Annotated in this window: 46 protein-coding genes and 1 tRNA gene; 16 read left to right on the top strand and 31 right to left on the bottom strand. The window is 33.4% G+C overall.

The window, feature by feature from the left end:
• From KWG70_RS17565 to KWG70_RS17530, 8 genes are all read left to right on the top strand, one after another.
• Positions 1–1,212: T9SS type B sorting domain-containing protein (locus KWG70_RS17565; RefSeq protein WP_230937355.1), on the top strand; the 1,212-nt coding region annotated here is incomplete at its 5' end.
• 32 nt (positions 1,213–1,244) lie between these two features.
• The gene (locus KWG70_RS17560; protein WP_230937354.1) at positions 1,245–2,174 is read left to right on the top strand and encodes a PorP/SprF family type IX secretion system membrane protein; all 930 of its coding nucleotides are present in this window, start codon (positions 1,245–1,247) and stop codon (positions 2,172–2,174) included.
• A 12-nt stretch (positions 2,175–2,186) separates the two neighbouring features.
• Positions 2,187–4,208, top strand: a complete 2,022-nt coding sequence (locus tag KWG70_RS17555) for an OmpA family protein (protein ID WP_230937353.1) — start codon at positions 2,187–2,189, stop codon at positions 4,206–4,208.
• A 108-nt stretch (positions 4,209–4,316) separates the two neighbouring features.
• Positions 4,317–4,841, top strand: coding sequence for an isopentenyl-diphosphate Delta-isomerase (idi, locus tag KWG70_RS17550; protein WP_230937352.1), 525 nt, complete (start codon positions 4,317–4,319; stop codon positions 4,839–4,841).
• The gene (locus tag KWG70_RS17545; protein WP_230937351.1) at positions 4,841–5,251 is read left to right on the top strand and encodes a 6-pyruvoyl trahydropterin synthase family protein; all 411 of its coding nucleotides are present in this window, start codon (positions 4,841–4,843) and stop codon (positions 5,249–5,251) included. The genes idi and KWG70_RS17545 overlap by 1 nt, the downstream gene beginning before the upstream one ends.
• Positions 5,248–6,219, top strand: a complete 972-nt coding sequence (locus KWG70_RS17540; protein WP_230937350.1) for a type I phosphomannose isomerase catalytic subunit — start codon at positions 5,248–5,250, stop codon at positions 6,217–6,219. The genes KWG70_RS17545 and KWG70_RS17540 overlap by 4 nt, the downstream gene beginning before the upstream one ends.
• A gap of 26 nt (positions 6,220–6,245) precedes the next feature.
• The gene (locus KWG70_RS17535) at positions 6,246–6,515 is read left to right on the top strand and encodes a hypothetical protein (protein WP_230937349.1); all 270 of its coding nucleotides are present in this window, start codon (positions 6,246–6,248) and stop codon (positions 6,513–6,515) included.
• 58 nt (positions 6,516–6,573) lie between these two features.
• Positions 6,574–6,647, top strand: a tRNA-Thr gene (locus KWG70_RS17530).
• A gap of 55 nt (positions 6,648–6,702) precedes the next feature.
• Here the strand turns inward: KWG70_RS17530 and KWG70_RS17525 are convergent.
• The 9 genes from KWG70_RS17525 to KWG70_RS17485 form a co-directional block, all read right to left on the bottom strand.
• Positions 6,703–7,428 (bottom strand): DUF4369 domain-containing protein, encoded by a 726-nt coding sequence (locus KWG70_RS17525; RefSeq protein WP_230937348.1) that lies wholly within the window; start codon positions 7,426–7,428, stop codon positions 6,703–6,705.
• A 49-nt stretch (positions 7,429–7,477) separates the two neighbouring features.
• The gene (locus KWG70_RS17520; RefSeq protein WP_230937347.1) at positions 7,478–8,788 is read right to left on the bottom strand and encodes a DUF819 family protein; all 1,311 of its coding nucleotides are present in this window, start codon (positions 8,786–8,788) and stop codon (positions 7,478–7,480) included.
• A 63-nt stretch (positions 8,789–8,851) separates the two neighbouring features.
• The gene (locus KWG70_RS17515; RefSeq protein ID WP_230937346.1) at positions 8,852–9,031 is read right to left on the bottom strand and encodes an Arc family DNA binding domain-containing protein; all 180 of its coding nucleotides are present in this window, start codon (positions 9,029–9,031) and stop codon (positions 8,852–8,854) included.
• Positions 9,032–9,104: 73 nt separating this feature from the next.
• A complete protein-coding gene (locus tag KWG70_RS17510; RefSeq protein WP_230937345.1) occupies positions 9,105–9,611 on the bottom strand; it encodes a DUF1648 domain-containing protein in 507 nt (168 codons plus the stop codon).
• 1 nt (position 9,612) lies between these two features.
• Positions 9,613–9,771: a hypothetical protein gene (locus KWG70_RS17505; RefSeq protein WP_230937344.1), complete on the bottom strand. Its 159-nt coding sequence runs from the start codon at positions 9,769–9,771 to the stop codon at positions 9,613–9,615.
• A gap of 18 nt (positions 9,772–9,789) precedes the next feature.
• Positions 9,790–9,987: a hypothetical protein gene (locus KWG70_RS17500; protein WP_230937343.1), complete on the bottom strand. Its 198-nt coding sequence runs from the start codon at positions 9,985–9,987 to the stop codon at positions 9,790–9,792.
• Position 9,988: 1 nt separating this feature from the next.
• Positions 9,989–10,849, bottom strand: a complete 861-nt coding sequence (locus tag KWG70_RS17495) for an SPFH domain-containing protein (RefSeq protein WP_230937342.1) — start codon at positions 10,847–10,849, stop codon at positions 9,989–9,991.
• A 251-nt stretch (positions 10,850–11,100) separates the two neighbouring features.
• The gene (locus KWG70_RS17490) at positions 11,101–12,030 is read right to left on the bottom strand and encodes an alpha/beta hydrolase (RefSeq protein ID WP_230937341.1); all 930 of its coding nucleotides are present in this window, start codon (positions 12,028–12,030) and stop codon (positions 11,101–11,103) included.
• Positions 12,031–12,409: 379 nt separating this feature from the next.
• The gene (locus tag KWG70_RS17485; RefSeq protein WP_230937340.1) at positions 12,410–13,009 is read right to left on the bottom strand and encodes an alpha-ketoglutarate-dependent dioxygenase AlkB family protein; all 600 of its coding nucleotides are present in this window, start codon (positions 13,007–13,009) and stop codon (positions 12,410–12,412) included.
• Between the two features lie 30 nt (positions 13,010–13,039).
• Here KWG70_RS17485 and KWG70_RS17480 point away from each other — a divergent pair, with 30 nt between their 5' ends.
• Positions 13,040–13,723 (top strand): M15 family metallopeptidase, encoded by a 684-nt coding sequence (locus KWG70_RS17480; RefSeq protein ID WP_230937339.1) that lies wholly within the window; start codon positions 13,040–13,042, stop codon positions 13,721–13,723.
• A gap of 8 nt (positions 13,724–13,731) precedes the next feature.
• On the opposite strand, the gene KWG70_RS17475 is transcribed toward KWG70_RS17480, so the two are convergent.
• Genes KWG70_RS17475 through KWG70_RS17455 form a run of 5 tightly spaced genes read right to left on the bottom strand, consistent with a single transcriptional unit; the run spans position 13,732 to position 18,793 of the window.
• Positions 13,732–14,466 carry a hypothetical protein gene (locus tag KWG70_RS17475; RefSeq protein ID WP_230937338.1) on the bottom strand — a complete coding sequence of 245 codons (735 nt, stop codon included), beginning with the start codon at positions 14,464–14,466 and terminating at the stop codon, positions 13,732–13,734.
• A complete protein-coding gene (locus KWG70_RS17470) occupies positions 14,459–15,010 on the bottom strand; it encodes a YfiT family bacillithiol transferase (protein WP_230937337.1) in 552 nt (183 codons plus the stop codon). Before KWG70_RS17470 ends, KWG70_RS17475 begins: the two co-directional genes overlap by 8 nt.
• Before the next feature lie 14 nt (positions 15,011–15,024).
• Positions 15,025–17,340 carry a TonB-dependent receptor domain-containing protein gene (locus tag KWG70_RS17465; protein WP_230937336.1) on the bottom strand — a complete coding sequence of 772 codons (2,316 nt, stop codon included), beginning with the start codon at positions 17,338–17,340 and terminating at the stop codon, positions 15,025–15,027.
• Positions 17,333–18,229: a FecR family protein gene (locus KWG70_RS17460; RefSeq protein WP_230937335.1), complete on the bottom strand. Its 897-nt coding sequence runs from the start codon at positions 18,227–18,229 to the stop codon at positions 17,333–17,335. Before KWG70_RS17460 ends, KWG70_RS17465 begins: the two co-directional genes overlap by 8 nt.
• A 48-nt stretch (positions 18,230–18,277) precedes the next feature.
• The gene (locus KWG70_RS17455; protein WP_230937334.1) at positions 18,278–18,793 is read right to left on the bottom strand and encodes an RNA polymerase sigma factor; all 516 of its coding nucleotides are present in this window, start codon (positions 18,791–18,793) and stop codon (positions 18,278–18,280) included.
• Positions 18,794–19,030: 237 nt separating this feature from the next.
• Between KWG70_RS17455 and ffh the strand changes: the two genes are divergently transcribed.
• Genes ffh through KWG70_RS17440 form a run of 3 tightly spaced genes read left to right on the top strand, consistent with a single transcriptional unit; the run spans position 19,031 to position 22,020 of the window.
• Positions 19,031–20,359, top strand: a complete 1,329-nt coding sequence (gene ffh, locus KWG70_RS17450) for a signal recognition particle protein (protein ID WP_230937333.1) — start codon at positions 19,031–19,033, stop codon at positions 20,357–20,359.
• A 46-nt stretch (positions 20,360–20,405) separates the two neighbouring features.
• A complete protein-coding gene (locus tag KWG70_RS17445) occupies positions 20,406–21,281 on the top strand; it encodes a bifunctional 5,10-methylenetetrahydrofolate dehydrogenase/5,10-methenyltetrahydrofolate cyclohydrolase (protein WP_230937332.1) in 876 nt (291 codons plus the stop codon).
• A gap of 25 nt (positions 21,282–21,306) precedes the next feature.
• Complete coding sequence (locus KWG70_RS17440; protein ID WP_230937331.1) at positions 21,307–22,020, top strand: YwaF family protein; 714 nt, start codon at positions 21,307–21,309, stop codon at positions 22,018–22,020.
• Here the strand turns inward: KWG70_RS17440 and KWG70_RS17435 are convergent.
• The 15 genes from KWG70_RS17435 to KWG70_RS17365 form a co-directional block, all read right to left on the bottom strand.
• Positions 22,002–22,424, bottom strand: a complete 423-nt coding sequence (locus KWG70_RS17435; protein ID WP_230937330.1) for a VOC family protein — start codon at positions 22,422–22,424, stop codon at positions 22,002–22,004. The genes KWG70_RS17440 and KWG70_RS17435 overlap by 19 nt on opposite strands.
• Before the next feature lie 114 nt (positions 22,425–22,538).
• Positions 22,539–23,414: a tetratricopeptide repeat protein gene (locus tag KWG70_RS17430; protein ID WP_230937329.1), complete on the bottom strand. Its 876-nt coding sequence runs from the start codon at positions 23,412–23,414 to the stop codon at positions 22,539–22,541.
• Positions 23,415–23,420: 6 nt separating this feature from the next.
• Entirely contained in the window at positions 23,421–24,617 is a 1,197-nt protein-coding gene (locus KWG70_RS17425; protein WP_230937328.1) for a T9SS type A sorting domain-containing protein, read from the bottom strand.
• Positions 24,618–24,696: 79 nt separating this feature from the next.
• Positions 24,697–25,785 (bottom strand): helix-turn-helix domain-containing protein, encoded by a 1,089-nt coding sequence (locus KWG70_RS17420; RefSeq protein ID WP_230937327.1) that lies wholly within the window; start codon positions 25,783–25,785, stop codon positions 24,697–24,699.
• Between the two features lie 77 nt (positions 25,786–25,862).
• On the bottom strand, positions 25,863–26,759 hold the full coding sequence (locus KWG70_RS17415) for an alpha/beta hydrolase family protein (RefSeq protein ID WP_230937326.1): 897 nt from the start codon (positions 26,757–26,759) through the stop codon (positions 25,863–25,865).
• On the bottom strand, positions 26,752–28,896 hold the full coding sequence (locus tag KWG70_RS17410) for a prolyl oligopeptidase family serine peptidase (protein ID WP_230937325.1): 2,145 nt from the start codon (positions 28,894–28,896) through the stop codon (positions 26,752–26,754). Before KWG70_RS17410 ends, KWG70_RS17415 begins: the two co-directional genes overlap by 8 nt.
• Before the next feature lie 8 nt (positions 28,897–28,904).
• A complete protein-coding gene (locus tag KWG70_RS17405; RefSeq protein WP_230937324.1) occupies positions 28,905–29,654 on the bottom strand; it encodes a hypothetical protein in 750 nt (249 codons plus the stop codon).
• A 6-nt stretch (positions 29,655–29,660) separates the two neighbouring features.
• Positions 29,661–30,233: a hypothetical protein gene (locus KWG70_RS17400; protein ID WP_230937323.1), complete on the bottom strand. Its 573-nt coding sequence runs from the start codon at positions 30,231–30,233 to the stop codon at positions 29,661–29,663.
• A gap of 231 nt (positions 30,234–30,464) precedes the next feature.
• Positions 30,465–31,325, bottom strand: a complete 861-nt coding sequence (locus tag KWG70_RS17395) for a LytR/AlgR family response regulator transcription factor (RefSeq protein WP_230937322.1) — start codon at positions 31,323–31,325, stop codon at positions 30,465–30,467.
• 16 nt (positions 31,326–31,341) lie between these two features.
• A complete protein-coding gene (gene rluF / locus KWG70_RS17390) occupies positions 31,342–32,094 on the bottom strand; it encodes a 23S rRNA pseudouridine(2604) synthase RluF (protein ID WP_230937321.1) in 753 nt (250 codons plus the stop codon).
• 43 nt (positions 32,095–32,137) lie between these two features.
• Entirely contained in the window at positions 32,138–32,587 is a 450-nt protein-coding gene (locus tag KWG70_RS17385) for a hypothetical protein (protein WP_230937320.1), read from the bottom strand.
• Positions 32,584–33,417: an alpha/beta fold hydrolase gene (locus tag KWG70_RS17380; protein WP_230937319.1), complete on the bottom strand. Its 834-nt coding sequence runs from the start codon at positions 33,415–33,417 to the stop codon at positions 32,584–32,586. Before KWG70_RS17380 ends, KWG70_RS17385 begins: the two co-directional genes overlap by 4 nt.
• Positions 33,417–33,788 (bottom strand): cupin domain-containing protein, encoded by a 372-nt coding sequence (locus KWG70_RS17375; RefSeq protein WP_230937318.1) that lies wholly within the window; start codon positions 33,786–33,788, stop codon positions 33,417–33,419. The genes KWG70_RS17380 and KWG70_RS17375 overlap by 1 nt, the downstream gene beginning before the upstream one ends.
• Before the next feature lie 13 nt (positions 33,789–33,801).
• On the bottom strand, positions 33,802–34,365 hold the full coding sequence (locus KWG70_RS17370; RefSeq protein WP_230937317.1) for a hypothetical protein: 564 nt from the start codon (positions 34,363–34,365) through the stop codon (positions 33,802–33,804).
• A gap of 41 nt (positions 34,366–34,406) precedes the next feature.
• Positions 34,407–35,945: a helicase HerA-like domain-containing protein gene (locus KWG70_RS17365; RefSeq protein ID WP_230937316.1), complete on the bottom strand. Its 1,539-nt coding sequence runs from the start codon at positions 35,943–35,945 to the stop codon at positions 34,407–34,409.
• 56 nt (positions 35,946–36,001) lie between these two features.
• Between KWG70_RS17365 and KWG70_RS17360 the strand changes: the two genes are divergently transcribed.
• Genes KWG70_RS17360 through KWG70_RS17350 form a run of 3 tightly spaced genes read left to right on the top strand, consistent with a single transcriptional unit; the run spans position 36,002 to position 37,395 of the window.
• Positions 36,002–36,448 carry a RidA family protein gene (locus KWG70_RS17360; protein ID WP_230937315.1) on the top strand — a complete coding sequence of 149 codons (447 nt, stop codon included), beginning with the start codon at positions 36,002–36,004 and terminating at the stop codon, positions 36,446–36,448.
• 39 nt (positions 36,449–36,487) lie between these two features.
• A complete protein-coding gene (locus KWG70_RS17355) occupies positions 36,488–37,120 on the top strand; it encodes a 7-carboxy-7-deazaguanine synthase QueE (protein WP_230937314.1) in 633 nt (210 codons plus the stop codon).
• Between the two features lie 23 nt (positions 37,121–37,143).
• Positions 37,144–37,395 carry a hypothetical protein gene (locus KWG70_RS17350; RefSeq protein WP_230937313.1) on the top strand — a complete coding sequence of 84 codons (252 nt, stop codon included), beginning with the start codon at positions 37,144–37,146 and terminating at the stop codon, positions 37,393–37,395.
• A gap of 44 nt (positions 37,396–37,439) precedes the next feature.
• Here KWG70_RS17350 and KWG70_RS17345 read toward each other — a convergent pair whose 3' ends face one another.
• On the bottom strand, positions 37,440–37,985 hold the full coding sequence (locus KWG70_RS17345) for a DUF2911 domain-containing protein (RefSeq protein WP_230937312.1): 546 nt from the start codon (positions 37,983–37,985) through the stop codon (positions 37,440–37,442).
• A gap of 271 nt (positions 37,986–38,256) precedes the next feature.
• Between KWG70_RS17345 and asnB the strand changes: the two genes are divergently transcribed.
• Positions 38,257–39,924, top strand: a complete 1,668-nt coding sequence (gene asnB / locus KWG70_RS17340; RefSeq protein ID WP_230937311.1) for an asparagine synthase B — start codon at positions 38,257–38,259, stop codon at positions 39,922–39,924.
• Positions 39,925–40,212: 288 nt separating this feature from the next.
• Here asnB and KWG70_RS17335 read toward each other — a convergent pair.
• The coding region (locus KWG70_RS17335; protein ID WP_230937310.1) for a T9SS type A sorting domain-containing protein at positions 40,213–41,447 on the bottom strand (1,235 nt) is incomplete at its 5' end.

The raw sequence follows: 41,447 nt of genomic DNA, 5'->3' as shown, positions 1-41,447 counted from the left end.
AACCAAGCAACAGCTAATGGTACAGATCCATTAGGAGGAGGTGTTACCGATGATAGTGATGATCCAACGGATCCAACGGATACGGATAACAATGGAGATGGCGAGCCAGATGATCCAACCGATACAGACCTTCCGCAGACAGCATCGTTAAATGTTGTTAAAGTTGCAGATATTCTGGATAATGGAGATGATGTTGTAGGTGTTGGAGACGTTATTACTTATACCATCACAGTGACTAACGATGGAAATGTGACATTAGATAATGTAGTAATTGTAGATACATTTACAGATGCTAACGGTATTGTCTTAACTCTCGATTCTGGACCAACGTTTGTAAGTGCAGATTTAGGAAGTGCAGAAGGTGATTTATTAGTTGGTGAAACGGCTACATATACTGCAACCTATACAATTACTCAAGATGACGTTGACGCTGGAGGTTTAGTTAATAGTGTTGTTGCAGATGGAACTGATCCAGATGGAACTACTACAACTGATACTAGTGATGATGGGGATGATACAGATGGAAATACAGAAGACGATCCAACAGAAACAATGACTGATTCAGATTTTGAATTGTCGGTTACTAAAGAACTTGATGTTTTAGAGCCTATCATTGGAGATGAAGTGACCTTTACAATTACAGTAGCTAATGAAGGATTTGTAACTGCAACAGGTGTTGTAGTTGAAGATATCTTACCAAGTGGATATACATTTGTTTCGGCTATAACAACAGCTGGTGCATATTCTGAGGTAGATGGTGAATGGACTGTAGGTCAATTAGATCCAGGTCAAGTTGAAGTGCTTCAAATAACGGTTGAAGTTTTAGGATTTGGTGACTACTTAAATACAGCTACCATTACTCAATTTACTGGTGGAGATGACCAAAATGAAAACAACAACAGTGATTCAGTAGGTGTAGAACCAATATGTTTAACAATCTATAATGAATTCTCACCAAATGGAGATGGCGTTAATGAATTCTTTGTCATCGACTGTATAGAAACATTCCCAAATAATACTTTGGAAATTTATAACAGATGGGGAAATATTGTTTATGAAACCAGAGGCTATAGAAATGATTGGAACGGAACTTCCAACGGAAGAGCTGTCTTAAGTCAAGGTGATCAGTTACCAGTTGGTACATATTACTATGTCATTGATTTAGGAAACGGTTCTGAACCTAGAGTAGGATGGTTATACATAAATAGATAATTAATAAAGGCAAGATTAAAAACGATATTAAAATGATACAAAAATCATCATTAGTAAAAGGATTAATACTGTTAGTGTTTTGTGCGCTAACTATTAATACTAGTTTTGCGCAGCAAGACCCGCAGTATACGCAATATATGTACAATACAATGAGTGTGAATCCTGCATATGCTGGACAGCGAGAAGTATTAAGTGTTACAGGTTTGCATCGAACACAATGGGTTGGCATAGATGGAGCGCCACAAACTCAAACTTTAGGTATCCATGCGCCACTTAGAAATGATAAGATTGGTTTAGGATTATCAATAGTTAATGATGCATTAGGTCCGGCAAATGAAACCTATATAGATGCAAATTTTTCATATACTATTCGACTAAATGAATCACTAACCAAATTATCATTTGGAGCAAAAGCAGGTGCACATCTATTAGATACTGATTGGAGTAGAGGTCAATTCCAAAACCCAGATGTTGTTTTTAATCAAAATATCAGTCGGTTTTCACCAACAATTGGAGCAGGTGTATATTTACATAATAGAAAATGGTATGTAGGTTTATCTGTTCCTAATTTCTTAACAACCGAGCATTATGATGATTTTCAAGAGTCGGTTGCTAAAGAACGAATGAACTACTACTTAATTGCTGGTTATGTGTTTGATCTTAGTGAAAATACTAAACTGAAACCTGCAGCACTTGTAAAAGCAGTTTCTGGAGCACCACTTATAGCAGATGTTTCAGCTAACTTCTTATTTAAAAATAAACTGACTTTAGGTTTAGCCTGGAGATGGGATGATTCGGTAAGTGGTTTAGCTGGTTTTCAGGTCACTGATGGGTTGTATATAGGTTATGCTTATGATGCAACGACCACTAACTTAAATAACTATAATAGCGGTTCACACGAGATCATGCTACGTTTTGAATTACAGAAAGTAGGTAGAATATTATCACCGAGATTCTTCTAAAAAATAATGATTATGAATTTTTTAAATCACGAACTCAAAACAGCCAATAAGATTGGCGTGAGTAAAACACATAAAATTATATGTATTCTGGCTTTTAGTTTAATTTTTTCGATGGGATACTCGCAAAGAGGGAAAATTAGACAAGCGTCTAAAGAATATGATAACTTGGCCTATTTAAAGACTAGTGAGATTCTTTTAGAAGTTGCTGAAAATGGCTTTACTTCTGTTGATTTATTGCAGAAATTAGCTAATTCTTTCTATTTCAACAATCAAATGAAAGACGCTGCTAAATGGTATGGCGAGCTTATGAAAATGGATGTTGATGGTATAGACCCTGAATACTATTTCAGATACGCACAATCATTAAAATCTATTGAAAATTATGACGAGTCTGATAAGTGGATGAAAAAGTTTGCAGCTGAAGATAGAAGCGATCTAAGAGGAAGGGCATTCTCTTCTACTGTTGATTATTTATCTATGATCGACGAAGCAAGTAGAGAATTTGAAGTTTATAATCTGGATATTAATTCTGAAGTTTCAGACTTTGGTTCTACACAATATAAAGATCAATTGATATTTGCATCGTCTCGTGGAGGTGGAAAAAAATACAAATGGAATGAGCAACCTTATCTTGACTTGTTTTCTGCAAACAAACAAGATGATGGCTCTTATGATAATGTAACAAAATTAGATAGTGATATTAATACAAAGTATCATGAATCTACTGTTGCTTTCACACCAGATGATCAAGTCATGTATTTTACACGTAATAATTATTACAATAAGAAATATAGAAACAGTGAAGATGGAACTAACAGATTGAAGCTTTTCAAAGCGACTTTAAATGATAACGGAAATTGGGACGATATTGAACCTGTACACTTTAATAGTGATGAGTACAGTGTAGCACATCCTACTGTTAATGTACAAGGAACAAAAATGTACTTTGCATCAGACATGAATGGAACGCTAGGTAAGTCTGATATTTTTGAAGTAGATATCAATGAAGACGGTTCTTTAGGAGATCCTGTTAACCTCGGAGCATCAGTAAATACTGAAGGTCATGAAACCTTTCCTTTTATAAACTCAGAAGGTGACTTATATTTATCGTCTAATGGGTTTAGCGGTTTAGGCGGATTGGATGTCTTTGTGATTAGAGATTTTGAAAACAAACGTGCTTTAAATCAGCCAATGTCTCTTGAGAATGTTGGTAGACCAATTAATAGTCCTATGGATGATTTTGGTTACTACGAAAACTTAGGGACTAAAGAAGGGTTCTTTACATCTAATAGAGATGGAGGTAAAGGAGATGATGATATTTATAGTTTTACTATTCCTGAATGTGAACAAGTACTTGAAGGTACTGTGAAGGATAAAGAGACCATGGAGTTACTCTCAGGAGCTGTTGTTACCTTGTTTGATGGCGAAGGAAATCAATTGCAACAAATGACAGTTGGAAGTGATGGTTCCTATAAATTTGAAGGATTGGCTTGTGAAATGGAGTTTTTAGTTAGAGGAGAAAAAGAGACCTACGCTTCAGACGAAAAACGTTTTACAACGCCTAAGAAAAAACAAAAATTAGAAATTGAATTATTACTCGAAAAAGATGTAGTTGCGCTAGAACCTTGTGCAGATTTAGCGAAGATTTTAGATATTCCTATTATTTACTTCGATTTTGATAAGTATGACATTAGATACGATGCAGAAGTAGAGCTGCAAAAAGTATTGGCTGTAATGAATAAATACCCAACCATAACAATTGATGTTAGAAGTCATACCGATTGTAGAGGTCCTGCATCTTACAATGAAAGATTATCTGATAATAGAGCACAATCTACACGTCAATACTTAATTGATAAAGGAGTGGCAGCAGAGCGTTTAACAGCTAAAGGTTATGGAGAATCACGATTAGTTAACGATTGTGGTTGTGAACCAACAAATGATTCATCATGTAGTGAAGCTGAACATCAGCTTAATAGAAGAAGTGAATTTATCGTCACTAGTATTAATGGTCAAAAGTGTCCAGAAAATTAATTTAGATATGACCTTATCTATTAAATAAAAGTTAAAAGCTGTCTTTTTTAAGGCAGCTTTTTTGTTTCTAGTATTTTTTTTAACATTTAGTTGTTATTTTTGTTCGCTATGGCAGAAGAACACGTAATTCTTGTAAACGAAAATGATGAGCAAATTGGTACAATGCCAAAGTTGGAAGCTCATGAAAAAGCAGTATTGCATCGTGCATTTTCAGTATTTATCTTTAATGATGATAATGAACTTATGTTACAGCAACGCGCAAAACATAAATACCATTCCCCTTTATTGTGGACTAATACCTGTTGTAGTCATCAGCGTGTAGGTGAAACTAATATTGAAGCGGGAAAGCGTCGTTTAATGGAAGAAATGGGATTTGTTGTAGATTTAAAAGAAACGATTTCATTTATATACAAAGCACCTTTTGATAATGGATTAACAGAACATGAACTCGATCATGTGATGATAGGTCATTATAATGATGAACCAATAATTAACAATGAAGAAGTTGAAGCTTGGAAGTGGATGCCTTTAGAAACCGTTAAAGTTGATATAGAACTCAATCCAGATCAATATACTGAGTGGTTTAAAATTATTTTTGATAAATTTTACGAACACATTAATATTTCAAAGTAATGCGAGTAACAGTAAGTAGAAAAGCACATTTTAATGCAGCTCATCGCTTGTATCGTAAGGATTGGAGTTTTGAGAAAAATGATGAGATCTTCGGAAAATGTAATAATCCAAATTTTCATGGTCACAACTATGAATTGATTGTTAGTGTTACAGGTGAAATAGATCCAGAAACAGGATATGTGATCGATATGAAAGTATTAAAAGATATCATTAAATCAGAAGTTGAAGATGCACTTGATCATAAAAACCTGAATGTAGAAGTTCCAGAATTCAAAGATTTAAATCCTACTGCCGAAAATATTGTCGTTGTCATTTATGATAAGATCAAACCCAAACTTAATACCGATTTTGATCTAGAAATTACACTATATGAAACACCGCGCAACTTTGTAACCTATTCAGGAGAATGAAAAAACCACTATATCCTATTAAGTTTCAACCCATTTTAAAAGATAAAATTTGGGGAGGACAAAAGTTAGCCGCGCTACTCAATAAAGCATCAAGTTTACCCAATGTAGGTGAAAGTTGGGAAATTAGTGATGTTGAAGGAGATACTTCAGTCGTTGTAAATGGCGATTTAAAAGGGCAGTCTTTAAAAGAACTTCTTGAAGATTATAAAGCAGATTTATTAGGAGAAAAGAATTATAAGATCTTCGGAAACAAATTTCCGTTATTAATTAAATTTATTGACGCAAAAGAAGATTTATCTATTCAATTGCATCCTAATGATGAACTTGCGGCAAAACGCCATAATTCATTTGGAAAAACCGAGATGTGGTATGTGATGCAAGCAGATGATGATGCTAATTTAATTGTTGGCTTTAATCAAGAAATGACGCCCGATAAATACCTGAAACATCTTGAGGATAAAACACTTACGCAAATTTTAAATTTCGATAAGGTAAAAGCCGGAGATACCTACTTCATCGAAGTTGGTCGTGTTCATGCCATTGGAGCGGGTGTGTTATTAGCCGAAATCCAACAAACAAGTGATATTACATACAGAGTTTACGATTGGGATCGGGTGGATGATCAAGGTAACGAAAGAGAACTGCATAACGATTTAGCGATTGATGCGTTTAATTTTGAAATGAAAGATGATTTTAGAGTAGATTATTCAAATGAAAAGAATATATCGAATGAAATGGTGAGTTGCGATTACTTTACAACAAGTATGCTTCATGTCACTGAGTCTATTTTGAAGTTAAACTCCAAAGATTCCTTCTTTATATACATGTGTGTTGAAGGTGAAGCAATCATAGAAACCGAACACGCTTCAGAATTTATAAAACAAGGGGAAACGATACTACTTCCCGCAGCAATAAAAACCTATAAAATAACATCTGCCAATGCGAAACTATTGGAAGTTTATGTTTAATTTTGTAGCAAACAAATTAAGTAATTATGGCAAATATTAGAGATCTTAAAAAAGACATTAACTTTGTTCTAGGAGACATTATAGAAGCAGTTTATGTTTGGGAATATAGCAACACAGATAAAGACACAAAGAAGAGTGAGGCGATTATTGATGAAGCAATCGAAACTTTTGACGTCTTAATCGCAAAAGTAAATGATAAAAGTGTTGAGAATAAAAAAGCGCACTTTAAAGCAATCAATAATGAGCTCGAAGAAAAAGGTAGAGCTTTGATTGATAAATTAAATAAATTAGGATAATTTTTTAAGAGTGTATTTGCAAATTTAGATATCAATACTATATTTGCACCTCTTAAAAGCCGATGTAGCTCAGCTGGCTAGAGCAGCTGATTTGTAATCAGCAGGTCGTGGGTTCGAGTCCCTCCATTGGCTCAAAAAAAATCCCAAACATTATGTTTGGGATTTTTTTATTCATATAAGATAAAAACTAGTCTTGGCTGCTCGTATCTTGCTTTTCTTTTTCTAGCTTTCGCTCTTTAATAAACGCGTCTAATTGTTTACCATATTTTGATGCCTTCACATTAGTCGTAAGCGTATCGTAAATTTGCTGTAAATAACTAATACTTGTATTTGGAACTTCACTTATAGCTAGATAAGGAGAAACTTCACTGTCTGGATGACTTACGGCGAAATTAATCGTATAGCGATACTTACTTTTTAAAAGGTTATCAAAGTCTGTTTTTAAAGATTCGACTTTGCTTGTGTCTTTTGCTTTTTGAGACTCAAGACTCTCCTTAATCAAATCTAAATTTTTGTCATTAAATTTAGACATCATATCTAGGTATTTATCTAAAATAGCTTGTTGTTTCGATCCTTTTACTGTAGCATCAATATTAAAGTTTTTAAGTGAAGAGTTAATTTCTGTAATTCCTTTGTCTGCAAAAAAAGCAATAGTACCTTCTTCGTTATCATTTTTATCTAGCTTTAAAAATAAAATCTCAGGTTCTTGTAGTTTTGAATGAAGTACAAAATGTGAATCACCATTAACAGCAACAGAATCTAAAGTCACCATAATAGTATCCTGTTGTTTCTGTAAATAAACAGTTCCTTTTTTTAGACCTTTAACATGACCATTAAGCGTGAAATCATGTTGCTCTTCCTTTCCACAGGAAACCAATAAAAGTGCGAGTAATACAACAATAAATTGCTTCATTTAATTTTGATTTTGAGTGCGCAAATATCTTATAAAAAATAATTAAAAACTAACTTACAGCAGCTAATTCCATTAAAATTGTACAACCAATAGCAGCTATAGTTCCAATGGCATAACCAAAGACAGCAAGAAGCACACCAACTGTAGCTAACGATGGGTGAAAAGCAGATGCAACAATAGGAGCAGAGGCAGCTCCACCGACATTTGCTTGGCTACCAACAGCTAAGAAGAAGTATGGTGCTTTGATAAGTTTTGCTATTCCAATAAGTAAAAGAGCATGTATGGTCATCCAAACAACACCAATGGCAATGAGCCCCATGTTATCAAATATGAGTGTCAAATCCATTTTCATTCCAATACTTGCAACAAGAATATAGATAAAAACACTACCAAATTTACTAGCACCTGCGCCTTCATAGTTTTTAGCTTTGGTAAAGGATAGTAGTATGGCGATAAGAGTTGCTATACTAATCATCCAAAAGAATTTTGATCCTAAGAACGTAAATATATTTCGAGTAGTTTGAGATTCTATACCAGCCACCAAGTTGTCAAAAAATGGTGCTAGAACGTTAGAGCATAAATGAGCAATACTTACCGTTCCAAATGCAATAGCACCTATAATCATTATGTCTGTTAGTGACGGATTACGTTTTACTTTTTCTGAGAATGTAGATACTTTTTCTTTAAGCTCTTCAATAGACGATGTATCAGCTTTTAACCATTTATTAATTCTGTTTCGTTTTCCAATACCAATCAATATGATAGCCATCCATATGTTGGCAACTACAATATCGACAAATACCATTCCACCATAAAGTTTTTGATTATAACCATAGATCTCTAGCATGGCAGTTTGATTTGCACCACCACCAATCCAGCTTCCAGCAAGTGTTGAAAGACCTCTCCAAACAGCATCTGGACCAACACCGCCAACAGTTTCTGGTGAGACAGCTGCAATTAAAAGAATAGCTATCGGTCCGCCAATTACGATTCCTAAAGTTCCAGTAAAAAACATCACCAAGGCTTTCCAACCTAGATTAAAAACGGCTTTTAAATCGATACTTAAGGTCATTAAAACTAATGCTGCTGGTAACAAATATCTACTGGATACATAATACAAATTTGAACTATGCTCTGTTACTTCTCCACTATCAGAGATCGTTGTCCATTCTGGAGATATAAGACCAGCTGTAGTTAATACTGCTGGAATCATATAAGCCATAAATAATCCAGGAACTATTTTATAAAACTTGGGCCAAAAGCCAGTCTTTATAGATTCTGTTAGGAATACAAACCCTAATGAGAGCATTAGAAGTCCAAAAACGATAGTATCATCAGTAAATAAAGGTGTATTGTCCATATTGTAGTTGTCTTTATAGTTCGCAAAATACCAAAATAAAAGCGCATAAAAAAAGCGACGTTTTTAAGTGTCGCTTTCATCGGTCTTTTTTGGCTTGGGTTGCCTGTTTTGTTCTTTAAGGTATTGCATAAGCATCCACTCGATCTGGCCATTAGTGCTTCTAAATTCATCAGAAGCCCATTTTTCGATCGCTTTGAGCATATCTTCGTTTATTCGCAATGCAAATGCTTTTTTCTTTGCCATTTTTATTGTGTTATGAATAGCGCTTTTATTAAACTTAATATAAGTATTAAAAGCAAAAATACTATTTTGATAATCATGACTTATTAATTTTTCGACTATAGGTTATAACCAAAATGGGCAAAATAATACTAACACCTATAATCGTTGGAACAAACCAAGAGCCAATATTAGTGGCATGCCCTTTAGCTGTTTGAATTGTGAAATAGGCTATACATGCAAAAATGAGAACAACAAACAAATTAGTAAATCGTAATATCCGAGTACTAAAGCGATAGTTCTTGAGGGCATTTTCTTCTGTGATATTCACCATGTAATTATGGATATGTGGAAACTTATTTAAATATGACAATCCTAAAAACATGATAAGACCCAATCCAGGTAAAAACCATAAAAAGTTTTTTTCGCTGTGACCATCTACTTCTCCTTGCGCATTAATATGTGAAGGGATAATGTCTGGTAATTCCGAATAGGACATAATGGTATATATAATCATCAATAGCAATAGGGTTACAGATGTCAAATCAACAACGATGTCTAACGGTTCATAGGGTACTTTTATTCTTGGTCTATTATTACTCATTTTATCTGTTTTTATCTCGCTCAAAAACTACGCTTGTCCAACCTTGAGTGATATGGTTAACCACCCAGCCCTCTCTTGAATATTGATTAAGCAAGTCTTCAAAATGTTTAGTTCTATTTCTAAATCCGAGTTTTGGTACAACAACTTTATATTCTTTCATCTGTTTTGTTTTACGAGTTTATAGTGGGTCATTATCTGATGGATCATTCTCACCTTTAAAAATCACAAGCGCCAGTATAACTCCAATAATAGTCCCTATTAGAGAGCCGTAAACAACTCCCATTGCTACATCACCAATAATGGCTCCTATTGTAGTTCCAATGCTGCTTCCTAATACGCTTCCAATAGCAATGCTATAAATTTGATTCTTGTTCATTTTAGTGGTTTAATGTTCCAGTATTTAAAACAGGTGAGGCATCTTTGTCGCCACAAAGGATGACCATTAAATTACTTACCATAGCAGCTTTGCGTTCTTCATCTAAATCGACAATTTGTTTTTTGCCAAGTTCTTCTAAAGCCATTTCTACCATGCTTACGGCACCTTCAACGATTTTATGTCTTGCAGCTACAATTGCTGTTGCTTGCTGACGTTTTAGCATAGCATTAGCAATCTCTTGCGCATAGGCTAAATAGCCAATACGTGCTTCTAAAACTTCAATTCCAGCAATAGCCAAGCGTTCTTCTATTTCTTTCTCTAAAGCGTTACTTACTTCATTAACACTAGAGCGTAAGGTAATATCTTCGGCGTGTCCTTCATCTGCGAAATTGTCATATGGATACATGCTTGCTAGCTTACGTACTGCGGCATCGGTTTGTACACGAACAAAGTTTTCGTAGATATCGACATCAAAAGCTGCTTTATAAGTATTTTGAACGCGCCATACTAAAATAGTACTTATCATTACAGGATTACCTAATTTATCATTTACTTTTAAACGCTCACTATCAAAATTTCGAGCTCTCAATGATATTTTCTTTTTAGTATAAAACGGATTCACCCAATAAAAGCCATTCTTTTTTACAGTGCCTATGTATTTTCCAAATAGTAATAAAACACGTGAACCATTAGGTTGTACCATAATAAATCCAGGAGCAATAATAATTGCTATAGGAAGCAATAGTAAAAACTCACCACTTTCAGTAATAATTGCTGAAGCTATTGGTCCAAAAAATAGTATAAGGAATATGAATAGCATAAGGTAGCCGTTTGCTGGGACTATTATTTTTTCTTCTTTCATTTGATCAGGTTTTAATTAAATAATTCAATATGATATTATTTTGATATCAAATTTACATCAAATATTTTTAACTTGCAAATTGAGTTTGGCACGCCATTTGCTTTATATAAAATGTAAATGCTTATGAAGATGTTAGACGAGGAGTGATTACCTCACATAACGGAGTAACATTTATCATTTGGTTGGTTAGTTAGTAAAAACGCATCTCGAACTTTGAGATGCGTTTTTAACTTTTAATAAGATGGTATTGTTTATTTTTTGATAATAAAGTCAGATACTTTGGTAATAAGGTCTTCAGAAATTTTTCTAAAGGATTCGTTATAAGATTTAGAGTTTTCCAATTTATCACCTGCAATAATAAATAAGACATGGTTCATATTATCAATGATTTCAATTTCTGCTTTATCAGAACCTTGCTTTAGAAGTTTTGCTTCATCTACAGATACCTGAAGATCTTTTGTCCCATTAATTATAAGTATAGGAATGTCTAAAGTTTTGATAATCTCTTGTGGTTTGTATTGCATCCAATTCATGATAAACGGTTGAACGTCTGCTCTAAAAATTGATCCTAATGCCTGAGGATATTCTGTAGTTAATTTTCCTTCCTTTAAACTGTCAAATGCTTTTTTAGTACCTTCAACTAACGATGGATCCATTGCTGCAATTTGTTCGGTAATAACATCGTCTATAGATTGTCCTGCGCCAGCTAATGAAATAAAACCATTAGCCTTTCCTTTTGCAGCCAACATACCAACAAGGCTTCCTTGGCTATGCCCAATAATATAAATGTTTGAATATTTTCCCTCTTTTTTGAAATAATCAATAACCGAAATAGCATCAGTTACAAAATCATCAAATGTTATGTTAGGATCTATTTTCTTTTTAAGAATTTGTTTAACAATACGTTTATCATATCTGTAGGTGGCAATACCTCTATTAGAAAGTGATTCTGCAAGTTTTTTTAATGAATTGTTATTTGAAAAATTTTGATTTCCATTTCTATCTGTTGGACCAGAACCAGCAATTATGATAGCAAGTTTAGGTTTGTCGTTGTCTTTTGGAACTAATAAAGTGCCATCTATTAATTCATTTACTGAAACCTCAAGTGATGAAAACTTGGGTTCTTGAGCATAGATTATTGCACATAAACAAAAGAACAGAATACTCATATAATATTTCATAGTCGTTTTTTTATAACACCTAATAATTGATGTACCAAAGTTAACTAAAAATTAGAACGAAAATTATGTGATTTTATGACTTCTAAATGTATTTTTTTTATTTGCCAACATTGCATTTCATCGATGAAATGCAATATTTCATCTTTAAATGTTAAAATTAAGTGTATTTCATCGATTAATTATGTATTTTAACTTGTATAATGAAATAGAGTTCTATATTTGAAGTGTACTAAAATTTAGTTTTTAGTTCAATGGATTAATTAATTAATATTTGCATATGTGATGGCTTAGTGACCCTAAATCTACCACATATTTAAAAAGCAAATTAGGAAAACCAAGGTTGAGGGACCTTGGTTTTTTCGTTTTATATAATTGAAGCTCATATAATACTTCTAAAGGTCAAGTTAATCCGTTCACCAATAGTCTTTTTGGTTTTGGCAATTTGATGTAACCAAAAATGTTGCATTTCACCTTTCATAACCAATAAACTTCCGTGATGTAGATTGAGTTTATGTCGTTCTTCTTTGATATATCGATGTTTAAAATGAAAGGGTCTCATTTCTCCAAAACTCACTGAAGCTATTATTGGGTTTTTACCAAGTTCTTTTTCATTATCGGCATGCCAACCATTACTATCATTACCATTGCGATATAAATTGAGAAGAACAGTTGTGAATTGATGTTTGATTTCTTGTTCTATATCTGCCTTTATTTCCAACAGTTTCGAAGAGAACTGATGAGGTTTCATGGTAATTCCAGAGTAGGAGTAGGTGCTATGGTTATTAGCATATAGAGCTGTTAATCTTGGCTGCTGATGGGTTTTTCCAAATAGTGTGATGCTGTCTTGCTGCCACTTAATTGTATCTTTTAAAACTTCAAAATAGTGATTAGCGATGTCCGAATTATAAAAATTCTCAATATAAATGAGTTCCGCATTTGGTCGTTTAATTATCGTTTTTTCTTCGGAAAATAAGTCCATCACTTAATTTTTATCTAAATTAGCTATATCATGAAGATTCACAAAATATTAATTCTTATTGCTGTAACTATTGTGTTTGGGTTTACAACACAAGAAAAAAAAGCTCTACCCGAAGGGTTTATACATGTTAAAGACATCATTCCAGATATTGATGTGGAGCTACGTTATTTTTCTAATAATAATTTTGTTGGAGATACTATTACAGGATACAAGGCCAATACTTTGATTTTAACAAAACAGTCTGCCGAAGCTCTAAAGAAAGTACAAGATGAATTACAAGAACAAAATTTATGTTTACGCGTCTATGATGGGTATCGTCCTCAGCGCGCAGTAAACCACTTTATGCGTTGGGCAAAAGATTTAAACGATACGATTAACAAACAACAGTTTTATCCAGATGTTGAAAAACGTCACTTGTTTAAAGAGGAGTATATAGCAACGCGCTCTGGTCATAGTCGAGGTAGCACAGTGGATTTAACGATTATCGATGGCAACACCAATGAGCCACTAGATATGGGAAGTCCGTATGATTTCTTCGGAAAAGAGTCTTGGGTTGAGCACCCAGATCTAACCAAAGAACAAAAGAATAACAGGCAGAAGTTACAACAGGTGATGTTAAAGCACAATTTTAGAAATTATCCCAAAGAGTGGTGGCATTTTACATTGCGTTGGGAACCGTTTCCTAAAACGTATTTTGATTTTGAAGTAGAATAAAACTTACTTTAGTCTTTTTTAATGAATGTACCATTCTTGAATATCCAGGTGATTTTTTGCTGCTCTCTTTTATAAAACCCCTGATCTGGATCAAATTCATAATAAAAATGAGAGAGTTCTTTAGATTTTGGATTGTATTTAAGATTGATTTTATCAACGCGATTGGCGTAGACGGGTAAATATTTTTGTCCGTCAAACATAGAATCGCATACTTCTATAGTATCGTCTTTAAATCTATAAACCCTAGCTAATGAATGATGTTGTCCTCCACCATAAGTTCCCCAACCTAGTAATAAATAAAACGATTCGTTTTCGGTTTTGATTTGATAGATGTCATAAATTATAACTGATGTTGGTTCACCAGTCATATATTCCTCGCCAGAATCTAATTTCATATATTTAATTTGTCCAGTGCTAGTTTTAAATTGGGCATATGAGGCCATATCATGCCAGCTTCCACCATTTATCCTATCCCAACAATAGGTTTTTACCAAACTATCTTCTGATGTTTTTATAGTCACGTATTTTGATAATTTTGTCAAAGGACTATAAAAGCTACTGGAATCTTTAAGATGAAATACTAAGCGTTTCTCAATAATTGGAGATATACTAACTGCTAATTCAGAATCAACCGAATTTAAAAGTTTAAAGTTTTCAGAGATAAAAGTGTCATCAAACTCATTATTTTGCGCATCTAATGTGTATGAAAAAACAAATAGTAATAGTATGGTTATTCTAATCATTAAACTTGCCTTTATAGTTAATAGCTTGCTTGACATGCGCTAAATGATGATTGCTATGCCATGCATATGTACCAATGGTTTCGTCTAATCTAAATCGTTTCCCGTGTTCTGGATGTATGAATTCTCTAGATAATTCTTCCTTAGAAATATTGCGAAGTAGTTTGCTTAATTTGGCGTGGAGTCCTTTGAGCAGGCTTAGTGTATCTTCTAAACTATCATCATTACCATCAATGAGATTTGCCCAGCGATCTTCAAAATATGGTCTAATGGTTGGTGAATCTTCAGTTAATGTAAGTTTAAACCTAATGATACTATTCATATGACTATCTGCACAATGATGTACCACTTGTTTGATATTCCATCCATCTGGTCTGTATTGCCATTTAAGTTCATTAACATTTAAATCTTTAGTGGCTTCTTCAATCGCTTTTGGAAATTGTTCGATGTCATTTATCCAATCCGATATCATTTCCGAAGAAATATTTTCAGGTGCCGTAAATTCACCAATTGGAAATCGTAATTTGTATAATTCTTCTGAAGTCATATCATTATTTTATTTTAAAACCGTACTCTAAAACTAATATTAGGCGTAATACCTAAAGATACATTTTCAATAGTTACAATATCACCATTTGTATGTTCTGAATAGTAGGTATTAATCACATTTTTCCTGTCTAATAGATTCCATATTGACGCTCCAATAGATGCATTCATTCTATTGGTAAGTCTTAACTGGTAGGTTGCAGAAAGATCTGTTCTAAAGTAATCACTAAGTCTACTACTATTAGGAGTTGTATATTCAATTTGCGTATTGGTATCATCTTGGATTGATAAAGGTAATGTTTGGGGTTTTCCAGAATGCCAATTCACTCCTAATGCTAATTTTAAATCATTAATAGTGTAAGTACCAGCAAAGGTTGCGGTATGTCTTACATCGATATTATTAGGAAATGGATTACCATCGTTTAAATCGTCAAATTCATAATCATTTTGGCTGTAAGAATAACTTAACCACGTACTAAATGAATCAAATTGTTTATTGATTAAAAAATCGATACCTCTTACTTGGTATTTCCCGATGGCATCTGTGAATTGAAACTGATTTTGAAACCCTTGACTTCTAGACGTAATACCGTCAATATCTTTAATAAAACCCTCGGCACTAATAAGTAGCTTGTTTTTATTATAATGAATTCCAACAGCGCCTTGAACACTTTTAATGATAGGAATATCGTCGTTATTAGATAAGATCCAACGTCGTTTTTCAATACCTAAGAAGTCATTTTGTAAATCGATGATTTGAGAGGTGGTCTGACTTTTTAATTCGGCTAAAAATTCTAATCTAAAATCATTACTTAGCTTGTGACTCAACGATAAACGCGGTTCTGTAAAAAATTCTGAGAATTTTTCAATGTAATTAGTTCTTAGTCCAATTCGTGCATACGTGCTTTTACTGGCTGAGGTAAATTCGGCTTCACCATAAATAGAATGTGTTCGCACAACTTCCTTGATAAAACTCTCTGAGTCTGGATTATTAGTGTCTTCCGCATTACTAATAATAACCTCACTAAATTGATAACCTCCATGTAATTTTAAATTATCATCTATATGATTTGTAGCATTAATCTTAACACCTAAATCGTTAACGCGATTGTCTTGATTGGTACGTTGACTACTTGCAATATCAAAGTTTGTGGCTCTTAAATCATAACCTGTATAGTAAAATTGTGCTGTAGTAGTAAGCTTGCTATTCCAGTATTTTAGGTATTGAAAACCAGTAGCAAAATTGTTTTGTATGAGTTCATTTTTTAAAGGAATGCCAGAATCATCATCAGACCTTTGGTCATAGGTAAGTTTATTATTTATGGTTAAAAAATTAAAACGAAATTGATCTTGATCTGTGATATCGTATAAAAATTTTGTCGCTATATCGTAAAAGTAAAAACGTTCATTATTAGAGATCACTTCAGAGCTGCCTTGTTGCGGATTTGAAAAGTCACTATCCTGAAAGACACGTTGTAGATATTGATCATAGGTTGGTGTGAAAATAAAATCGGTAACAGAGCGTCGTGCTGAGACTTGTATTTCGGTATAATCATTTAAAGGGACTTTAGCAAAGCCATCAGCATTGATAAGATTAAAGCCAGCTCCAGCTATAAAATCTTGATCCAAACTATTAGATTGTGTCATATCAATCACACTTGATACGCCATCACCAAATTTTACGCTTGTACCATTTTTTGAAATATTAACCTCTTTTGTGAGGTATGGATTAAAAGCCGATACCAAACCAAAAAAATGTCCAGATTGATACATTTTTATACCATCCCAAAGAATTAGGTTTTGATCGTGAGTGCCCCCTCTAACATTGATACTAGAAACACGTTCATCTACACTAAGAATTCCTGGTAAGGCTTGTATACTTTGTAAAACATCAGATTCAATTAATCCTGGTAGGATACCAAAGTCTTCAGTTTTGATATTGATTTTACCATCACTTTTTTTGGAAATACCTTTGGTTAAGAAATTAGTAATGACGACTTCTTCCAACTTTTGAGTAATAAAGCTACTAAATGGGTTTGAACGTTTAGAGATGACAATATTAGTGTCATTGATGCGTATGAAATCTAGATTTGTTTCAGATTTTAAAAACTTTAGAACATCTTCTAATGATAATTCATCGTCAGGTAGTACAGCAGTTTTGTTTTCAACAGTTTGATCTAAATAGCTAAAGTTAATATTGAATTTTTGCTCTAATTGTAAAATAATTTCGACAAGCGGAAGTTTCTTTTTTGAATTAGTTTGTGCATAAGTGCGACTAGCATTCAAAAAGAATAAGGTTATAAAAAGATAGAAAACACCTTTTTTACTCACGTTTTAGCCTAATGATATTATCCGTTTTACTATACTTCAATTGTAATGGTAAAGTAATGGATTTTAAGGCAATTTCTATATCATTATGCATAAAACTTCCAGTAAATTTTTGAGAATCGTCAATATTGTTAAATTCAACAGACACATTATATTGTCTTTCGAATTCGGCAATAACCTCTCTATATGGAATACTTTTAAAGGTACTCTTATGGTTTAACCACGATGGACTTGGTAATTCTTCTTTTTCAGTAGCAATATATTTCCCATCAATAATTAAAAAAGTATCTCCAGGAAGGAGTGTTGTTTGTTTTATAGCTGTATGAACACCAACTTTCCCTTCATAACAAGTCACTTCAAAATACTTGTCTCGCTGCTTCACATTAAATTGAGTACCAAGAACTGTTACTGTTCCTATTTCGGTTTTTACATCAAAACGTTGTCCTTTGGCAACATTAAAAAAAGCTTCTCCTTGAAGTGATAAATTACGATTATCGTCCCAGTTTGAGGCGTTAAACACAATACTAGATACGGCATTAAGTTCAACATGTGACGCATCAGGTAACACTAAAGATTTTTGTTCAGATACCAGAGTTTTTGTGGTCGTATCTAAACTATTGCTGTAAAAATAAATACCAAAGCAAATTACTAGCACAGCAGCAATTTTAGATAGGGTTGGTATGAGTTTATAGCGTTTTTTAGATTTTGATTTGACGGTATTCCATACAGTATCTAACTCATCTTCAGTATCTAAAGCTTTTGCTTTAAACCCTTTGAGTTGTAGGTTTAATTTGATGAGATCATTATAATCTTCAAGTTGCTTGAATGCTTCAAGCTCTTGAGGGTTAAGATCGTGATCTAACCATTTTTGTATGAGGCTTTCTCTGTTCATAATATAAATTCACTCATATAACAGTTCAAGAATAAAAATTCCTACCTTTTATAATTCATCAATATCTTGTCTTAATTTTTTTAATGCACCATAAATACGTTTTTCTACGGCTTTTGTCGAAATATCAAGTAATTGGGCAATTTCCTTGAAGCGTTTTCCTTCAACTCTATTCATTAAAAATGCGACACGTTGCGCTTCGGTTAGATTAGCAATGGCTTTTTCTAATTTTTCTTTGTATTGCTTTTCTTGTAACAGAAACTCGGGATTGATATTGGTGCTGTGTTTTGGTTTGATTTGTTGATGTCTTAATACTACTTTTCGATGGGCAAATTCGTTTAACATGAGATTATTCGCTGTCGTGAATAAAAAACTTTTTGCTTTGTCCTGTGGCACTTTAGCACAATTTTCCCACAATTTCACAAACGCTTCTTGCATTTTGTCCTGCGGATTGAGCTGGCTTCCAAACTTATAGTAGAGAAAGTCATATAAGTCTTTAGAATACTTTCTGAAGATAGAAGAAAACAATTGTTCTTCGCAAATATGTTCCTTAAGAGGTTTTGACATTTTTATTCTTGGTTGCGCTAAGTTATAAAAATTATTGTGGTAGGAATTTTTAAGATTTAAATGTTCTATTAAAAATATAAGTAATTGTTAAGTAAACTTAACCGTTAGTTTTAGTTTTTAGTTGGTTAAAAAGGATTGTTGGTCATAGCAATCCTTTTTTTATAGCTTAATTTCAAACTTCGCTTTATAAATACATCACAAATCGTTAAATTTGCATCTTTAAAATTCTATAAGAATATGTTTAATAATTTAAGTGAAAAGTTAGATAAAGCATTACACGTCTTAAAAGGGCATGGTAGTATTACCGAAGTCAATGTAGCAGAAACTTTAAAAGAAGTTCGTAGAGCCTTATTAGATGCCGATGTCAACTTTAAAATAGCTAAAGAATTTACCAATAGAGTCAAGGAAAAAGCTTTAGGCCAAAACGTATTAACGAGCTTACAACCAGGTCAATTAATGGTTAAGCTTGTTAAAGATGAATTGACTGAACTTATGGGTGGAGATGCCGAAGGTATTAACCTTTCTGGAAACCCAAGCGTGATTTTAATGTCTGGTTTACAAGGTTCTGGTAAAACGACGTTTTCAGGTAAATTGGCAAACTATCTCAAAAATAAAAAAACAAAACGACCTCTTTTAGTAGCCTGTGATGTCTACCGTCCTGCTGCGATTGATCAATTACATGTTGTAGGAGATCAAATTAATGTTGAGGTCTATAGTGATAAAGGTAATAGTGATCCAGTAGCTATTGCTCAAGCAGGTATAGCGCATGCAAAAGCTAATGGTTTTAATGTGGTTATTATAGATACTGCTGGACGTTTAGCAGTTGATCAAGCAATGATGGATGAAATTTCTAATATCCACAGTGCAATACAACCACAGGAAACTTTATTTGTAGTCGACTCTATGACAGGTCAAGATGCTGTGAATACAGCAAAAGCCTTCAATGATATCTTAAACTTTGATGGTGTTATCCTTACCAAATTAGATGGTGATACTCGAGGTGGTGCTGCCATTTCAATTAAGTCTGTGGTAAATAAGCCAATTAAGTTTATTGGTACAGGTGAAAAGATGGAAGCTATTGATGTCTTCTATCCATCACGTATGGCAGATCGTATTTTAGGAATGGGAGATGTGGTGTCTCTTGTAGAAAGAGCACAAGAACAATATGATGAGGAGGAAGCTCGTAAAATCCAAAAGAAAATTGCCAAAAATCAGTTCGGATTTGATGATTTCTTGAAGCAGATACAGCAAATCAAGAAAATGGGTAACATGAAAGACTTGATTGGAATGATTCCTGGAGCAGGGAAAATGATGAAGAATATTGATATTGATGATGATGCTTTTAAAGGTATTGAAGCTATTATTCATTCTATGACACCAGGAGAACGATCTAATCCTTCTATTATAAATGCAAGTAGAAAGAAACGTATTGGAAAAGGTTCTGGAACTTCGGTACAAGAAGTCAATCAGCTTTTAAAGCAATTCAATCAGATGAGTAAGATGATGAAGATGATGCAAGGTGGAAAAGGGAAAGCAATGATGCAAGCTATGAAAGGCATGAGATAAAAACTCATGCTTTTTTTATATAATAAAAACACACAACAATCAACACATGGTAATTCTAGACGGAAAAAAGGTAAGTAACGACATTAAAGACGAAATCAAACAACAAGTTGACAAGATGAAGGCTAAAGGAGAGAAAGTTCCTCATTTAGCAGCTGTTATTGTTGGAAATGATGGCGCAAGTTTAACCTATGTAGGGAGTAAAGTACGTGCTTGCGAGCGAGTAGGTTTTGAGTCTACAATGGTACGCATGTCAAACACGACCAGTGAAATAGAATTATTAGATAAGATTGAAGAATTAAATCAAAATGATGATATCGACGGATTTATCATTCAGTTGCCATTGCCTCCTCAAATTAATACTCAAAAAGTACTGATGGCTGTAGATCCAAGTAAAGATGTAGATGGATTTCACCCTGAAAACTTTGGAAAAATGGCACTTGATATGAGTACCTTTATTCCGGCGACACCTTTTGGAATTTTAGAATTATTAGATCGTTACGGAGTAGAAACCAAAGGAAAGCATACAGTTGTTATTGGAAGAAGTCATATTGTTGGTCGTCCAATGAGTATCTTAATGGGGCGTAAAGGGTTTCCTGGAAACTCAACAGTAACATTAACTCATAGTCACACAAAAAACATCACTCAAATCACATCACAAGCCGATATTATTATATCTGCATTAGGCGTTCCAAACTTTTTAAAAGCAGAAATGGTAAAAGATGATGTTGTTATTATCGATGTTGGAATTACTAGAGTACCAGATGATAATTCTCCTAAAGGATATATCATTACAGGAGATGTTGATTTTCAAAATGTAAGCAAAAAAGCAAGTTATATTACACCTGTTCCAGGAGGTGTCGGTCCAATGACTATCGCCATGCTACTTAAAAACACATTGCTTGCTAGAGAGCAGCGTATGTAGTCTCCTTATTTACTTATATTGCAGTATGATTAATCTTAGTGCTGCTTTGGACCGTGTGCTTATTTTAAGTTGGGAACATGTATTGCCAATTGTTATGGCTGTAGTTTTTACAATTACCTTAATACGGTATGCAAGGACTATTTCTACTGAAAAACAACAGCATTTCATTCATCTCATTGCTGTTTTTATATCAATTACAGTTGTAGCATTTCATATCTATCACATGATATTAGGCGACTACGATTTTAAAAATGATCTCCCTTTGTATTTGTGTAGTTTATTGGGTGTGATTATTCCTGTATATACATATTATAAACGCTATTGGATGTTTGAAATTTTAGTGTTTTGGATTATCGCAGGAACGCTACAAGCTGTAATTACACCAGATATTTCTGAGGGTTTTCCAAGTTTAGATTATTTTAGATATTGGATAGTTCATTTAGGATTACTAATCGTTATCTTCTATAGTATTTTTGTTTTTAGACTCAAACCAAAACTCAAAAGTGTTTTTAAGTCTTTTTTTGCCTTGCAGGTTTATGTGATACTCATGATCTCGGCAAATTTTCTTTTAGATTCTAATTATTTTTACCTTAATAGCAAGCCAGAGTCAGCTTCTGTACTAGATTATTTTGGAGAGTGGCCTTATTACATAATTATTTGTCAGCTCATAATCATTCCTTTATTTCTTATTATTTATTTACCATTTTATTTCCGAAGAAATCATTTAGCAAACAATTGATTGATGTCTTTAAACGCTTTAAATTCTAGAGCATTTCCAGATGGATCTAAAAAAAACATGGTCGCCTGTTCTCCTGCTAGACCTTCAAACCGTATGTAAGGATCAATAACAAATTTTACACCTTTTTTTGTAAGTGTATATGCAAAATTGTGAAAGGTATCCCATGGAAGTACCACACCAAAATGCGGGACAGGAACTGCTTTTCCGTCTACAGCATTTGTATGAATATCATTTTCAGATTTTGGTTTATAGTGAATAACAAGTTGATGACCAAAGAGGTTAAAATCTACCCAGTGTTCACTACTTCGTCCTTCGTCGCAATTGAGAATGTCTCTATAAAATGTACGACATTCATTAAGGTTATGAACGGGAATTGCGATGTGAAATGGTGCTATGTTATTCATGATCAAAATGTTTATAGGTAAAAATAACATTTAATCACTACAATATAAAGGCAAAAGACTTGCTAAAAACAGATTGTTTTAGCAAGTCTTTTTAATTTGCAAGTTATCAATTAGTTATTCTGATTTTCGTTTATATAAACCGTCAAAGGCTTTCGTCCATGTTTGCCCTTGATCTGAGCTTGACTCTTGGACTTGTCTTACCGTATCGTCCTCTTTATTATAATACCAAATCATTCGAAACCAAGCATTTGGTCCTTTGGCAATCATTAGCATATCTCCATCAGTTTCTGTCTTGGGTTGTTCATAATGGCTTACGCTTCCACCAGCTACCCAGTTTTGTTTCCATATACCATCATTACTATCATAATAGCTTATTGAGCTTCCGCCATTACTGCCAATAGGTCTCCAGTTTTCAAGAATTCCGCAGTCACCATTGGTATTAGTGATGCTGCTTTCGGCAATTTTTTGATGTTGAGCATAAACATCCCATTCGCCTACCCAAAAGTCGAATTGCCTATAATTAGTATTAAACTTGCATGGATTAGCTCGTTTATACATGCTTTCTCTTACTTTAATAAAACGTTTGTTATCTCTTAAAACATCAAATTCGGGTTTGTCTAAGCGCTTGTAAAAAGCAAATTGCAAGCTATCTAACGCCTCTAATTGTACAAGGGCATTATCAGGTTGATTTTCTGCGGTATAACTTATTGCGAGTCTTAAGAGGATGGCTGGTCCTTTAAGCCCACTTTTCTTTACAGCCTCTAAGTTTTTTATTGCTTTTTTATGCTGTTTTAGATTTGAGTAGCTAAAGCCCATAAAATAATTGGCCATAGAATCTTTAGGGTTTATCTTAAGTTGCTTTTTAGCAGTTATTATCACTTTCTCATAATCTTTATTGTTGAAGTCTGGTTGGTAAGGCGAACCATTTTGAGATGTACTATACTGAGACATAAAAATAGTGAGACAGACAGTTATAAGTGTTTTTTTCATGATGCTTTAGTTTTTGATGACTATTTTTTGAACTTCTTTTTTGTTGTTTGAAGTCATATGGACAAAATATACACCGCTGCTATACGTGCTTGGTGTCCATTCCAAATTATTGTCTAATGTTATGGTTTCTATAAGCTTTCCAATGGTATTGTAGATATATATCTTGTCTGAAGGCTTAGTAATTTCTGGATTAAATTTAAATTGGTGACCTACAGTTGGAGTTATGAACGTTTCCTCTCTTAAATTAACTTCTGAAATTGATAATGTCGATGGCATAATATAAAAGGCATTAGGATTTATAAGATTAGCTTGAGAAGATGCAGTTGAATCGATAAAGTTTTCAATAAAATTTCCGTCGTTGTCATACATTTTAATTAGCCCTGTAAGACCATTTCCTACGAGGAAATATCCGTTACTTAAAAAGGCCACGCCTTCAGGAGTACTTAAACCACTAACTATTGTACTTATTAAAACACCGTTACTATTAAATCGTTTAATAGAGTTGTCATTATAGTCTATAACTAATAAATCGCCATTTCCAGATGTATCGAACCAAATATTTGTAGGGCCAGAAAGTGAAAGCTCGCTAATAAAAACACCTTCATATAGTCCCATGCTGTTGTATTTATACACTTGAGCTGGAATAGCTGGATTGCCATTAAAAGGAGGTTGACCATAGGAGCTTACATAAAAATTATCACTAGCATCCCAATCCATACCAATACTAAGTCTTATTCCAGTATTTGTAAAATTGGATAAAGGTGTTCCGTCTAAGGCAAAACGCAATACATATTCTGGCACTGATTGATTAAACCATTGAAGTACATATAGTATATTGTTTTTGATGCGCATTCGAGTTGGTCCACCAATTCCTGTAGCAAAATTCCCAACATAGTTGCCGTCTAAGTCATATTTGGTTATCCTTCCACTGCTAAGATTAGATACCAATACTCTAAAACCTTCATTGGGTATTTGAGCAATAACGATATCTTGAGGCCAAGCAAGTTGTTGATCGGTAAAGATTTCACCATTTTCACCATTGTGATCAAATTTTAAAATTTTATATGCAGAGGTTGAGCTAATCTGAGCCGTTATATCACTTACTAGTAAATGAGAGCCTTCAGGCAGTTGTGCGAATAATGTATGTACAGAAAAAATGCATAAGATGATGCATGTACTTATATTAAAAGTAATTTTTTTCATAATGGTAGTTTTTTGATTTTACTCAAAAAAAGATGAAAAAAAATTAGATGTCGTATGTAATTATAATTGTTTACTTTTTTTACTGCATATGAATCTTTTTGTATTCTGTTGGTGTGCAGTTATGTTTTTCTTTAAATGTCTTATAGAAAGTAACTTTGTTGTTAAAGCCAACATCAAAATAAATGGTCTTTACGCTATAGTTGTCTGAGGAGGTTAATAGTTTTTCAGCTTCTACTAAACGATAACCATTTATAAAGTGATTGAAATTTTTACCAGATTTTCTGTTAATTACTTTTGAGAGAAGATGTGTAGAATAGCCTACTTGATCTGCTAAATTTGCTAGCCTTAGATCGTTATCAATAAACGGTTTTTCAGTTTCAATGTATTGCACTAAATTATTATAAAGTTCATTAATAAGATGATCTTCTAAACTGTCTTTTTTGTTTTCTATGGGTAAAAATAATTCCGAAATAAATTCACCATCAAAAATTTGTGGTTCCTTATATACAAAATAACCAATAGTATAAATAGCTAAAGACATGCTTACCGAAATCATGTAATCCCATTGGTTGTTAAAAAAAGAAAAGTTTATCAGTATGTAATACGAGATATATGACAGCACGAATAGGGCATAAAGAACAATTAAAACCCTTATCCATTTATGTCTTATTTTTTGAACTTCAGTGTGTGTGGTATTATTCTTTTTAATAAGCCACATAATAGCAAAGAGATAACCAATTAAATGCATAATTATTAGCACATAATTAGAAAAGAACTTTACTAGCGCTCTTAAATCTAAACGGTATTTAAAAAGATACTGAGACCAAAATATTAAGGTCAAACCAATCCATAAAAAACTAAAACCAAAATGGAAAAAAGAACGTTTAAGTTTTATATTATAAATGTTTGAAACATAAATGTAAATTAATGGACCTGCAGAGTAAAGTCCTATATACTGGAATGAATTAAAATAAGGGATTTGGCGTGCATATTTAGTCCAGTAGAGTACATAAGCAAATAATATTCCCGAAAAGGCTAATACTAAAAAAGCAATTGGGTAATTTTTTTTATTTCTTTTAGCTATAAGAATTAAAAATAAAAAGATTCCCATTGCCACTGCAAATAGGAATCCAGATGTCCAGGTATCAAAAGAAGGTGTTTGTTGCATCTTAAAGGCTAAGGTAAATATTTTGTTGCGCTTTAAGTTTAATATTATAAATATTTACTTATCCAAATTACTTATGATCAATGATTGTTAATCCAATTGATCACGTATGGAAATACGAGTTCATGTGTCACATTTGGCACAGGCTTTTCCCAGCTACCTCCTGTTTTACATTTCTTTAAGGAATGGTTTGCATTTTCGAATAACTTCCATTCAAAATCTCTATTCCATCGTTTTTTAATAGCTTTTAAATCAATTACGGATTGATAAACAGGAATGTTTTTATCAAGAGTTCCAAAAACCCAAAGAGAGGGAATGGTCATTTCTTCAATAAATGGATAAGGATCATAGCCAGCTGAATTTAGTTTACTCATTTCAGCTTCTATAAATTCTGTACCGTTTTTTGTAGGTATGCCGTTAGCATCACCTGTGAGATTACTGTAAACATTCTCTTCATAAATACTCACAGTTGGGCCAGAATAGATAATACTGAAAGCGAGCTCTTTTTTTAAAATTGAAACCACTATTGGGATGATAAAACCTGCCTGACTAATTCCGGACACACCAATTTTCTTAGAATCGAATCTATCATCACGTTTTATTTTGTCAAATGCCGCAATAACATCAATCGCATAAGTTATCATGGCACTACTGTAACTTCCAATATAGATGCCATCAGATTTTCCAACACCTCTTTTATCATAAGTTAAAACAGCAATACCATTAGCTGTATAATGTTTTACCATTTCAAGTATAAAACTATCATTTCTATCAGTTTTCCCGCTTCCATGAACTGCAATAATCAAAGGTATTTTTTTGCTAGTATTGTTAGGTATCCAAAGATCACCACGAAGTGTTACTTCTCTGGTCGATTGAAACTCTATCGATTCCTTTTGAACATTAGAGGTTTGACCAAAAGTGTTGAAAACAACTAAAATTAACAGGGTAAAACCTACTGTTTTAAAGGTGCTAGTCATGGTTTGATAAGTATTTAAAAATGAAAGCAAGTTCTTGGGCTTCTGTAAAATTTCTTTCTTCAATTGTGTTACCCTTACCATGACCAGATTGTCTAGAAACTTTGAGAAGTATAGGATTGTTGCAATTCTGGTTTTGTTGTGCAGCAGCTACAAATTTATAGCCATGACTAGGAACTGCCGTTTGATCATTTTCACCAACCTGAACTATAGTAGGCGGTAAGCATTCAATAGAGTTAAGGTTGTGATATGGTGAATATTTTAAAATGTTAACTAAGTCTTCTTCAACATTAGGGTTCCCAAATTCGTTCATTTTTGTTTTTCCACCAGTAAATAGATGAAATCTCGTAAGGTCTAGGGTTGGTACACTTATAAGTGCTGCACCATATAAATCTGGACGTTGCATAACACTTGTTATTGCTGTACTGCCACTTGCACTAATTCCGTTAGCAGCTATCATTTTACGTGATGTATAGTTGTTGTCTATGAGCCATTCTGCTGCTGAATTAAAATCGTCAAAAGCATTTTGTTTATGTTGTTTTATACCTCCTTGATGCCATGACTCACCATATTCGCCACCTCCTCTAATATTAGCATAGGCATAAATTCCTCCCATATCCAACCATTGTAGAATTTGAGGCGAGTATCCAGGAAAGCCAATAGAACCGTAGGCACCATAGCCAAATAATAGAACTTTGTTTTTAGAGTTTAATTTTATCCCTTTTTTATGAGTGAGATACATAGGAACTGTGGTGCCATCTTTACTTTTGTAAAACACTTGCTTTAGTTGATAGGTCTCATTCAAATTCTCTTTAAATCCTTGGTATATTAATTCGCTAGTATAGGTTTCGCTGTTTATTTTATAGATTTCAGCAGGAAAGAATGGTCCAAAAATCCCTATGAAGGTTTCTGGAGATTCGGTATGATCAGGGTAAAAAACAATGTATCCAAGTTTTGGTAGATTAATCTGATTCTTAAAGTTGCCGTCAAAATCAAATACATGCAGTTCCTGATGTGCATCAATGATATATTTAATCACAAAACGGCTACCAACTCTATTTACAGTATTCATTGGATGAATGCCCTCATTTACAACAGTTTTCCATTGCTTTGGCGAAGGATTTTCAATATTAATCTTGATTATTTTTTTGTTTGGCGCATGTAAGTTTGTACTGAAATACCAATTTACCCCTTCTGAGGCTTCAAATGTAAATCGAGCTTTTAAATCACCAAGAAGCTTTATTGAAGAGCTTTTTAACTTAGAGACTTCTTTATAGTATATATCATTTCCTGGTGAATCAGAATTTACAACTTTAATTATAATATACTTTTTGTTATTACTTAAGTAAGGAATAAAATAATTATCTGGTTTTTCAGGTTGGTTAAACACCAAGATGTCTTCTTGAGATGAGGTATGTAATTTATGAAACATAATTCTGGCATTTGACAGCGTAGACGATAGTTCGTTTTCTACGTCTGGTGCATCAAACCTTAAATAGAAAAAGCCACTACTATCAGCATTCCAAAGCACATTTCCCGAAGGTCCTATAGTTTGTATTCCGTTTATTTCTTCTGTTAAATACGTATTTGTTTCGATATTTTTAATTCTTATGGTATGCCAAGAAGAACTTCCGTTATTAGGTAATATTGCTAAATATTTACCATTGTTACTTACGTCATGAAATCCTAAAAAAGACTCGTTATCTTTGAGTTCTTGCTCTGGATCAAATATGATATCTCCTTCATCATTTAAATCTTTTTTCCTAATAATGATTTCTGATTTTCGATGAGGATCTTTTCTCCTATAAAAAAAATAACCTGCTTTTTGAAAAACTGGCTCATGCCAAGTGAAGTTTTGATAGGCGTTCATACTTTTAAAAATGGTATCAACGTGCTCTTTGTGTTTTAAAAACTGCTTATTGTAATAGGCTTCTTGTTCGTCAATCCATGTTTTTGTGTCTTGTGCGTTTAAGTGTTCTAACCATCTATAATTATCTGTTATTACTTGGTCAAAAAGTGTATCGGTAATTGGTGTTTTGTTACTCTCTGGATATTGAGGGTTGGGAAGTTTTTTTTGGCAAGATGCCAGAATCATTAGACTAGAAACAAAGATTGAGAATTTTAATTTATGTACTAGCATAGCTTGAGTTATTTGATTGACTCAACATTCCATATAGTGGTTTGACCATTATCTTGTTCGAACATCACTTTTACAATATAAGGTTTTGACGAAGAAAGCCAATAAGTGGTTTGAGTATTTCCATTATTAAGGACTTCAATCTTTTTTGTATTTACTTTTCCAATTTTCTTTATGTCTAGCACTTCTGTATCAATGATTTTGAAGGATTTTACACCAAGTTTAGGGTTTTTAGGAAGCCCTTGAATGACTTGCATTGAAAATGTACCTTCAATATTGCGGTTAAGGATGCTTGTTAATGCAAAGCCATCAGAAGACCATGTAAAACCACTATCATTTAGTGTGTTTATAGATAGTTTCGAGTTGCTGATACTATTAGTTAATGATGTGGTGATGTATGTGTTATTAATTATATCGGTGTGTTGAACATATTCTGGATTCCACCTAATATCAATTGATAAGGGTTTAAGAGTAGACTGTTTTAGTACATCTGTTTTGGTATATGTATTATTTGATGTATCTACCCAATACATAGATCTAGTGATACTGTCATTACTAACAATGACTTTGTCTGTCATTGTATTAATGCCTTTTCTTTTAGTGCCATTAGGTTCAATAACAGTTTGCGACCAAACTAGTGTATAGGATTCAATTTCAACATTGGTTTGTGATGGTTTTATAATGCTATCGGTTTGGGCTTGACCAATAAAATTTATTGATAAGTAACTAATAGATATAATACATATTCTAAAATAGTTCATGATTGCCTAGTCTTCACTTCTCGTGCATTCAATTTTCCATGTTGGATAAACAATTTTTTCAGTCGTATCTACCCATTCTCCTGCCCATTTATAACCAGTTTTACTCATGTCATAGAAAGTAAGTCTATAAAATCCATCCATGCCGTTAGGAGCTTTTGATTCGCGATACAAGATGATTTTGTTGTCTTGAGTTTTATTGCCTTCCCAAGTTGGTAACGATGCTGTAGGAAACTTGGTTGAGAAAAAATGTACATACCATCTACTACTATCTTTAACAAATTGTCTAATACTACCTGTATGGGCACCATCAGCTTTTAAGGTTTCATCTTGTACAGCTGTGCCGTTCATAATATATTTCCATCGCCAAATCATATCTTCTGTATCGTTCCAAGTACCATCTTGCTTTCTAGTAGTTGATTTGCAATTGCAAGAGCCAATCATAGCTTCAAAATCTTTGATCTGTTCTGGAGCTTCGGGGTTTGGTTGTCCGTAAGGATGTTTTTCCGACGCGTCATATTCATATTGCGCATGAACTGTTATTGTAAATACGAAAATTAAACTGTAAACTAGATATTTCATAGTATATGGTGTTAGTTGTTAATGTCTATCTGAGCCTTCTCACTATCCTTTGTCTTAAAAAGTTAGTTAGTCATGTGATATAGACCCAGAGAGACTAATTCAAAAAATCAATTGAACTCAATATCTAATATTGAAAATCAACCTATCTCAAAGCAATGAAAAAAGATAGTGGGTTGTTAAGTAATTGCAGAGAGCTGTATCTAATTTGCAGTAAAGAGAGTTAACAAAATGCTAATTAAGAAAATCTTTTACGGTTTTTAGGTTGCTCTTAGATACGGGAATTTGCATATCGTTTTCGAGGACAAGATTTGGTGATCCTGAAATGTGTAATTCTTTGGCGAACGACATATTAACGATAGCTTTTCTATGTACTCGTAAGAAGTTAGTACTTAGTTTTTCTTCTAAGGCTTTTAATGAACTACGCATGGTATAAGACCCATTAGTTGTTGTGTGTACTTTTACACAGTAATCATCGGCTTCAATCCAACTAATGTCTTCTACAGGAATAATTTTACGTTTATTTCCTATTTTGATATTGAGCACTTTCGCCTTTTCATCAATTGTAGAGTTTAATTTTTTAAAAAGTCGCGCGTTGGTTAATTTGAGTTCTGAAAGCTCCTGAACCTCTATTTGTAGTTTTTCATTTTCAAAATATAAGTGCAAAATCATGGCTATAGCTATATAACCTAGTGTGTAAAGCGTTGCTTTTTGAAACATAAAGAACGTAAAGTATTCTTTTATTAATAATGTAAAACTGAAATCGTCATTTGAGTAGAGTAGTCGGCTAAGTGAAATAATAAAAATACATAGAACGACTAGTGTGAAAATAACTAAAGCATATTTAAAAATCTTGATATTATCAAGCTTCTTTGTAGATTGAGATTTGGTGTAGAAAAATAAAAGACTAGACATCATACTCCAGATAACCCAACTGTTTAACTGACTTTTCAAAACATCTAAAAAGGAAACGTTTTCGACGATGTTGTATCGAGTCACAAAATAGATTTGCTGAAAGGTTTCAAAAATCACGGCAAAAACGAGAACCAAAGCAATAATAAGGATGCTTAGTTTGAAATTTGATGTTTTGCTCATGAAATTTTTCAAGATGCTAAGATTTAGATTTTACCGACTTAAATGTTTTATGTGAATCTTCTAAAAGTGTACTTAATTCTTTAAACTCCTCTGAAGTCAATTCGCGATATTTACCAACAGGCATGTCTAATTCAATGTTCATGATACGAACACGCTTTAATGTTTGTACATCATAAGTTAAATAATCACACATACGACGAATTTGCCTATTCAAACCTTGAGTTAATATAATGCTAAAGGTATGTGAATTGATTTTTTTTACGACACATTTTTTGGTTGTCTGCCCCAATTCTTCTAGATAAATCCCCCCAGACATTCTATTGATAAAGGTTTGGGAAATTGGTTTATCTACAGTAACGAAGTATTCTTTTTCGTGATTATTACTCGCCCTTAAAATTTTATTGACAATATCACCATCATCCGTTAACAGAATTAAACCTTCACTAGGTTTATCTAATCGACCAATTGGAAAAATACGTTTGGGATAATTGATAAAGTCAATTATATTATCTTTTTCAACACGAGTATCAGTAGTACATACAATACCAACGGGTTTATTAAAAGCCAGATATACAAATGCCTCTTTGGTGTTTTTTATCAATTCACCATCTACACGCACCTCGTCATTAGGTGCAATTTTAGTTCCCATTTCTGGTACAGTACCATTTATCGTAACACGACCAGCTTCAATGAGTCTGTCGGCCTCACGACGTGAACAGTAACCTACTTCGCTTAAATATTTGTTGATTCGTTTTAGATGTTCAGACATGAAGCAAAAGTACAATAAAGATTACTGACAATGAAAACGAAGATTAATTAACAGAAATCAAATAGTTTACAAATCTTATGACTTCGGAAATAGAATACGCTACTAAAATCGTAAGTATTGAAATTTGATTTTTATAACCCTTAAGGTTATTTAAAGCTATGACATAAGCAATAATCGGAACTACCATTAGTGCTTGAATTTCTGACGCATAGGGCCAAAATTGAGATTTAAAAATGAACGATAGTAATGGAAACACGACTATAATTGAGGGCAGCCATTGTTTATTGTAAACAACATAGATTAAAAAACTAAGAGTCAGAAAACCAAAAGTTAAAAATGAGACGTCTATAATAAAATCTTTATTAAAAACAGACGAGATAAAACTTAGAACAAAGCCTAATAGAATAACTTTTAAAACCTTTGGATTTGTTTTATTAAATAATAGAATGCCTATAAAGACAGCGATTGAAATAATAGGCTTTCCTAAAGTCATGTATTAGTATTAATAAAATCAAGAATATAATTGTTTACTTCTTCTGCACGTAAACTATGACCATAACCTTTTGTGGCTATAAGTCTAGATTTTTTGTAGAAATTTTTAAAGTCTTCTGCATCGTTATAAGGTATGATCTTATCAAGCTCGTCATGAATGATGAGTCCGTCGGCAGTTATGTTTTCAGATAGACGAGCAGCATTAAAATACTCTGGTTTTTCATTAAAACGTTCAAGTATAATATCATTCATACTTTTAGAGACACGATTGTTATAATTCATCATGTTTACATATCTACTAAAAACACCAACAAAATTAGAAGGCGCTCCAAGTAATACCAACTTTTCAACAGAGTCTAATTGATATTTCTGCTGAAAAAAAGCAGTAGCCATTCCACCAACAGAATGTCCAATAATTATATTGGCATTAAATTTTTTTGCAACAATATTAATGCATTCAGAATATAAAATAGCATTAAATAATTTACCAGTAGAATAGCCATGAGCAGGTGCATCTAAAGCGACAATATTATAATCTAAACCCTTTAGTTTCTCAATTAGAGCTTTCCATCTAAATGAATTACTTTCCCAACCATGAGCCAGTAATATAGTTTCTTTATTACCAAGCCAGCGGTAGGTTCTAATACTTAAGTCTTCATAATCGATATCCTCGGTATAAGCAGTCTGTAAGAAATCAACTTCTATTTCTTTAAGTTTTACTTTACGTGGAGAAGAGAATAGCCTTATAGCAAGTTTTCCAGCCGTTTTGGTTGAGAATACACTAATAATGTTGATAGACATTCCAATAACTTTGAAAAGCACCTGTTTCATTAATCTTCTCTATTAACTAAATCCATCGAAAATGCAGGCACACAAATGGCTATATACTCACAAGCATCTGTAAATGGATTAGAGTATTGGACTCTTACATTTTTATTAATCTTAATGGATTGACCTGCTTCAAGAATCAAAATTTCATCATTAATGATAAATTGTTTTTTCCCTTTAATGATATAGGTGTATTCATCAAATTTTGGAGTTTGAAAAGGCTCACTCCAACCAGGAGGAGCAACCATATGGGCAATACTTAATTGAGTGTTTCCATCAGTAGCATTTCCAAAGTGTTCTTCAATTAGTTTCCCATCTGTCGTTGGTACAACAAATGGTGAGTTTTGAATGATATACGGTTTTTTACTCAACATAAAGATCATTTAATTACCAATGCACTATAAAATATTTAATTTTTGCATTATCTGGAATTTGAACAGCTTCAATATTCAACGTCATATCAAATCTTAGATTTGCTGGTAACTCTTTTTTATCAATGGTAAATGAGGCATTGATTTCATTTACGGTGACAACCACTGTAGAAATCAAATTATTGATACTAGAGATTTTATAATTGTCATTAATGTCTTTAAACGTACTTAGTGTAGAAATATTTTTATCGGTCTTGTACTTTTCATTTAAGATAAGAACACTCTCAATCACAGCCGTTGAATCTAATGCCTGACTTGGTGTTAAGATAAGCGACTTTTTCCCTTCTTTGTAAATTTCTATGTCATTATTGTCTCCTGTAAATTCATCTCCTTTTATAGAGGTTACAATAGAGTCGTTAGGAAATGCAATATCTAAATCCTTCACCATTGTTGAGTCTGTTAGTAAACCAATATGTTGCTTGCTAATTTGAAAAGGGTCTTGTTTTTTTTCTTTGGCACAACTAGCTATAACTATTAAAGCTATGGTTAAGATCGAAATGTATTTTAATTGTGTTTTCACTAAATTTAGTATTAAATGATAGTTATTAATTTGAGGTGTTTTTATTTAAGCATCTTTGTTAAGATACCAAGAACGCTTCTTATTACAGTCGGACTTGTCAAAACTTTAACAATAGGATTTTGCCTTGTACTTCTGCTTCTGGAGCGAGATGTTTTACGTTTGCTTTCTGCTTTTTCTAGAGCTTCTTTTTCCTTGCGCGCTTTTTCTTTAGCTTCTTCGGCTTCAGCGACTTCAATTTTTTTATTGAGTATTTCATAGGCACTCTCTCGGTCAATTTCCTCGTTGTATTTTTTTGCGAGTTTTGATTTTCCGAGTAAGCTTCCTAATTCTGTTTCAGTTAATACATCCATTCTGCTCATTGGTGCACGCATCATCGTAGCAGCAAGCGGCGTAGGCTTTCCTTTTTCATTTAATGCCGAAACTAAAGCTTCTCCAATTCCGAGCGATGTAAGTACATCTGCAGTGTCATAATATGCCGTGTCAGGATAATTTTGTGCAGTTAGCTTGATCGCTTTCCTATCTTTTGCAGTAAAGGCTCTCAACGCATGCTGAACTTTTAAACCTAACTGACCTAAAACAGCTTCAGGGACATCTGTTGGATTTTGAGTGACAAAATATAAACCGACACCTTTACTTCTAATTAATTTGACAATACTTTCAATTTGGTTTAGTAATGCTTTTGAAGCTTCATTGAAGATCAAGTGCGCTTCATCAATAAACATAATCAATTCTGGTCGGCCACTATCACCTTGCTCAGGGAATGTTGAGTATATTTCGGCCAGTAAGCTTAGCATGAACGTTGAAAACAACTTGGGTTTGTCTTGAATGTCAGTTAAACGAATAATATTTATGTATCCTCTTCCGTCATTATCAACACGTAGTAAATCGTCAACTTCAAATGATGTTTCACCAAAAAAGAGCTCGCCACCTTGTTGCTCTATTTCAACAACTTTTCTTAGAATTGCCCCTGTAGAAGCCGTAGAAATTCTTCCATAAGCTTCGGTAAATTCTTTTTTACCTTCTTGAGTTGCGTATTGAAGTATCTTTTTAAAATCTTTTAAATCTAATAATGGTAATTTATTATCGTCACAATATTTAAAAATAACTGCAACTACACCAGATTGTGTTTCAGATAGATCTAGAATTCGAGAGAGTAGTACAGGTCCAAATTCACTAACTGTAGCACGCAAACGTACACCATCTTGTTCTGATAATGTTAAAATTTCTACTGGAAATGACTTAGGATCAAATTGTAAACCAATTTTTTCGTGACGCTCATCAATTTTTGGATGCCCAGGACTGGGTTGTGCTAAACCACTTAAGTCTCCTTTAATATCCATTAAAAGCACAGGAACACCCTTTTCACTCAAATTTTCAGCTAGAACCTGTAGTGTTTTTGTTTTTCCAGTTCCAGTAGCACCAGCAATTAAACCATGTCTATTCATAGTTTTTAATGGTACATTGACATAAGCATTGGTTAATGTTTCGCCATCTAACATAGCAGAACCTAGCGTAATGTAGTCGCCTTTGTTAGTATTTCCGTCTGTGATTTCTTTTAAAAAATCGTCCGTTCTACTCATAATTCAAAATTTGCATAAAAATAGTGTAATTTTAGTCAAGTTTAAAATGAACTAAAATGAAAAATGCATCTCCTTTTTTAATTTTATTATTTCTCTTCGGAATGATGTCTTGCCAACAAAATAATCAAGATATTATATTTCATAAATCACATGAACCTAAAAAAGCTCAAGCACCATTTAGTGATGTGGTTGAAGCTAATGGTTTTTTGTTCTTGGCTGGTCAAGTAGGAATGAATCATTCTACACGTACATTAGTAGAAGGTGGAATAGAAGCCGAAACGAAACAATGTATTGAAAATATAAAAGCCGTTTTGAGTGAGCATGGATCTTCCTTAGATCGTGTTGTGAAATGTACTGTGATACTAAAAGATATTAATGATTTTGCTGCTTTCAACAAGGTATATAAAACTTATTTTCCCAATAAACCAGCAAGAACAACATTTGCTGCTTCTGGATTAGCAGTTAATGCTAATATCGAAATAGACGTTATTGCGGTGAAATAAATAAAATAACTTCTAACTTTTAAAGTATATTTGCAGGCTATGACGAGAAGAGAACGACAAGAACTGATAGACAAAGGTTTGTTACTTCCTTTAATGGAGGAATTTTATACGATTCAAGGTGAAGGCTATCATAAAGGAACGGCTGCGTATTTTGTGAGAATTGGTGGCTGTGATGTAGGTTGCCATTGGTGTGATGTTAAAGAAAGCTGGTTGGCTGAATTGCATCCTCCAACAGAAACTGAAAAAATAGTCGAAAATGCAGCCAAATACAGTAAAACTATTGTAGTTACTGGAGGTGAACCACTAACTTGGGATATGGGACCTTTGACACAACAGCTTAAAGCCAAAGGGTTGCAAACACATATTGAAACCTCTGGAGCCTATAAACTATCTGGAATTTGGGATTGGATTTGCCTTTCACCAAAAAAAATGAAACTACCTACAGAAGAAGTTTATGCAAAAGCAGATGAGTTAAAGTGTATCATTTATAATAAAGATGATTTTCGCTTTGCCGAAGAACAAGCTGCAAGAGTTAGTAAGGATTGTATTTTATACCTGCAACCAGAATGGAGCAAGCGCGATAAAGTAGTGCCTCAAATTGTTGACTATGTGATGGATAATCCTAAATGGAAAGTCTCTTTGCAAACACACAAGTATTTAAATATACCATAGAATAATATATAATCAAATTTAATATGCCAAAGAGGAAGAACCCTGTAGTATTAAGTTCTCTGGAATTGGAAAAGAAAGATACAAGAGAGTTACTTGGATATCTTAAGCGTTTGCATCAATGCGAAGAATCATTTGAAACTTCTGATTTAACAGAAAATATTGATCTAACAAATGACAATATCATTTACTTCAAGAAAACCGAAAAATGGAATATTGCTTACAGTAAGGTAAAATCCATATTAAGTACTAGAGAACATTTGAACAAAAAAACATAAAAAAAGCTCTGAATTTTCAGAGCTTTTTTGTTTGAATAGAGTAGTTATTTGGTAAACGGAACAGCTATCCTAACAGTTCCCCAACCTAAATGCATATGAGCGCCATCTTTAGAATCTTCAAATACGATAGCGAAAGATTCTAGAGATTCCTTAGCAGTAGTCACAGGTACGTTGAGTCGCGCCACATCATTTTCTTTTTTATAGAAATAACTTCCCCAAACGTTAAGGTCTTTACTTATTATAGCTGTCCATTCTGTCTCACCAGGAATAACATAAAATGTGTAAGTGCCAGCAGGAATTTTTGTAGAACCTAACTTCATGTCTTTGTATAGTGTTAGTTCTGCAGCTTCATTAGCTCCTGTTCTCCAAACTTCTCCCTTTGGAGCCAATTTGTCAAGACTACGTCCTTTAAGCTGTGGTCTGCTATATGATATTTTAATGAGCTTGTCTGCATTTCTCCAGTTGGTAGGAAAGGAAGCGACATCCATCGGACTCTTATCCATTTTCGGAAAGTCTTGAGCGTTCATGTTTACTGATATGAGCATTAAGAATGCCATGGTAATTGCAGAAATAATTGATTTTGTTTTCATGATGTGTTTTTTAGTTAATTTGAATTGTATAAAGTTAAACCGGATAGGTCTTAATATTATATTAAATGTCGAGCCTTGATGTTAAAGTTTACAATTTCCCCTAAAAAAAGATGAAATCATACTGATGTAATTACAATAACGTATTAAATTAATAAATAAAGTTTTAAATTATAAGTATTTTATTGTTTTATGTTTATTAATTATAATCTTAGCATCATATTTGCTTTATCAAATTAAATAAATACTAAGAAAAAATATAAAGATTAAAGTTATGTGTGGAATTGTATGTGCGTTTGATTTAAAACAGAAATCAGAAGACTTAAGACCTCAAATATTAGAAATGGCGAAAAGCATTCGTCACAGAGGTCCGGACTGGAGTGGAATTTATAGTGACGAGAAAGCCATCTTGGCTCATGAGCGTTTAGCTATTGTTGATCCAGCTTCGGGTAAACAACCTTTATTTAGTGAAGATAAAAAACTCATTTTGGCTGCCAATGGAGAAATTTATAACCATAGAACATTACGTGCACAATTTGAAGGTAAATATCAGTTCCAAACTGAAAGCGACTGTGAAGTGATTTTAGCCTTATATAAAGAAAAAGGTGTTGATTTTGTGGATGAGATGAATGGCATTTTCGGATTTGCAATTTATGATGCTGAAAAGGATGAGTATTTTATAGCTCGAGATCATATGGGAATTATTCCTCTTTATATAGGTTGGGATCAAAACGGAACATTTTATGTCGCTTCAGAATTGAAAGCATTAGAAGGCGTATGTACCAAAATTGAATTGTTCCCTCCTGGACATTATATGTCTAGTAAAGATGGAAAATTTGTACAGTGGTATAAACGTGATTGGGCCGAGTATGAAGCTGTAAAGGATAATGACACAAGTATTGAAGAAGTAAAACAAGCTTTAGAAGATGCTGTGCATAGACAACTTATGAGTGACGTGCCTTACGGAGTGCTATTGTCTGGTGGGTTGGACTCTTCGGTAACATCAGCCATAGCTAAAAAATACTCTGAAAGACGTATAGAAGCTAATGATAAAGAAAAAGCTTGGTGGCCACAGTTGCACTCATTTTCTGTTGGTTTAGAGGGGTCTCCTGATTTGGCTGCTGCTAAAAAAGTAGCTGATCATATTGGTACAGTGCATCATGAAATAAAATTTACAATTCAAGAAGGCTTAGATGCTATAAGAGATGTGATATATAATATAGAAACTTATGATATTACCACAATCCGTTCGTCAACTCCAATGTACTTAATGGCAAGAGTTATTAAATCAATGGGTATTAAAATGGTGTTGTCTGGTGAAGGCGCAGATGAAATTTTTGGAGGCTATTTATATTTTCATAAGGCACCAAATGCAAGAGAGTTTCATGAAGAAACAGTTCGTAAACTAGATAAATTGCATATGTATGATTGTTTAAGAGCAAATAAAAGTTTAGCAGCTTGGGGAATTGAAGGGCGAGTACCATTTTTAGATAAAGAATTTATGGACGTTGCCATGCGCATCAATCCTAAAGATAAAATGATTAATGGCGAACGTATGGAGAAATGGGTCATTCGTAAAGCATTTGAAGATATGATACCAGAAAGTGTGGCTTGGAGGCAAAAGGAACAGTTTAGTGATGGAGTAGGCTATAGTTGGATTGATACGCTAAAAGAACTAGTTGAGAAAGAAGTTACTGATGAGCAAATGACCAATGCTAAATTTCGTTATCCAATCCAAACTCCAATAAATAAAGAGGAATACTATTACAGAAGTATTTTTGAAAGTCATTTTCCAAGCGATGCTGCAGCCTTAAGTGTTCCGCAAGAGCCTAGTGTTGCATGTAGCACAAAAATTGCTTTAGAGTGGGATGAAACATTTAAAAACATGAATGATCCTTCTGGTAGAGCTGTAGCAAAAGTTCATGCTGATGCTTATGAATAAAAAGAAAAAGGAGGCTAATAGCTCTCCTTTTTTTTTCGATTAATAATTGTATCCCTAAAAAATTATTAATCTCTCCATCCCAAATTTATAAACCAGTGTATAACTTATTTTATTATGAGTTTATATATTTCTATAAGGCTTAAAATTGCAATAAAGCTAGAGATAGAAAATAGTATAATCCATATTAAATTATAAAGACTAAATTGTTTTTTATTAGTTGTTATCATAATCATTTTTTTAAGGGAAGGCCATGTTAGTACAATCACCTTCCCAAGTTTAACAGCTTAATTATCTTTTTATTATTCTCTTAGTTACAATGGCTTTGCTATTTGTATCAGTAATGTTTATGAGATACATACCACTTTCAAAATTTGAAATATTAATTTGTAAGGCATTGTTTAAATCAGAAGTATTTTGATATACTTTTCTCCCTCTTAAGTCATACATTTCTACAGATGCATTAATACTCTCATTTGAATTGTTACTAATATTAATTACATCTATAGCTGGATTAGGAAATACATTTAGTGTATTAGAAAGACTAAAATCATCTACACTTAATGATTCGCAGTCAGTCCCAGTTAAGCGAGTAACGATAATTGCATTATCAGAAATATCAGAACAATCTAAGTTATCAAGAGATGATAAAGGTTGGCCAATTTGATCAAGTCCGTTATTAGGAACACCTCTATAAGACCATCCCCAAATTTCGCATACACCAGCTCCAGCGCCATCTAAATCAATAACGTTAGTATTAACAACATTTAAAATTAATCCAGTATTTGCGTCTGTAATAACATATCTATAGGATAGATTTTCAGCCCCTGGGTTTTCATGTATAACGTCTAACGGGTTTGGAAGAGCATCTCCTGCGCAAATTGAAATCTCTGTATCTCCATTTGAAAGACTTACTGTACCACCATCGGCAGCTTCACGGATGACATTTACAGCATTATCTGAGATATCTGAACATTCAGCAGCATCAAGATCGGCTAAAGGTCCACCAATAAACGACGCACCATTATCGGCCATTCCTCTGTATGACCAACCCCAAATTTGACACCTTCCAACACCAGCACCATTAAGATCTATGGTTGCCGAAGGCGATATGGCTAAGATTACCGAAGCATCTTCGTTGGTAATCACATATCGATACGATAGGTTTTCAGCACCGGGATTCTCATGAGTGATCACTAAAGGATCTGCTTGAGAATCGACACAGATTACTGCTTCAGTATCTCCATTGAAAGATGTTGTATTATTAGGATTTCCGGTAGCAGCAAGATCGATAGCAACAGTCCCACCATCAGCAGCTTCACGGATGACATTTACAGCATTATCAGAGATATCTGAACATTCAGCAGCATCAAGATCGGCTAAAGGTCCACCAATAAACGACGCACCATTATCAGCCATTCCTCTGTATGACCAACCCCAAATTTGACACGTTCCAACACCAGCACCATTAAGATCTATGGTTGCCGAAGGCGATATGGCTAAGATTACCGAAGCATCTTCGTTGG

This window comes from Psychroserpens luteolus, from assembly GCF_021032705.1.
Taxonomy (GTDB): Bacteria; Bacteroidota; Bacteroidia; order Flavobacteriales; family Flavobacteriaceae; genus Psychroserpens; species Psychroserpens luteolus.
This window is presented reverse-complemented; position numbering and strand designations above follow the sequence as displayed.

Excerpts from the sequence above, each read along its gene's own strand:
- KWG70_RS17560 (WP_230937354.1), top strand. The coding sequence starts at position 1,245 with ATGATACAAAAATCATCATTAGTAAAAGGATTAATACTGTTAGTGTTT.
- KWG70_RS17555 (WP_230937353.1), top strand. The coding sequence starts at position 2,187 with ATGAATTTTTTAAATCACGAACTCAAAACAGCCAATAAGATTGGCGTG.
- idi (WP_230937352.1), top strand. The coding sequence starts at position 4,317 with ATGGCAGAAGAACACGTAATTCTTGTAAACGAAAATGATGAGCAAATT.
- KWG70_RS17545 (WP_230937351.1), top strand. The coding sequence starts at position 4,841 with ATGCGAGTAACAGTAAGTAGAAAAGCACATTTTAATGCAGCTCATCGC.
- KWG70_RS17540 (WP_230937350.1), top strand. The coding sequence starts at position 5,248 with ATGAAAAAACCACTATATCCTATTAAGTTTCAACCCATTTTAAAAGAT.
- KWG70_RS17535 (WP_230937349.1), top strand. The coding sequence starts at position 6,246 with ATGGCAAATATTAGAGATCTTAAAAAAGACATTAACTTTGTTCTAGGA.
- KWG70_RS17525 (WP_230937348.1), bottom strand. The coding sequence starts at position 7,428 with ATGAAGCAATTTATTGTTGTATTACTCGCACTTTTATTGGTTTCCTGT.
- KWG70_RS17520 (WP_230937347.1), bottom strand. The coding sequence starts at position 8,788 with ATGGACAATACACCTTTATTTACTGATGATACTATCGTTTTTGGACTT.
- KWG70_RS17515 (WP_230937346.1), bottom strand. The coding sequence starts at position 9,031 with ATGGCAAAGAAAAAAGCATTTGCATTGCGAATAAACGAAGATATGCTC.
- KWG70_RS17510 (WP_230937345.1), bottom strand. The coding sequence starts at position 9,611 with ATGAGTAATAATAGACCAAGAATAAAAGTACCCTATGAACCGTTAGAC.
- KWG70_RS17505 (WP_230937344.1), bottom strand. The coding sequence starts at position 9,771 with ATGAAAGAATATAAAGTTGTTGTACCAAAACTCGGATTTAGAAATAGA.
- KWG70_RS17500 (WP_230937343.1), bottom strand. The coding sequence starts at position 9,987 with ATGAACAAGAATCAAATTTATAGCATTGCTATTGGAAGCGTATTAGGA.
- KWG70_RS17495 (WP_230937342.1), bottom strand. The coding sequence starts at position 10,849 with ATGAAAGAAGAAAAAATAATAGTCCCAGCAAACGGCTACCTTATGCTA.
- KWG70_RS17490 (WP_230937341.1), bottom strand. The coding sequence starts at position 12,030 with ATGAAATATTATATGAGTATTCTGTTCTTTTGTTTATGTGCAATAATC.
- KWG70_RS17485 (WP_230937340.1), bottom strand. The coding sequence starts at position 13,009 with ATGGACTTATTTTCCGAAGAAAAAACGATAATTAAACGACCAAATGCG.
- KWG70_RS17480 (WP_230937339.1), top strand. The coding sequence starts at position 13,040 with ATGAAGATTCACAAAATATTAATTCTTATTGCTGTAACTATTGTGTTT.
- KWG70_RS17475 (WP_230937338.1), bottom strand. The coding sequence starts at position 14,466 with ATGATTAGAATAACCATACTATTACTATTTGTTTTTTCATACACATTA.
- KWG70_RS17470 (WP_230937337.1), bottom strand. The coding sequence starts at position 15,010 with ATGACTTCAGAAGAATTATACAAATTACGATTTCCAATTGGTGAATTT.
- KWG70_RS17460 (WP_230937335.1), bottom strand. The coding sequence starts at position 18,229 with ATGAACAGAGAAAGCCTCATACAAAAATGGTTAGATCACGATCTTAAC.
- KWG70_RS17455 (WP_230937334.1), bottom strand. The coding sequence starts at position 18,793 with ATGTCAAAACCTCTTAAGGAACATATTTGCGAAGAACAATTGTTTTCT.
- ffh (WP_230937333.1), top strand. The coding sequence starts at position 19,031 with ATGTTTAATAATTTAAGTGAAAAGTTAGATAAAGCATTACACGTCTTA.
- KWG70_RS17445 (WP_230937332.1), top strand. The coding sequence starts at position 20,406 with ATGGTAATTCTAGACGGAAAAAAGGTAAGTAACGACATTAAAGACGAA.
- KWG70_RS17440 (WP_230937331.1), top strand. The coding sequence starts at position 21,307 with ATGATTAATCTTAGTGCTGCTTTGGACCGTGTGCTTATTTTAAGTTGG.
- KWG70_RS17435 (WP_230937330.1), bottom strand. The coding sequence starts at position 22,424 with ATGAATAACATAGCACCATTTCACATCGCAATTCCCGTTCATAACCTT.
- KWG70_RS17430 (WP_230937329.1), bottom strand. The coding sequence starts at position 23,414 with ATGAAAAAAACACTTATAACTGTCTGTCTCACTATTTTTATGTCTCAG.
- KWG70_RS17425 (WP_230937328.1), bottom strand. The coding sequence starts at position 24,617 with ATGAAAAAAATTACTTTTAATATAAGTACATGCATCATCTTATGCATT.
- KWG70_RS17420 (WP_230937327.1), bottom strand. The coding sequence starts at position 25,785 with ATGCAACAAACACCTTCTTTTGATACCTGGACATCTGGATTCCTATTT.
- KWG70_RS17415 (WP_230937326.1), bottom strand. The coding sequence starts at position 26,759 with ATGACTAGCACCTTTAAAACAGTAGGTTTTACCCTGTTAATTTTAGTT.
- KWG70_RS17410 (WP_230937325.1), bottom strand. The coding sequence starts at position 28,896 with ATGCTAGTACATAAATTAAAATTCTCAATCTTTGTTTCTAGTCTAATG.
- KWG70_RS17405 (WP_230937324.1), bottom strand. The coding sequence starts at position 29,654 with ATGAACTATTTTAGAATATGTATTATATCTATTAGTTACTTATCAATA.
- KWG70_RS17400 (WP_230937323.1), bottom strand. The coding sequence starts at position 30,233 with ATGAAATATCTAGTTTACAGTTTAATTTTCGTATTTACAATAACAGTT.
- KWG70_RS17395 (WP_230937322.1), bottom strand. The coding sequence starts at position 31,325 with ATGAGCAAAACATCAAATTTCAAACTAAGCATCCTTATTATTGCTTTG.
- rluF (WP_230937321.1), bottom strand. The coding sequence starts at position 32,094 with ATGTCTGAACATCTAAAACGAATCAACAAATATTTAAGCGAAGTAGGT.
- KWG70_RS17385 (WP_230937320.1), bottom strand. The coding sequence starts at position 32,587 with ATGACTTTAGGAAAGCCTATTATTTCAATCGCTGTCTTTATAGGCATT.
- KWG70_RS17380 (WP_230937319.1), bottom strand. The coding sequence starts at position 33,417 with ATGAAACAGGTGCTTTTCAAAGTTATTGGAATGTCTATCAACATTATT.
- KWG70_RS17375 (WP_230937318.1), bottom strand. The coding sequence starts at position 33,788 with ATGTTGAGTAAAAAACCGTATATCATTCAAAACTCACCATTTGTTGTA.
- KWG70_RS17365 (WP_230937316.1), bottom strand. The coding sequence starts at position 35,945 with ATGAGTAGAACGGACGATTTTTTAAAAGAAATCACAGACGGAAATACT.
- KWG70_RS17360 (WP_230937315.1), top strand. The coding sequence starts at position 36,002 with ATGAAAAATGCATCTCCTTTTTTAATTTTATTATTTCTCTTCGGAATG.
- KWG70_RS17355 (WP_230937314.1), top strand. The coding sequence starts at position 36,488 with ATGACGAGAAGAGAACGACAAGAACTGATAGACAAAGGTTTGTTACTT.
- KWG70_RS17350 (WP_230937313.1), top strand. The coding sequence starts at position 37,144 with ATGCCAAAGAGGAAGAACCCTGTAGTATTAAGTTCTCTGGAATTGGAA.
- KWG70_RS17345 (WP_230937312.1), bottom strand. The coding sequence starts at position 37,985 with ATGAAAACAAAATCAATTATTTCTGCAATTACCATGGCATTCTTAATG.
- asnB (WP_230937311.1), top strand. The coding sequence starts at position 38,257 with ATGTGTGGAATTGTATGTGCGTTTGATTTAAAACAGAAATCAGAAGAC.